55 protein-coding genes, 2 tRNA genes and 1 pseudogene (2 of these 58 only partly in view) are annotated in these 55,208 nt (G+C 59.4%); 41 read left to right on the forward strand and 17 right to left on the reverse strand.

Features of this window, described 5'->3' with window-relative positions; genetic code table 11:
• The 6 genes from hisB to hisE all read left to right on the forward strand — a co-directional run.
• Positions 1–438 carry the 3' portion of an imidazoleglycerol-phosphate dehydratase HisB gene (gene hisB, locus B3H65_RS05140; RefSeq protein ID WP_009141039.1) on the forward strand. 186 nt of this gene lie to the left of the window's left edge, so only the last 438 of its 624 coding nucleotides appear in the window; its start codon lies beyond the left edge, outside the window; the stop codon is at positions 436–438.
• 9 nt (positions 439–447) lie between these two features.
• A complete protein-coding gene (locus B3H65_RS05145) occupies positions 448–1,302 on the forward strand; it encodes an imidazole glycerol phosphate synthase subunit HisH (protein WP_286684398.1) in 855 nt (284 codons plus the stop codon).
• Entirely contained in the window at positions 1,299–2,114 is an 816-nt protein-coding gene (locus B3H65_RS05150; RefSeq protein WP_286684399.1) for a HisA/HisF-related TIM barrel protein, read from the forward strand. Before B3H65_RS05145 ends, B3H65_RS05150 begins: the two co-directional genes overlap by 4 nt.
• Entirely contained in the window at positions 2,108–2,890 is a 783-nt protein-coding gene (hisF, locus tag B3H65_RS05155) for an imidazole glycerol phosphate synthase subunit HisF (protein ID WP_281694704.1), read from the forward strand. Before B3H65_RS05150 ends, hisF begins: the two co-directional genes overlap by 7 nt.
• 124 nt (positions 2,891–3,014) lie before the next feature.
• The gene (gene hisI / locus B3H65_RS05160; RefSeq protein ID WP_286684400.1) at positions 3,015–3,341 is read left to right on the forward strand and encodes a phosphoribosyl-AMP cyclohydrolase; all 327 of its coding nucleotides are present in this window, start codon (positions 3,015–3,017) and stop codon (positions 3,339–3,341) included.
• Positions 3,342–3,392: 51 nt separating this feature from the next.
• Positions 3,393–3,710, forward strand: coding sequence for a phosphoribosyl-ATP diphosphatase (gene hisE, locus B3H65_RS05165; RefSeq protein WP_117679128.1), 318 nt, complete (start codon positions 3,393–3,395; stop codon positions 3,708–3,710).
• A 430-nt stretch (positions 3,711–4,140) separates the two neighbouring features.
• Here the strand turns inward: hisE and B3H65_RS05170 are convergent, their stop codons facing one another.
• Positions 4,141–5,055 carry a LysR family transcriptional regulator gene (locus B3H65_RS05170; protein ID WP_286684401.1) on the reverse strand — a complete coding sequence of 305 codons (915 nt, stop codon included), beginning with the start codon at positions 5,053–5,055 and terminating at the stop codon, positions 4,141–4,143.
• Between the two features lie 217 nt (positions 5,056–5,272).
• On the opposite strand from B3H65_RS05170, the gene B3H65_RS05175 reads away from it, so the two are divergent.
• Positions 5,273–6,715: a pyridoxal phosphate-dependent decarboxylase family protein gene (locus tag B3H65_RS05175; protein ID WP_286684402.1), complete on the forward strand. Its 1,443-nt coding sequence runs from the start codon at positions 5,273–5,275 to the stop codon at positions 6,713–6,715.
• A 48-nt stretch (positions 6,716–6,763) separates the two neighbouring features.
• Here the strand turns inward: B3H65_RS05175 and B3H65_RS05180 are convergent, their stop codons facing one another.
• Positions 6,764–7,726: a PHP domain-containing protein gene (locus tag B3H65_RS05180; RefSeq protein WP_286684403.1), complete on the reverse strand. Its 963-nt coding sequence runs from the start codon at positions 7,724–7,726 to the stop codon at positions 6,764–6,766.
• A 229-nt stretch (positions 7,727–7,955) separates the two neighbouring features.
• Between B3H65_RS05180 and B3H65_RS05185 the strand changes: the two genes are divergently transcribed.
• Entirely contained in the window at positions 7,956–8,315 is a 360-nt protein-coding gene (locus B3H65_RS05185) for an arsenate reductase family protein (RefSeq protein WP_117679132.1), read from the forward strand.
• A gap of 40 nt (positions 8,316–8,355) precedes the next feature.
• Here the strand turns inward: B3H65_RS05185 and B3H65_RS05190 are convergent, their stop codons facing one another.
• From B3H65_RS05190 to larA, 3 genes are all read right to left on the reverse strand, one after another.
• Complete coding sequence (locus tag B3H65_RS05190) at positions 8,356–8,700, reverse strand: nitrous oxide-stimulated promoter family protein (protein WP_009141029.1); 345 nt, start codon at positions 8,698–8,700, stop codon at positions 8,356–8,358.
• 239 nt (positions 8,701–8,939) lie between these two features.
• Entirely contained in the window at positions 8,940–9,671 is a 732-nt protein-coding gene (larD, locus tag B3H65_RS05195) for a D/L-lactic acid transporter LarD (RefSeq protein ID WP_117679134.1), read from the reverse strand.
• A 387-nt stretch (positions 9,672–10,058) separates the two neighbouring features.
• Entirely contained in the window at positions 10,059–11,333 is a 1,275-nt protein-coding gene (larA, locus tag B3H65_RS05200; RefSeq protein ID WP_286684404.1) for a nickel-dependent lactate racemase, read from the reverse strand.
• A 163-nt stretch (positions 11,334–11,496) separates the two neighbouring features.
• On the opposite strand from larA, the gene B3H65_RS05205 reads away from it, so the two are divergent.
• The 8 genes from B3H65_RS05205 to eno all read left to right on the forward strand — a co-directional run bounded on the left by B3H65_RS05205 (position 11,497) and on the right by eno (position 19,058).
• The gene (locus B3H65_RS05205; RefSeq protein ID WP_286684405.1) at positions 11,497–12,165 is read left to right on the forward strand and encodes a Crp/Fnr family transcriptional regulator; all 669 of its coding nucleotides are present in this window, start codon (positions 11,497–11,499) and stop codon (positions 12,163–12,165) included.
• Between the two features lie 169 nt (positions 12,166–12,334).
• A complete protein-coding gene (locus B3H65_RS05210; protein WP_009141025.1) occupies positions 12,335–12,706 on the forward strand; it encodes a hypothetical protein in 372 nt (123 codons plus the stop codon).
• A gap of 114 nt (positions 12,707–12,820) precedes the next feature.
• Complete coding sequence (gene yfcE, locus B3H65_RS05215) at positions 12,821–13,375, forward strand: phosphodiesterase (RefSeq protein WP_286684406.1); 555 nt, start codon at positions 12,821–12,823, stop codon at positions 13,373–13,375.
• Positions 13,376–13,380: 5 nt separating this feature from the next.
• Entirely contained in the window at positions 13,381–14,253 is an 873-nt protein-coding gene (gene mazG / locus B3H65_RS05220) for a nucleoside triphosphate pyrophosphohydrolase (RefSeq protein WP_286684407.1), read from the forward strand.
• A gap of 458 nt (positions 14,254–14,711) precedes the next feature.
• Complete coding sequence (locus B3H65_RS05225) at positions 14,712–15,380, forward strand: Crp/Fnr family transcriptional regulator (RefSeq protein WP_286684408.1); 669 nt, start codon at positions 14,712–14,714, stop codon at positions 15,378–15,380.
• Between the two features lie 12 nt (positions 15,381–15,392).
• Entirely contained in the window at positions 15,393–16,157 is a 765-nt protein-coding gene (larB, locus tag B3H65_RS05230; RefSeq protein ID WP_286684409.1) for a nickel pincer cofactor biosynthesis protein LarB, read from the forward strand.
• Positions 16,158–16,193: 36 nt separating this feature from the next.
• Positions 16,194–17,573 (forward strand): LarC family nickel insertion protein, encoded by a 1,380-nt coding sequence (locus B3H65_RS05235; RefSeq protein ID WP_286684410.1) that lies wholly within the window; start codon positions 16,194–16,196, stop codon positions 17,571–17,573.
• A 195-nt stretch (positions 17,574–17,768) separates the two neighbouring features.
• The gene (gene eno, locus B3H65_RS05240; RefSeq protein WP_286684411.1) at positions 17,769–19,058 is read left to right on the forward strand and encodes a phosphopyruvate hydratase; all 1,290 of its coding nucleotides are present in this window, start codon (positions 17,769–17,771) and stop codon (positions 19,056–19,058) included.
• 113 nt (positions 19,059–19,171) lie between these two features.
• Here the strand turns inward: eno and B3H65_RS05245 are convergent, their stop codons facing one another.
• On the reverse strand, positions 19,172–19,675 hold the full coding sequence (locus tag B3H65_RS05245; RefSeq protein ID WP_286684412.1) for an HsmA family protein: 504 nt from the start codon (positions 19,673–19,675) through the stop codon (positions 19,172–19,174).
• 238 nt (positions 19,676–19,913) lie between these two features.
• Here B3H65_RS05245 and B3H65_RS05250 point away from each other — a divergent pair, with 238 nt between their 5' ends.
• The 8 genes from B3H65_RS05250 to B3H65_RS05285 all read left to right on the forward strand — a co-directional run bounded on the left by B3H65_RS05250 (position 19,914) and on the right by B3H65_RS05285 (position 24,738).
• On the forward strand, positions 19,914–20,495 hold the full coding sequence (locus B3H65_RS05250; protein ID WP_286684413.1) for a TetR/AcrR family transcriptional regulator: 582 nt from the start codon (positions 19,914–19,916) through the stop codon (positions 20,493–20,495).
• Positions 20,496–20,633: 138 nt separating this feature from the next.
• Complete coding sequence (locus B3H65_RS05255; protein ID WP_286684414.1) at positions 20,634–21,872, forward strand: FtsB family cell division protein; 1,239 nt, start codon at positions 20,634–20,636, stop codon at positions 21,870–21,872.
• An 18-nt stretch (positions 21,873–21,890) separates the two neighbouring features.
• Positions 21,891–22,877 (forward strand): hypothetical protein, encoded by a 987-nt coding sequence (locus B3H65_RS05260; RefSeq protein ID WP_286684415.1) that lies wholly within the window; start codon positions 21,891–21,893, stop codon positions 22,875–22,877.
• 35 nt (positions 22,878–22,912) lie between these two features.
• A tRNA-Leu gene (locus B3H65_RS05265) sits at positions 22,913–22,997 on the forward strand.
• A gap of 119 nt (positions 22,998–23,116) precedes the next feature.
• On the forward strand, positions 23,117–23,617 hold the full coding sequence (locus B3H65_RS05270; protein ID WP_286684416.1) for a PTS sugar transporter subunit IIA: 501 nt from the start codon (positions 23,117–23,119) through the stop codon (positions 23,615–23,617).
• Between the two features lie 143 nt (positions 23,618–23,760).
• Complete coding sequence (locus tag B3H65_RS05275; protein WP_009141011.1) at positions 23,761–24,045, forward strand: PTS sugar transporter subunit IIB; 285 nt, start codon at positions 23,761–23,763, stop codon at positions 24,043–24,045.
• A gap of 129 nt (positions 24,046–24,174) precedes the next feature.
• A complete protein-coding gene (locus tag B3H65_RS05280; RefSeq protein WP_286684417.1) occupies positions 24,175–24,540 on the forward strand; it encodes a VOC family protein in 366 nt (121 codons plus the stop codon).
• A 111-nt stretch (positions 24,541–24,651) separates the two neighbouring features.
• Positions 24,652–24,738: transfer RNA gene (locus B3H65_RS05285), tRNA-Leu, on the forward strand.
• A 126-nt stretch (positions 24,739–24,864) separates the two neighbouring features.
• Here the strand turns inward: B3H65_RS05285 and B3H65_RS05290 are convergent.
• Positions 24,865–25,944 carry a hypothetical protein gene (locus B3H65_RS05290; RefSeq protein WP_286684418.1) on the reverse strand — a complete coding sequence of 360 codons (1,080 nt, stop codon included), beginning with the start codon at positions 25,942–25,944 and terminating at the stop codon, positions 24,865–24,867.
• A gap of 247 nt (positions 25,945–26,191) precedes the next feature.
• Here B3H65_RS05290 and glyA point away from each other — a divergent pair, with 247 nt between their 5' ends.
• Complete coding sequence (glyA, locus tag B3H65_RS05295) at positions 26,192–27,442, forward strand: serine hydroxymethyltransferase (protein WP_286684419.1); 1,251 nt, start codon at positions 26,192–26,194, stop codon at positions 27,440–27,442.
• Positions 27,443–27,540: 98 nt separating this feature from the next.
• Positions 27,541–28,332, forward strand: a complete 792-nt coding sequence (gene proC / locus B3H65_RS05300) for a pyrroline-5-carboxylate reductase (protein WP_286684420.1) — start codon at positions 27,541–27,543, stop codon at positions 28,330–28,332.
• A gap of 69 nt (positions 28,333–28,401) precedes the next feature.
• Here proC and B3H65_RS05305 read toward each other — a convergent pair whose 3' ends face one another.
• Positions 28,402–29,127 carry a GntR family transcriptional regulator gene (locus B3H65_RS05305; protein ID WP_286684421.1) on the reverse strand — a complete coding sequence of 242 codons (726 nt, stop codon included), beginning with the start codon at positions 29,125–29,127 and terminating at the stop codon, positions 28,402–28,404.
• A gap of 228 nt (positions 29,128–29,355) precedes the next feature.
• Here B3H65_RS05305 and B3H65_RS05310 point away from each other — a divergent pair, with 228 nt between their 5' ends.
• The 8 genes from B3H65_RS05310 (at position 29,356) to B3H65_RS05345 (ending at position 37,001) form a co-directional block, all read left to right on the forward strand.
• On the forward strand, positions 29,356–30,348 hold the full coding sequence (locus tag B3H65_RS05310) for an SIS domain-containing protein (RefSeq protein WP_286684422.1): 993 nt from the start codon (positions 29,356–29,358) through the stop codon (positions 30,346–30,348).
• A gap of 70 nt (positions 30,349–30,418) precedes the next feature.
• A complete protein-coding gene (locus B3H65_RS05315; RefSeq protein ID WP_286684423.1) occupies positions 30,419–31,477 on the forward strand; it encodes a DMT family transporter in 1,059 nt (352 codons plus the stop codon).
• A gap of 160 nt (positions 31,478–31,637) precedes the next feature.
• Entirely contained in the window at positions 31,638–32,558 is a 921-nt protein-coding gene (locus B3H65_RS05320; RefSeq protein ID WP_286684424.1) for a PTS mannose/fructose/sorbose transporter subunit IIAB, read from the forward strand.
• A 58-nt stretch (positions 32,559–32,616) separates the two neighbouring features.
• Positions 32,617–33,414, forward strand: coding sequence for a PTS mannose/fructose/sorbose/N-acetylgalactosamine transporter subunit IIC (locus tag B3H65_RS05325; protein ID WP_286684425.1), 798 nt, complete (start codon positions 32,617–32,619; stop codon positions 33,412–33,414).
• 13 nt (positions 33,415–33,427) lie between these two features.
• Positions 33,428–34,273 carry a PTS system mannose/fructose/sorbose family transporter subunit IID gene (locus B3H65_RS05330; RefSeq protein ID WP_286684426.1) on the forward strand — a complete coding sequence of 282 codons (846 nt, stop codon included), beginning with the start codon at positions 33,428–33,430 and terminating at the stop codon, positions 34,271–34,273.
• A gap of 127 nt (positions 34,274–34,400) precedes the next feature.
• A complete protein-coding gene (locus B3H65_RS05335; RefSeq protein WP_286684427.1) occupies positions 34,401–35,384 on the forward strand; it encodes an SIS domain-containing protein in 984 nt (327 codons plus the stop codon).
• A gap of 104 nt (positions 35,385–35,488) precedes the next feature.
• Positions 35,489–36,124, forward strand: a complete 636-nt coding sequence (locus B3H65_RS05340; RefSeq protein WP_286684428.1) for an HAD family hydrolase — start codon at positions 35,489–35,491, stop codon at positions 36,122–36,124.
• A 154-nt stretch (positions 36,125–36,278) separates the two neighbouring features.
• On the forward strand, positions 36,279–37,001 hold the full coding sequence (locus B3H65_RS05345; protein ID WP_286684429.1) for a GntR family transcriptional regulator: 723 nt from the start codon (positions 36,279–36,281) through the stop codon (positions 36,999–37,001).
• 123 nt (positions 37,002–37,124) lie between these two features.
• Here the strand turns inward: B3H65_RS05345 and B3H65_RS05350 are convergent, their stop codons facing one another.
• The 5 genes and pseudogenes from B3H65_RS05350 to B3H65_RS05370 all read right to left on the reverse strand — a co-directional run.
• Positions 37,125–38,522, reverse strand: coding sequence for an ATP-binding protein (locus tag B3H65_RS05350; protein ID WP_286684430.1), 1,398 nt, complete (start codon positions 38,520–38,522; stop codon positions 37,125–37,127).
• A gap of 260 nt (positions 38,523–38,782) precedes the next feature.
• A complete protein-coding gene (locus tag B3H65_RS05355) occupies positions 38,783–39,790 on the reverse strand; it encodes a YitT family protein (RefSeq protein ID WP_286684431.1) in 1,008 nt (335 codons plus the stop codon).
• Positions 39,791–40,461: 671 nt separating this feature from the next.
• Positions 40,462–41,166: a GntR family transcriptional regulator gene (locus tag B3H65_RS05360; RefSeq protein ID WP_286684432.1), complete on the reverse strand. Its 705-nt coding sequence runs from the start codon at positions 41,164–41,166 to the stop codon at positions 40,462–40,464.
• 8 nt (positions 41,167–41,174) lie between these two features.
• Positions 41,175–41,714: a GntR family transcriptional regulator gene (locus B3H65_RS05365; RefSeq protein WP_259298214.1), complete on the reverse strand. Its 540-nt coding sequence runs from the start codon at positions 41,712–41,714 to the stop codon at positions 41,175–41,177.
• Between the two features lie 12 nt (positions 41,715–41,726).
• A pseudogene (locus B3H65_RS05370) lies at positions 41,727–41,912 on the reverse strand (GntR family transcriptional regulator); the annotation flags it as partial.
• 200 nt (positions 41,913–42,112) lie between these two features.
• On the opposite strand from B3H65_RS05370, the gene B3H65_RS05375 reads away from it, so the two are divergent.
• The 5 genes from B3H65_RS05375 to B3H65_RS05395 all read left to right on the forward strand — a co-directional run bounded on the left by B3H65_RS05375 (position 42,113) and on the right by B3H65_RS05395 (position 45,740).
• Complete coding sequence (locus B3H65_RS05375) at positions 42,113–43,129, forward strand: SIS domain-containing protein (RefSeq protein ID WP_009141002.1); 1,017 nt, start codon at positions 42,113–42,115, stop codon at positions 43,127–43,129.
• Positions 43,129–43,599 carry a PTS sugar transporter subunit IIB gene (locus B3H65_RS05380; RefSeq protein WP_286684433.1) on the forward strand — a complete coding sequence of 157 codons (471 nt, stop codon included), beginning with the start codon at positions 43,129–43,131 and terminating at the stop codon, positions 43,597–43,599. Before B3H65_RS05375 ends, B3H65_RS05380 begins: the two co-directional genes overlap by 1 nt.
• Before the next feature lie 42 nt (positions 43,600–43,641).
• Positions 43,642–44,391 (forward strand): PTS mannose/fructose/sorbose/N-acetylgalactosamine transporter subunit IIC, encoded by a 750-nt coding sequence (locus tag B3H65_RS05385; RefSeq protein ID WP_220395550.1) that lies wholly within the window; start codon positions 43,642–43,644, stop codon positions 44,389–44,391.
• Entirely contained in the window at positions 44,391–45,227 is an 837-nt protein-coding gene (locus tag B3H65_RS05390; RefSeq protein WP_009140998.1) for a PTS system mannose/fructose/sorbose family transporter subunit IID, read from the forward strand. The genes B3H65_RS05385 and B3H65_RS05390 overlap by 1 nt, the downstream gene beginning before the upstream one ends.
• 336 nt (positions 45,228–45,563) lie before the next feature.
• Entirely contained in the window at positions 45,564–45,740 is a 177-nt protein-coding gene (locus B3H65_RS05395; RefSeq protein ID WP_009140997.1) for a metallophosphoesterase, read from the forward strand.
• Positions 45,741–45,947: 207 nt separating this feature from the next.
• Here B3H65_RS05395 and B3H65_RS05400 read toward each other — a convergent pair whose 3' ends face one another.
• Positions 45,948–47,276, reverse strand: coding sequence for an ATP-binding protein (locus B3H65_RS05400; RefSeq protein ID WP_286684434.1), 1,329 nt, complete (start codon positions 47,274–47,276; stop codon positions 45,948–45,950).
• A gap of 261 nt (positions 47,277–47,537) precedes the next feature.
• Here B3H65_RS05400 and B3H65_RS05405 point away from each other — a divergent pair, with 261 nt between their 5' ends.
• Positions 47,538–49,571 (forward strand): RecQ family ATP-dependent DNA helicase, encoded by a 2,034-nt coding sequence (locus B3H65_RS05405; protein ID WP_286684435.1) that lies wholly within the window; start codon positions 47,538–47,540, stop codon positions 49,569–49,571.
• A gap of 140 nt (positions 49,572–49,711) precedes the next feature.
• On the opposite strand, the gene B3H65_RS05410 is transcribed toward B3H65_RS05405, so the two are convergent.
• Positions 49,712–50,665, reverse strand: coding sequence for a lactate/malate family dehydrogenase (locus tag B3H65_RS05410; protein ID WP_286684436.1), 954 nt, complete (start codon positions 50,663–50,665; stop codon positions 49,712–49,714).
• 242 nt (positions 50,666–50,907) lie between these two features.
• Between B3H65_RS05410 and metA the strand changes: the two genes are divergently transcribed.
• Positions 50,908–51,828: a homoserine O-acetyltransferase MetA gene (gene metA, locus B3H65_RS05415; protein ID WP_286684437.1), complete on the forward strand. Its 921-nt coding sequence runs from the start codon at positions 50,908–50,910 to the stop codon at positions 51,826–51,828.
• Between the two features lie 390 nt (positions 51,829–52,218).
• Here metA and B3H65_RS05420 read toward each other — a convergent pair whose 3' ends face one another.
• Positions 52,219–52,731 (reverse strand): DNA-deoxyinosine glycosylase, encoded by a 513-nt coding sequence (locus B3H65_RS05420; protein WP_286684438.1) that lies wholly within the window; start codon positions 52,729–52,731, stop codon positions 52,219–52,221.
• Positions 52,732–52,740: 9 nt separating this feature from the next.
• Positions 52,741–55,208, reverse strand: the 3' portion of a protein-coding gene (locus tag B3H65_RS05425; protein ID WP_286684439.1) for an insulinase family protein. It continues 580 nt past the right edge of the window; only the last 2,468 of its 3,048 coding nucleotides appear in the window; its start codon lies off the right edge, out of view; the stop codon is at positions 52,741–52,743.

The following is a 55,208-nucleotide window of genomic DNA, read 5'->3' on the forward strand; positions in this document are numbered from 1 at the left end:
GACCTTACCGTCAAGGCAACCGGCGACGTCAAGGTCGACGCGCACCATACCGTGGAAGACACCGGCATTGTGCTGGGACAGGCTTTTGCCCGCGCATTGCAGGACAAAGCGGGCATCACGCGCTTTGCCGACGTGTGCATTCCCATGGACGAGACCTTGGTGCAGGCCGCTGTGGACATTTCTGGCCGCGGCCAGGCATACTGCGATCTGCCCATCCCCACCCAGCGCGTGGGCTCGTTTGACACGGAGCTGGCGGTTGAGTTCTTTTATGCCTTTGCGCGCGACGCCGGCGTGACGCTGCACGTGCGCGAGCTTGCGGGCGAGAACTCCCATCACATTATCGAGGCTGCGTTCAAGGCGGCCGGCCGCGCCATGCGCTTTGCGTGCGAGCTCGACCCGCGCGTGGTGGGCATCCCTTCAACCAAGGGTTCGCTGTAGGAGGTACGCATGGACGCGCCTAGGATTGCGGTGGTCGATTACCACAAGGGAAACCTGTCGAGCGTGGTGCGCGGGCTTGCCCGTGCGGGCGCCGCCGCGTATGCGACGGATAATCCGGATGAGATCCGCTCTGCAGAAGGCCTGGTTTTGCCCGGTGTTGGCTCGTTTTACGATGCGATTGCATATATGAGCGAGTCCGGACAGGATCGCGCGGTGACGGATGCCGTTGCCAACGGCGCGCCCTTTTTGGGCATTTGCCTGGGGCAGCAGCTGTTATTTGAGCGTGGGGACGAGGGCGTTCCCGTGGCGGGCGACAACGAGGTCTCGGACGGCGGCGCCGTTGCCGTGCCATGTTCCGACGACCCAGGCTGGCGCGGCGACGGCTTGGCCCCCGGCACCGTGTTCGAGGCGGCGGGCAGACGCTGGGTGCGCGGCTTGGGTTTAATCGCGGGTTCGTGCACAAGGCTGGACGGTTCGCGCCTCAAGGTGCCTCACGTTGGTTGGGACCAGATTCACCTGGTGGGCGCCGGCGCGTCGGGATCGGCCTGTCCTCTGTTCGACGATGTGGCGGAGGGCGCCAATGTGTACTTTACGCACAGCTACGCGGCGGACCAAGATGCCGATCCCGCTGCGGTCGCCGCCCGCACGCATTACACGCGCAGCTTTGCTAGCGCAATTTGGAAGGGCCGCGTGTTTGGGTGCCAATTCCACCCGGAGAAATCGTCCGCACACGGGCTACAGGTTTTGCGCAACTTCGCAAGCATTGTCGCCGCTGCGCGCGACGGCGATTCTTATATGGTTGCCGGTCGCGTTATGCAGGGGTTCGTAACACGCCAGACGGGCGATGGGGGTGAGGTAGCATGATTGTCTTCCCTGCGATCGATCTTATCGCGGGCCAGGTGGTCCGCCTTGAGCGCGGAGACCGCGCGCACATGAAGGTGTACTCGTCCAATCCAGTCGCGGTGGCCGAGCACTTTAAGGAGCAGGGTGCCGCGTGGCTTCACGTGGTGGATCTTTCTGCCGCATTGGAAGAGGACGAGGAAGCGCGCGAGGCAAATGACCGCGCTATCGAGGCGTTGTGCCATGTGCCCGGCCTCTCGATCGACGTGGGCGGCGGCGTTCGCTCGCTGGCGCGCATCGACCAGCTTGCAGCGTACGGCGCCAAGCGCATCGCTCTGGGCACCGTGCTGGTGCGCGAACCTGGTTTTGCGGAGGTGGCGGCTCGTGGTTTTGGCGAGCTTTTGGTTGCTGACGTTGCGGCGCGTGACGGCCAGGTAAAGGTGAACGGTTGGCGTGAAGGCGTTGGCCGTAGCGCTGAAGACGTGGTGGGCGAGCTGGCGGGCTTGGGCTTTAGGCACCTGGTGTTTACCGATATCGCACGCGACGGCATGCAGACGGGCATCGATGTGGATGTCTATCGCCGTATCGCCGCGTGCGCCGGATTTCCCGTGGTGGCATCCGGTGGCATTTCCACGCTGGACGATATCAGGGCGCTCGCCGCCGCCGGCGACAACGTGGTGGAGGGCTGCATCACCGGGCGCGCCCTGTACGAGGGCAACTTCACGCTGACGGAGGCCCTTGCCGCCGCAGGCGACGCTGCAAGCGCGAGCGCTCCGGCGGCAGCGGCTGGTGACAACGCGGATTCCTCGTCCACGAAAGGCGGGTGCGTATGCTGACCAAGCGCGTGATTCCGTGCCTGGATGTTAAAGACGGGCGCGTGGTAAAGGGCATCAACTTCGTATCGCTGCGCGATGCGGGCGACCCCGTTGAGCTTGCGAGCGCGTATGATCGCGAGGGTGCGGACGAGGTCATCTTTTTGGATATCACCGCGACTAGCGACAACCGCTCGACCACCATCGATATGGCGTCGCGTGCGGCGGGCGAACTCGCCATTCCCTACACGGTGGGCGGCGGTTTTAGGGACCTTGCGGGCATGCGGCGCATGGTGGCTGCCGGCGCGGACAAGGTGTCGCTCAATTCGGCGGCGGTGAAAAATCCCCAGCTCATCACCCAAGGTGCGGCGGCGTTTGGCAGCCAGGCGGTTATCTGCGCCATCGACGCCAAGCGCGTGGGGGAGCCGGGACGTCCCGGGGCCGACAAATGGGAGGTTTACGTAGCGGGCGGTCGTACACCCACGGGGCTCGACGCGGTGGAGTGGGCCTGCGAGGCGGCGCGCCGCGGCGCGGGCGAGATCTTGCTGACCAGCATGGACCGCGACGGTACCAAGGCGGGCTTTGATCTGGCGCTAACCCGCGCGGTTGCGCGCGCCGTGCCCGTTCCCGTGATCGCGTCGGGCGGCGTGGGCGAGCTTGAGCACTTTGCCCAGGGCATTATCGAGGGTGAGGCGGACGCGGTGCTGGCTGCGAGCGTATTTCACTTTGGCACGTTTAGTATTCGCCAGGTCAAGGAGTACATGGCTGCCCAGGGAATCCCCGTTCGGCTGGATTTCTAACGTGCGGGGGCGCTGGTCGTGCGCGGCATGCGTTGGGGCGGTGCGTGATGCCTGCCGTGCGCGCGGTGCTCGCCGGGGCGTGCGGCATTCGGGGGTGCGTATCGCGCGAGAGAAAGGAGACGACATGAAGGTCGAGGATTTGAAGTTTGACGCGCAAGGGCTGATCCCGTGCGTGGTTCAGCAATATGATACGGGCGAGGTTCTTATGGTCGCCTGGATGAATGCTGAATCCGTGGCGCTTACGCTTGAGACCGGGACCACATGGTTTTGGAGCCGCTCTCGCCAAGAGCTGTGGAACAAGGGTGCTACCAGCGGCAACATGCAGCAGCTGCGCGAGCTGTTGGTGGATTGCGACGCCGACACCCTGTTGGCGCGCGTCGACTCGCCTGGTCCTGCGTGCCATACCGGCAACCGCACCTGCTTTTTTAGGGCGTTTGATAACGAGGATTAGCGCGGCGCGATTGCGACGGCGACGCATGGTGATGAAAAGGGAGGAGCCGGCATGGGAGTGCGCACAGCTAACGTACAGGACGGAAACATAGGGCAGACCATGGAGGGCCTGGCCGCGACAATACATGGTCGCCGCGAGGCTTCGCCCGAGGCCAGCTATACCGCCAAGCTGCTGCAGGGCGAGGAGGACAGCCTTCTGAAAAAGGTAATAGAGGAGGCGGGCGAGGTGGTCATGGCCTGCAAGGACAACGACCACGATCACATTCGCTACGAGGCAGGCGACCTGGTTTACCATCTTCTGGTGGTTCTTGAGCGCTACGGCGTTACCATCGACGAGCTGGCGGGAGAGCTGAACGCTCGCATGAAGTAGGGCGACGGCGCCCTGCTGCACCTATTGGGACCGGTAGCGCGTTCCTGTGGAGCGGTGAGCGGGCGAGCGGCGGGCGGGCGAGCGGCGGGCGGCGAGGGCGTTCCCGCGCTGTGTCAAATAACGTGTTAGTGCGGAGGTTTGGTCAAATAGTGCGTTAGTGCGGTCTGGAGAAGGTTCAGCGGGCATTTCTTATGCATCGGGCGTACTCGTCCAAGCCATCTAGCTCGGATGATGCGAACTCCCTATTCATAAGGTGCCCTTGCTATACCTCATCCGTACCGCACTAACGCATTATTTGGTCCGGCGAACACTTGTCCCCTCTGGGTCGCAGCAGGGGGGCTGGGGCGAGCCGACGCCGCCCCGCCCTGCCCCGGCGCGGGGAGATAGCGAGCCCGCTCTCAGGCTTGCGCCCCTCCTCATTCATCTCTACTCACTTCACAAGCGACTCGAGCACTTCGATAAACATCCTCATGTGCGGCGCGATCCACTTGCCCGTATGGTGGATCAGCTGGGTTTCCATCTCCACAGGTGCCAGCTGCGTTGTCACTTCGATCAGGCTTCCCCGTTCCAGTTCGCGCTGGGCGGAAAAGCGGGGTACAAACGTTGCTCCAACGCCGCGTTCGGCCAAGTGAACCAGGGTCTCGGTATTGCCTGCTTCGATTAGCGGATCTATATGCAGATCAAGCTCGCTCAGCGCGCGGTCAAGTTCAAGGCGATAGCTTTCGCCCCGCTCGGTCAAAACAAACGGCAGCTCGCATAAGGAGGCCGCATTCAGGGGCCGACCGGCAGGGGCGCCCTCGTTAACGCTCTCGAGCAGTGCGGGCGACGCTACAAACACCACCTGCTCGCGCCTTAGCGCGCGGGTCACCAGGCCGGATTGGTGCACGTGCCCCTCCATCGTGAGTAACAAGTCGATGGTGTTGTTCCGCAGTCCCTCGATCATGCGGCCGCGCTGCGCCGTGGTCACAATCACCTGGACGCGCGGGCAGGTTGAGTGGAAGTGGACGAGGACTTCTGGAAGAATCGCCGTCGCCACGGACTCCACGCTGCCCAACCGCAGAACGCCCGCGATGTCTTGGGGAGCGGCTTGGGCGGAGGCGACGGAGGCCCTGGCGGCCCGCGCGGCGCCTGCTATTTCGTTAGCGTGAAAAGCAAAGGCTCGGCCCTGCTCGGTGAGTGCGGCGCCTCGCGGCACGCGGTCAAACAGGCGCGCGCCAAGCTCGTGCTCTAACTGTTTGATCTGCACGGTCACGGCGGACTGCGAATATCCCAGTTTCTCGGCAGCTTTGGAGAAGGTGCCTTGCTCAACAATGGCGAGAAAGGTCTCAATTTCACGCAGCTCCATCAATTGCCTCCTCGATTGCGGCTATAGCGGCGCGGGAACGTGCTTGCACGCGGGATTCATTGCTCGAAATAAATAGGCTCTTACCTGTAAGTATAAATAATATTAAACACACAATGAAATAGTTGAATTATACATATGGCAACAGAGCTGCGAACATGTGGCCAGTCACTTCAGTCATCGCGCTTCAAGAGCGTCTTCACAGGGAAGGAAAAATGCCATGTACGCAAAGGGGTCCACGCAAGAAGCCGACGTCGAGCTCGCGGCGGTGCGCTTTGTCTGCGAGCTGTTCTCGCGAAACCGCCATCTTTCCGAAGGGCCAATCGCCGTCGAAGCCGCGCCCGAGCAGCTTCAGGCTATAGCGGACCAGGGCATTCCCGCTCAGGGCCGCCCCTTGGACGAGGTGGTTGCCGAGATGCAGGAGAACATCATCGGCTACGGCTACAACATCGACCACGCTCGCTTCATGGGCTTTGTTCCCGGTCCCGTCAACGCGCTGTCTTGGTTGGGCGACATGATGGCCTCTGGCTATAACCGCCATGCCGGCAGCTTTGCAAACTACCCGGCGGGCTGTGTTGCCGAGCACGAGCTGCTGCGCTGGTTTTGCGACAAGGCTGGATTTCCCCAGACGGCGGGCGGTGTCTTTGTATCCGGCGGTTCCATGGCGAACATGACGGCGCTCATCGCGGCCCGTGACGCAAAGTTGGACGAGGAAGACTGGTGCCGCGGCGTCGCCTACGTTTCAGAGCAAACGCATAGCTCTGTGGCGAAGGGCCTGCATATGGTAGGCGTGGCACCCGGCCGTATTCGCACCATCCCCTGCCATGATGACTTCACCATGGACCTGGACGCCCTAGAGCGGGCGATTTGCGTGGACGAGCAAGCCGGTCTCAAGCCGTTTGTGATCATCGCGACCGCCGGTAGCACCAACACCGGAGCGGTGGGACCGCTGCCCCAAATTGCGGATATCGCCCAGGCACATAACCTGTGGATGCACGTGGACGGCGCCATTGGCGCATCCGTTCTGCTGACGCGCTACCGCGACATGTTGCATGGAATCGAGCGGGCCGATTCTCTTAGCTGGGATGCGCACAAGTGGCTGTTCCAAACGTATTCCTGCGGCATGGTGCTGGTACGCGATGAGCGCACCCTGCTCAACAGCTTTAGCACGCATCCGGAATACCTCAAAGATCTGGAGGAGTCCGCGCAGATCACCAATCCATGGGATATGGGCCCGGAGCTCACGCGCCCCGCGCGTGGTCTCAAGCTGTGGTTCACCCTGCAGGTCATGGGGTCGGACGCGCTGTCCGCCGCCGTTGAACATGGTTTCGATCTTGCTCGCTGGGCGCAGGATGAGCTTGAAAAGAACCCCATGGTGCAGATCGTCTCGCCCGCGCAGATGGCGATGCTCAACTTCCGCTACAGTCCGGAAGGCTTGAGCGAAGAGCAAAAAGACGTGCTCAACGCGCGCGTCTCGCATCGCATCGTAGAGAGCGGCGATGCGGGCGTGTTCACTACCGAGCTCAAGGGGATGAAGGTGCTGCGCATTTGCTGCATCCACCCGGAGACTACCGAGCAGGTTATGCGCGAGACCGTCCAGCGGCTCAACGAGTGCTGCGAGGTGGAGCTGGAAGCCCTGCGTGCCGAGATGGATGCCGAGTAGCGCGTAGGGCGGTCCGCTGGGCATCCAGATGAGTGGTCCTCGAAGCGTTTACTCGTCCAAAGAGAAGGTTTCCCAATCGCCGTCTGCATGGGGCGCATCGAAGGAGCGATAGCCGCATGAGTACGCATATGCCTGCGCATCGCGAATGCCCCAGCAGATGTCGCGGGCGCGGTGCGAGTCCGAGCCAAGCGCGACGGGAACGCCGGCGCGCGCGAAGCGCTCAAGCAGGCTGCGGGTGGGGTAGTAATCGTCCACGGTCTTACGCAATCCGGCGGTCGATACCTCGATGCGCCTGCCTGTGTCGCGCGCGCAGGCGACCATTTGGTCCCACAGCGGGGTGAGGTCGCGAGTGGGGGCGAGGCCCTCGTTGGCAAAGCGCATGGCGAGGTCCGGGTGAGCCATGATGTCAAAGGCGAGGGAGCTCTCGCAAGCGCGGCACCATGCGTCCGCGTAGCGACGCCAAACCTCATCCGCGCCCAGGTTGATCCAAACGTGCAGGTCGCTGCCATCGTCAATCCAGCCGTTGTCAGAGGCGGGCGAATCTGCGCGGGTAACGTTTCTTGACCCGGCCTCGCCGGCGGCAAGGCGAATGTCGCCGGCTTCTCCAATCCAGTGGACGCTGCCCAGGCGCACAACGGCGCCGGCGCTCCAGCGGCCTACGTTTTCCTCGCAGCCGGGATACCAGTCGCATTCAAAACCGTAGACAACCTCAAGGTTGGGGGCGATCCGAGCTGCGAGGCCGCGCGCTGATTCAAAGGCGGCGCGGTGTGCCGGTAGGTCTGCAAGCGTTACTTGGACCTCGCCGGCGGGATCCATGCTGGCGGGCAGGGTGAGGTGGTCGGTGGATACCATGATTCGGCAGCCCGCAGCGGCAGCGGCGCGGATGTTCTCCTCAAACGTGGGCTCGCCGTCAGAGAAGCGCGTGTGGGTGTGGCAGTCGACGATGGGCCGGACGGCTGCCGAGGCGTTTGGGGCGGCGACCGGGGCGATAGGCGAATGTGCTGGCGACATTGCTCCTCCTCTGCGGGGTATGCGTATGGGCAATTGTGGCATGTCTGGCTGGTTTTCGCGCGTGCTCCGCTCTTGCTTGACGCGAATTTAACGCCGCCTTTTTGGATGGATAACGGCAGGGTGACCGCTGGGCACCCCCGGCTTCTCTAAATGGCCGCGAGCCCGTGGCGACCCATGCGTCCGCGTGCTAGAATCGCGGCAATGTAAACGCTACCAACAAGGAGTCGACATGACCGCTCTCTTTATCGAATATCCCAAGTGCACCACGTGCAAGAAAGCTAAGAAATGGTTGGACGAGCATGGGGTTGAGTACATCGATCGCCATATTGTGGAGGATAACCCCACGGCTGAAGAGCTTGCTGCCTGGCAGCAGCGCTCCGGACTGCCGCTCCGTCGCTTCTTCAATACCAGCGGCATGAAGTACCGCGAGCTGGGCATCAAGGCCAAGCTGGATGCGGGCATGTCGGATGAGGAGGCCTTCGCCCTGCTGGCGACCGACGGCATGCTGGTGAAGCGCCCCATCGTGGTTACGGACGGTGCGGTCTTGGTGGGCTTCAAAGAGGCCGCTTGGGAGGAGGCCCTGCTGTAGCATCGGTGGACGGATTTGGCCTCGGCGCCGATAGGGATGGCTATTTGCCCAGCATGTGGCGGATGGCGGCGATGGGGTGATGGTAGAGCATGCGCGGGCCCGCATAGCGCATGACATCGCGAATGCGCTGTTGCATCTGCGGGCTATAGCAATGGTGCTCGCATTTGTTGCAAGACGTTTTTGTCTCCATCTTGCGGCATCGTTGGGTGCGCGCCACCGCAAAGCGATCAAGCTCGGCGCAGTCTGGGCATATGGCGCCGCCGCAGTGGGCGGTCTTGGTGCGGGACGCTGCCGGATGGTGCCCGGCGCAATAGATGGCGACCATCTGCGAGACAACGAGTTTTTCACGCTTGCGCCTTGCTGCGATGCGCGGGGTATCTTCCATGGGGCCTCCAAGCCGATGGCGCTCGGCTTTTCCCAAGCGCCTGAAAAGCGTATAAGTAAGTCTCGGTTTACTATAGCATCGTCCAGAATATTTGCCGTGTCGATTGATTGGCGCCGTGTCGCTTCGCGCATCATCGTGGCGAATACGGGCCCCGCATCAAAAAAGAGCGCCCGCAGCGAATTGGATGTCGCTGCGGGCGCTCTTTGCCTGTACGGTGCCGAATGGTTCTAGAAAGGGCCCTAGAAGGTGACGCCCAGGACCAGCGTGGTGAACAGGGCTGCTGCGATCGCGCCAACAAAGGGGGCGATGCCGGGGACCAGCAGGCCGTACTTCCAGTTGTTGTCGGTCTTGTTGGCAATGGGGAGGATCTGATAGGCGATGCGGGGGCCAAGGTCACGTGCCTGGTTCATGGCAAAGCCGGTGACGCCGCCCAAGCCCATGCCTACCGCCCAGACCAAAAGACCCACGCCAATGCCCAGCATCATGGTGTTTTCGCCCACGTTCGCGGCGATGCAGAGGATGCCGGTGAGGAAGACAAACGTGTCGAATGCCTCGATCGCAAAATTGCGCGGCAGGTTGTATGACTCCGTGGTGGGGTTGGTGGAGAAGATGTTGCGTATGGCTACGGGATCGACCTCAAACTCGGATGCCTTGAAGTCGTCGGCGTAGATGAACCACGCCATGCAGGCGCCGGCGATGCCACCGAGCATCTCGGCGATGACGTAAGGGACCAGACTGCTCCAAGGGACAAGGCCCACAATGCTTTGGCACAGGGCCATAGCCGGGTTCATGCATACGCCTCCAAAGATAAAGAGGCAAACGGAGATGCCAAACGACCAGGTGGTGATGGCAAACATATGACCTGATCCGCGGTATTTGCTGCCTTTGAGGGTTTCGTCGCAATGGACGCCGACGCCAAAGACAATCATCAGGGCGGTTGAGGCGAATTCGGCAAAAAGATGTTCAAACATAAGGATCCTATCTTGATGAAGCGAAAAAGAAGGTGGGATGAAAGCGCACGGGGACAGCTGCATATGACTGCCATCCCCTTTCTGCTTCGCATCCTTTTTAGCCCCCATTTCCCGAGCCCCATTTCCGTGTGGCTGCTCACAGACGTTGCTCGTTGTCTGCTCCCGCGACCGTTTATCCGCGGCTGTTTTCATGAGAACGCCATTTGGACGTTTTTCAGCCTTTCGAAACCGCGCAAAAACGTCCAAAAGGCGTTCTCACCAGTTTTGAACGCGAGGGAAATCGACCACGGCTGCCAGATTGTCACTTGGACGCGACGGCGCACCGTTCGGCTAAGGGAAAGGGTGCTTGCGGGAAGGGGCGCGAGGGGAAGATGGGGCTGCAGCGCGCTAGCGAGTGACGACAACCCCCAGTCCGTCGGGGATGATCGCGAACTTTGCATCCGCTCCCTTGAGGTCTCTGGCGATGGCGATCGCTTCGTTCACGGTGCTGGCGGGGGTCATATGCATGGCGCGGATCATGTCATGGTCGCAAAGGTCGGTGACCAAGATGACGGGATGATGGGCCAGGATGCGGGCGAAGATCTGCGCGGTCCACTGGTCGGCGAGCGTGTCGCTTTTGGCACGGGTGATGCAGGACTTCTCAAACTCCGCGGGGTCATTCTCGGCGATGTTGTGATAAAAGCCCTCGCCACCGTGGCCATCGCTACAGCCGGCGATAGAGATGATGACGCCGCCCTCGTCCAGCGTTGCCTCCGCCGCGGTCATGCCCTTGACAGCCTGGTAGATGTTTTGGTCAAGGGGGTACCCACCGTTGGTGGTGATGGCGACATCGCAGGGTACGGCCTTGACGCCTGCCAGCTCCCTCACAAAGGAGCAGCCTGCCTCGTGCGCGTCGTGGATATCGCCCGCAAACGCTCCAATGACCTCATGGTCGCCGTTGAGCACTACGTTGAGGATGAATCTCAGGCCCGCCATCTCGGCCGCGGCCATCATGTCCTCGTGGACCTGGTTGCCGGCCAAGACGCCGGCGCGGGAGTGGGAATCGTGGATAAACTGACCGTTGTGGTTGTACATGATGGTCTTGTATGAGGCGATGCCGGGGAGTACCGATTTGCGCGAACCGGAGAAGCCGGCGAAGAAGTGCGGCTCGATAAAGCCCTCTGCAAGAAGCAGGTCGGCCTGGGCTGCGATGCGGTTGATGATGCAGGAGCCGCCCGAGGGAAGGGTGCCGATATGGATCATGGCGTCGTCATCGGTGGCGACGTGCATCACAATCTCCTCGTTCGCCACTATCTCCTCGCCGTATTTATCGACTAGCTCTTTGTGGGTGGAAGGGCGATGCATGCCGGTTGCGACCAGGATGCGCACGCGAGCCTGCGGGGCGGCGGCGTGGATGCGGCGCAGCAGAATGGGCATGGTGACCTTTGAGGGGACGGGGCGGGTGTGGTCGGAGCTGATGATCACGATGTCGTGCTTGTTTTGGCAGAGCTCCTCAAGCGTGGGAGACGAATACGGGTTGTCGAGGGCCCGCTCGATAAGCTGCTCCTGGGTGCCCTTGGCCTTGAATTCTCCTTGGTGCCCCTCGAGCACTCCGGCGATGCACTCTTCTGGTAGGCTGATGCGCAGCTTTGTGCGATCGTATGGCACGTCGATGTCAAACATTGCCATCCCTTTCTGTCATATACCTTCGTTGGCGTTGAAGCCGGGGTAACTATGGGGGTTTGGGAAGGCGCGCGTTGTGCCCAATGTAGTTAACAAATGTCAACCCACTGCTTCGCTGGGTGTGTACAGTGTTCGAGTCAAACAGAGCTGAAAGGGGCGGCGCATGGCGGAGGAGTCTAGATATCTCGTTGACTATCTGAGGAAAAAGGGGTTTGCCCAGACGCGTAAGCTAAGGCACGAATATCTCTCCTACTATGGACTCGACCAGGAATATGTCTACGTTTTGGTCTCTGGTGTGGTGAAGACAAGCGTCACGCTAAGAGAGGGAAGCGAATTCAATATCTTCTACATCAAAGGGCCCAGCCCGGTTTCGCTGCTGCGCGATGAGGTGAGCAATCACGCCAAGGCCCCGTTTACCGTGCGGGTGGAATCCGATGAGGCGCTCTACATGAGGATTCCTCGCGTTGCGTTTTGGGATTATGTGAACGAGGATCCCTTGCTGCTGGGTTGCGTGAAGGATTACTACCGGTCGAGCTTGGAAGAGACCCTGTACCGCATGAGGTACCTCACCATGAACGGTAAAGTTGGCGCGGTTGGTGGATTTCTCTACGACCTGAACGAGCGGTTTGGCGACCCGTGCGAGGGTGGAAGCCTGATAACCCTGGACATCACCAACGAGGACATCGCCCAGTTCTGCGGCATCTCGTCTAGAAGTAGCGTCAACCGTATTTTACGGGGGTTCCGCGAAAAGGGGATCATATCTACTCGCGATCGCGGAACCCGCATTGTGGTCCACGATAAAGAGCGGCTTGAGCGCTACGTGATGGGCTAGCGCCCGGGTTGGTAGCGCCGCCGTTCGTCGAGCACGTTGCTGCCGTTGGTCGGTTTGACGCGCGGAGCGCACGCCCAAGCGGGCACTTGCGGGGTGCAAGGGCGTGCGCGGCAGGTACAATACCCTCGTCCAAAAACTACCAACCAACCGTGCGAAAGAGAAGACGCCTATGTCCGCAATGCAAAAGTTGCTCAAGATCACCAGCATCGTCATGCTTGTTTTGGGTGGCCTGTTCATCCCCCTCACCGTGATGAACTTTATCCACGCAGAGACGTTCCCCGGCATCATCATCGCGGTGCTCACCGCCCTGACAGCGCTATTCGATATTCTGCTGGGCTTTTTGGGGTCGACCGCGGCCAACGTGCCCAGCCGCGTGACCGGCCTTTTACCCATCATCGTTATGGCTCTGATCGTTAACGCGGCCTCTGTCCTCTACATCATGCTTATGGAGGGGCTATGGGTGCCCACACTGGTCAACGCGACCGTCAACCTGGTGTATTCCTTTGCGGCGCACCGGGTCAACAAAGAGGCCCTGCGCTAGGGCCTTAAACGTTTGATGGCTGGGTTTTCAAGGCGGGCGGGCATCCAAAGGGGTGCGCGCCCGCTTTTTCGTTTTATCATGCAAAGCAGCGACGTCGATGAGAAAGGAACGGCTATGAAGCTTGTAATAGCCTCTGACCTGCATGGATCTGCATATTGGACCCGCCGTCTTATGGACGCGATCGCGCGCGAGGCGCCTGATCGCGTGGTGTTGCTGGGCGATCTGCTCTACCACGGCCCCCGCAACGACCTGCCGCGCGACTATGCGCCCAAACAGGTGATTCCTTTGTTGAACGACCTGGCGTCAACCGGTTGCCTCACTGCGGTGCGCGGCAACTGCGAGGCAGAGGTGGACCAGATGGTGCTGTCCTTCCCCTGTATGTCAGACTTTTCTCAGCTCATTGATGAGGGCGGTCGCACGCTCTTTCTTACCCACGGCCACGTGTTTGGTGCCGGGATGCACAACAGCGTGGACAACGCGCCGTCTCTGCCCGCGGGTTCCGCGCTGGTGTACGGCCACACGCATATCAAGGTGAATCAGGAAAGCGAGGCGCATCCGGGGCTGTGGCTGTTCAATCCGGGCAGCGTGTCAATTCCCAAGGACGGCACGCACAGCTATGGCATTTATCAGGACGGCGCGTTTGGCCATGTGATTTTGGACGAGGAGTAGGCGCTATGGCGGAGTGGAAGAACACCGGTAGCGGTAGCTTGGCAAGTCTGGTGCGCGATACCTCGACGCTGTCGGATGCGCGCGAAGCGTTTCAGGGCCTGGTTGAGACCATCTGGCGTCTGCGCCAGCCCGACGGGTGCCCATGGGATCGAAAGCAGACGCATGCCAGCATTGCCAAGAACATGATCGAGGAAGCCTACGAAGCGGTCGATTGCATCGAGTCGAACGATGTCGCCCACCTGCGCGAAGAGCTGGGCGATGTTTTGATGCAGGTGGTGCTGCACGCGCAAATCGCGGCGGATGCGGGCGAATTCACCATGGCGGACGTGGCCCGCGATATAGATCAAAAGCTCATTCGCAGGCACCCGCACGTGTTTGGCGACGCCGCGGCCCAAGACGCCGAGGAGGTGCTGGCGATTTGGGACAACGTGAAGCTTGCCGAAAAGGAGGCCAAGGACAAGGAGAGCGTGCAGGCGGGCGAGAGGCCGGAAGGGCTGCTCGATGGCGTCCCCACCTCGCTTCCCGCCCTGATGCAAGCCCAAAAGGTATCGCGCAAGGCCGCTGCCGTGGGGTTTGAATGGGAGACGGTTCAAGACGTGTGGGATAAGGTGGACGAGGAGCGCGAGGAATTCCGGAAGGAGGCCACCGGCACCGCCGAGCGCGAAATGGAGTTTGGCGACGTGCTCTTCGCACTGGTGAACGTAGCGCGCAAAGAGGGGATCGACGCTGAAAGCGCGCTACGCGCGAGCACGGCGAAATTCCGCTCGCGCTGGCAGGCTATGGAAGGTCTCGCCCGCCAGCGCGGGGTTGCGATCGAGGGCTTGTCGACCCAAGAGCTCAACGACCTATGGGACGAGGTCAAGCGTCAGCGCGCCTAGTAGCGAGCGCGAATGGCGGCGGGGTACCAAATGTGGTTGTTGCGTCAGTAATTGCATGAATGTGCATAACATTTTGCGCTAGGGACATAAGAACACTACCGTACATTGCCGTGGCCTTCAGTAAGTATGAAGGGGCTATGAATCCAGAATGCCACCAAGATGCGGGTTTTGGCGGTACGTCGTGCGCTCGGAGCGCGGGATGTACCGCATAGGTTCAGCCTGGCGCACGTGCATGTTGCGACGAGCTAGCAAAACGTCTACCTCGAACATTGCGATTCCCCAATCAACGCTGCTGTTGGCGGCGGGTCTTTTACGCCGTGCTTCGCTACCTGCAACTATGCAGGGGCGAGCGTCCGGTGGAAGTATCGATTGTTGGTACCATTTGTTACTTGGCGTTTTGTTCTGTCACGTAGAGTAGCGAGCCTGTCAGCCAAGCGTGTTAGAAAGGGGTGAGGCGTGTGGAGAAGGTCCACGACTACCTCGTTGAGTACTTGAGGTCGAAGGGATACCCGGAAGTTAAGAAACATCGGCACGAGTACCTTTGCTACTACGGATTCGATCAATCGCACGTCTATGTCCTGATCGAGGGCGTTGTCAAGGCGAGCGTCACCATGCGTGAGGGCACCGAGTTCAACGTGTTCTATATGCAGGGGCCCAGCCCGGTCTCGCTGTTGCGGGACGAGGAAAGCGCCAAGGCAAAGTCTCCGTTCAGCGTACGGGTTGAGTCGGACGAGGCTCTGTTTTACGTGGTGCCTCGGCTGACGCTTTGGAAGTACGTGAACGAGGACCATCGTCTGCTTGATTACGTAAAGGATTACTATCGGAGAAACCTGGAAGACGCGTTTGACCGCACGCGCTTTTTGACCATGAACGGAAAAATAGGCGCGGTGGGGGCCTTGCTGTTCGACTTAAGCGTTAAATACGGCGAGCCGTGCAAGGACGGAACCGTGATCTCGCTGGACGTGACCAACGAGGACATAGCCCAGTTCTGCGGTATCTCGTCCAGAAACAGCGTGAACCGCATATTGCGCGGTCTGCGCGAAAAGGGCGTTATCTCTACAAAGGGCTATGATTCGCATATTGTGGTGCATGATGCAGACTATCTGGAACAGTTTGTAATGGACTAGGGGGAGTGGACGATGGACGCAGCCGATGCAAAACTGCTGGCTGAGCGGGTGGCCGCTGGGGAAGTGTCGCCCGAAGAGCTGGCGCGTGCGCTGCGGGTGCCGCCGGTGACCGACCTTGGCTTTGCCACGGTTGATAACCAGCGCGGCGCCCGTACCGGCACGTCTGAGATCATCTATGGTGCAGGAAAAACAAAAGAGCAGATAGCGGGCATTGTGACGTCAATGCTGGAGGCCTGTCAGCGCCGGGTGCTGGTAACGCGTCTTGACGGCGAGAAGGCTGCCGGCGTGAGCGAGCTGCTTGCCGCCGCCGGCATCGTCATGGAGTACGACCCCGTAGCGCGCTTGGGCATGGTTGGAGATGCCAAGGATCCGGATGGACTGGGGACGGTGCTTGTGATTTGCGCCGGAACCAGCGACTTGCCGGTTGCCGAGGAAGCGGCGCGCACGCTTGAGTATTTGGGCAACCACGTGGACCGCGCCTATGACGTGGGCGTTGCCGGCATTCACCGCCTGCTGGCGTGCGAGAAGCGCATCCGCGACGCGCGCGTTATTGTGGCCGTCGCCGGCATGGAGGGCGCGCTTGCCAGCGTGGTGGCCGGCTTGGCGAGCTGTCCGGTGATCGCGGTTCCCACCAGCGTGGGGTACGGGGCGAGCTTGGGCGGTGTCGCCGCGCTGCTGGCGATGCTCAACAGCTGCGCCAACGGTGTTTCCGTGGTCAATATCGATAACGGTTTTGGCGCCGCGTACCAGGCGTCGCTCATCAATCATATGAAATAGGCGCGGGCCTTCGCGCTGCTGGGGGAGAGGGTTTATATGGGTTCGCTGTACATCGATTGCTCACTGGGCGTGAGCGGGGACATGCTGGTCGCTGCGCTACTGGACGCCGGAGCCGATTCGGCGGCGCTGGACCGCGCGTTGTCGAGTCTTTCCGTTGCGGACGAGTTTGAGATAGCGATATCGACCGTGACCAAGGCGGGCATGCGTGCCTGCGACTTCGACGTGGTGCTGCGCCATGGCCATGAGACCCATGACCATGATATGGCGTATCTGCATGGCCATGGTGAGGACCGGTGCGGCTGCGCGCACGAGCATGCGCACGAGGACGATGGTCATCACTGCTGCGAGCACGCCCATGCGTACGAGCACGCCCATGCGCACGAGCACGCCCACCGCCACGAGCACGCCCACCGCCACGAGCATCATCACGAGCACCGTAACCTGCATGACGTTATGGCGATCATCGACTCCGCGCAGATGACGCAGGGCGCTCGCGCCATCGCCGCGCGCGCGTTCGAGATCCTCGCCCAGGCAGAAGCACAGGCGCACGGGTTGCCGGTGGACCAGGTCCATTTTCACGAGGTTGGCGCGATCGATTCCATCGTCGACATTGTGTCCGCAGCGGTTTTGGCCGATAGCCTTGATCCCGATGCCGTCTACGCCACGCCGCTAGCAGACGGCCATGGCACCATCCGTTGCCAGCATGGCGTCATCCCTGTTCCCGTTCCGGCGGTGGTGAACATCTGCCGCGCCTGCGAGCTGCCCACGTCGCACCTGGATGTTGAGGGTGAGCTGGTAACGCCTACGGGTGCTGCGCTTATCGCCGCGTTGGATGCTCGCCGCGCTCCTGATTTCCCCTATACAATCTTGGCGACGGGTATGGGCGCGGGCAAGAGGGGCTACAGCGTGCCATCGCTGGTACGCGTTCATCGCATCGAGCGGGCGCGGGGGTCTCAGCCCCATGTCGACGGGGTGATCAAGCTGGAATGCGACGTGGATGATCAGTCCGCAGAGGGCATGGCCCATGCGGCGCAGGCGCTTCTTCGCGACGGCGCGCTTGAGGCCCACTGGCTGCCCGTCTTTGGCAAGAAGGGTCGGCCCGCCTACCAGCTGCAGGTTATCGCCGCTCCTCAGGATGCCGAGCGCATGCGCCAGCTAATGTTTTTGGAGACCACCACCATTGGCGTTCGCTGGACGATGATGGACCGCGAGGTCCTTGAGCGCAACGAGCGCGTGGAGCAGACGTCTCTGGGCCCGGTACACGTCAAGACCGTTGTTCTCCCTGGTGGCGAGCGCCGCTCCAAACCCGAATATGAGGATGTAGCCCACATAAGCTCGCGCGAGGGTATCGCGTTTCCAGACGCGCTCGTCCAGATTGCCGCGGAGATACGTGCGGGTAGGAATACCGATCTGTAGGGGCTGCCCCGGCTTTTTTGGTGCGAGCGTCATGCTAAGGCGTTGCAGCATTGTTGAATCTTTTGGTTTCTCAGTTTTCCGTGCATGGTTGGACCACGCTCGGGCATACTAAAGAAGTTATCCAAGGCTAACCTTTTGCCGGGCAAAGGAACCGGCGGGGTCGCTTGCTCTCGTATCCAATGAAAGGGGACGAATATGAGTGAGATTCTCGATGTGTACGGTCGCGAGGTCCTGGACTCGCGCGGCAATCCCACTGTTGAGGTGGAAGTTGTGCTCGATGATGGCTCCTTTGGCCGTGCGATGGTGCCCTCCGGCGCTTCCACCGGTGCTTTCGAGGCCGTTGAGCTGCGCGATGGCGATCGCGATCGCTATCTGGGCAAGGGCGTTTCCAAGGCCGTCGACCATGTGAACAAGGAGTGCGCGGACGCCGTGATCGGTATGGACGCCTTTGATCAGCGTGCGGTCGACGCCGCCCTGATCGCCGCGGACGGCACGCCCAACAAGGCAAACCTGGGCGCAAACGCGATCCTGGGCGTATCGCTCGCTGTCGCCCGCGCGGCGGCGCAGTCTGCCGGCCTTGAGCTGTACAGCTACCTGGGCGGCGTCAACGCCCACCTGCTTCCCACGCCCATGATGAACATCTTGAACGGCGGCGTGCATGCGGACAACAACGTGGACTTCCAGGAGTTCATGATCATGCCGGTGGGCGCCCCCACCTTTACCGAGGGCCTGCGCTGGTGCGCGGAGGTCTACCACACGCTTAAGGGCGTGCTGCACGAGGCGGGCCTTGGCGGCGGCGTGGGCGATGAGGGCGGCTTCGCTCCCAGCCTCAAGACCAATGCCGAGCCCTTTGAGTACATCAACAAGGCGGTCGAGAAGGCCGGCTACACCCCGGGCGTGGACTTTATGTACGCCATGGACCCTGCGTCGACCGAGTTCTATAACGCACAGACCGGTATGTACGAGCTTAAGGGCGAGGGCCGCGAGCTTGCCAGCGCGCAGATGGTCGATTACTGGTGCGAGCTCGTTGAGAAGTACCCCATCATCTCCATCGAGGACGGCATGGCCGAGGAGGATTGGGACGGCTGGGTCGAGCTGACTCGCCGCATCGGAGACAGGGTCCAGCTGGTGGGCGACGACCTGTTTGTCACCAACACTGAGCGCCTGAAGAAGGGCATCGAGCTGGGAGCGGCGAACGCCATCCTGGTCAAGGTAAACCAGATCGGCACGCTGACCGAATCCTTCGAGGCGATCGAGATGGCCAAGGAGGCGGGTTACGCCTGCATCGTCTCCCATCGCTCCGGCGAGACCGAGGATTCCACCATCGCCGATCTGGTGGTTGCGACCAACGCCGGCCAGATCAAGTCCGGCGCTCCTTGCCGCTCCGACCGCATCGCCAAGTACAACCAGCTTATCCGTATCGAGGACGAGCTGTTTGGCAGCGCGCGCTACGCCGGTAGGAACGCGTTTTACAACCTGCGCTAGCGCACACTGCGCGGCCGCGCCCAACGAGGCATTGATGTGAAAAAAAGGACCTGCAGCTGGTTTGGGCTGCAGGTCCTTTTGCTTGGACGCGTGATTGATCGCGCGGGGTTGAACTATGCGCGAGCGACTTTGTTCGCGGGGCGAAGCAGGAAGAAGGAGAGGATGGCGACGATGATGACGCTGAGGACGACGGCGGGGACGGTGGCCATGTGAATCATGGGGATGCCCACGAGCAAACCGATGATATAGGGCACCAGCCAGAGCAGCCATACGATGGTGCTGAAGCGATGAAAGGTCTGCTCCTGCGCAATCGCCTTGTCATCATGACGGCGGCCGCGCACGTAGACCAGGGTTGCCCAACCGGCGTGGAAGAGCATGAGGATGATGGCGAGCAGGCCGGTGATGCCGTGGATGGCGGGCGCGGGCTCGCTTCCCGCGGTGCGTGCCATGATGGTCATTACGGTGGTACCGGTGGTGTCGCAGGCGAGGCCGGCCCAGAACAGGGCGAGATGACGGCCGTTGAGGTGGCCGGCGCGGCGCTCGGCGAAGACGCCGATGGTGTAGAAGACAAGTGCCGCGGTGATGGCGAGGCTGGCGATCATGAGCATGGGTGACATTGCTTAATTCCCTTCCTTAGCAGGTGAATAGGTGGTCGATGTTCGTGGTGAACACTGTTCATCTGAACAAGGTTCATCTTAGGGACGAGAACTGGGTTCTGCAAGGAGAACTTTTATCGTCCAAATTTCCCCCATGAATTCTCCACCTGCTTGTTCACTTGCGTTCCGCTATGATGAACAGAGTTCATTTTGTGTGTTGCCAAGCACGTTTGGCGTTGTTTGGCGGGAGGAGAGCGGCATGGGGAGCAAACCTGCGATTTCTCGCGAAACGATTTTGTCCGTGGCGTACGAGCGCGCGCAGAAGGACGGCATGGCTTCGCTTGGCATTAGGACCATCGCCAACGAGTGCGGCGTTGCCATCGGCACCATCTATAACTACTTTCCGGATAAGGCGTCGTTGGTGACCGAGGTCGTAGCTCGCTTTTGGCGCGCCGCCATCGAGGAGGCGGGCGTGCTTTCAAACGCCGAGGAGTCCTCTGACGGCGCCGAAAAGAGCCTGCTTGCTTACTGCCGCAGGCTGGCCGAGGAGCTAAGCGAGTCCCTGGGGCATTTCCAGGCGAGTTGGCTTCGCGAGATCTCTACGCTTGACGCGCGCTCCTTTGAGCGGAGCCGCGCCGCCGAGGAGGAGTGCTTTAGGGGTATCTGCGCGGGCATCGCGTCGCATATCAAGAGCGATGCCGCGATCACGCCCGCGGCGCGCGAGCGCTTTGATGCGGACCATCTCGCCGAGTTCATCTGGAAGGCGATGTTTGGCTCGATCAAGGCGGGCGATCCCGCGTGCACCACGTTGTTTGGCTTGATGGAGATGGCGCTGTATTAACGTGCTTCGCGCCGTCCAAGACAGCTCGCGCGGCGCGCCGGCGCGGCTCAACGCTAAGCCTGCACAACTGAGCCGCCCGCGCGTGGTATAACTGGAAGGCAAGAAAGCGCAACCGTACCTCAACCAAACAAGGCGCCCATGAACAACACTTCACAGCACAACGGTTTTTCCGTCCATAACGGCACCGCCGGCGAGCCCATGCCGCCGAAGGTCAAGCCCGTCTCGAGCGCGTATTCCGAGGCGGCCGCATCTGCATCTGCAAAGCGCGGGCATCGCCGCAAGGACGGCGAGGCTGAGCAGGGGCAGACGGATGCGAAGCAGACGCCGACGCATCGCCGAGCTCCCAAGGGAACGGCCAGGCCTGTTGCGAACCGCACTGCTGCCGATAGGCCGTCCGTCCGTCGTTCCGGTATCGCGGCGGAGGTCGCGGCGGCGGCACGTTCTGGCGCGACGGGTCATCGCGCTGCGAGGACGACTTCTGTATCCGCCGCAGGCGCCGCATCGTCTCCTTCCGCAGAGCCGACTGCGCGCAGGTCGTCTGGTTTTGCCGGTAAGGTCAAGGATGCCGTCTCCGCAGGCGCCGAGCGCGTGAAAGGCGCTGCTGCGAGCACTTCGGCGGGTGCGGCGCCCGCGCGAAGGTCTGCGCGCGGTGCGAGCGCGGGTGCTCGGGCCGGGGCCTCTGCGGTGGACGAGGAGCGCGCGAGCCGCCGTGCCGCGTACGAGGCGCGCCGGCAGTCGAGCCTGATGAAGTACGCCAACGACAACCGCGTGGTGCGGGCGCTCTACGACTTTACGTCTGGACCGTATCGTGCCGTGTTCTACGTATTGGTGGTTGCCGTGATTGCCCTGGGCGTCTATTTTCCCGTGCGCGACCTCTACATCGCCCATAGGACTAACGGCATTTTGCAAGAGCAGCTGGCCATTAGGGAGAAGTACAACGAGTCGCTGGAAAAAGAAGTGAACAAGTACCTGTCGCAAGAGGGTATTGAGGAGGTGGCCCGTGAGCAGGGCATGGTGATGCCGGGCGAGACCCCCATTACCGTGCAGGGCGCGGATCAGCTGGGCGATAACGGACAGGCGTCCTCCCAGGACGGATCGGCCGACGGCGCGCAATCCGACGATGCTGCAGGTTCTGGCGATGATGCCAGCTCTGGCGACGCTGCGGATTCTGCGAGCGGTGACGCTGCCGATAGCGGGAGCGATGGGGCGAATGCAGACACGGCGGATTCCTCGTCCGGCGAACCGTCCACATCTGCGGAAGTTGAGCGGGCGGAGCGCGAAGTCTACGCAAACTCCCCCTGGTATTACAAGGTGTTGGACTCCCTGTTCTTCTATTCTGGCCCTTCGGACCAGGTTGTGAAGTCAACGGGCGAATAGGGTAGAGAGGAGAGCGCCGTGCAGCGTGGTGATATGGTGCGCGTGGCGTCCATAGATTTGGGAACGGTGTCTTCGCGCCTGCTGCTGGCCGAGGTGAAGGACGGCGTGATCGTTGATTCTTGCAAGAGGACGATCATTACGGATCTGGGCGAGGGCGTCGACGCGACGGGGCGGTTTTTGGATGCCGCCGTGGCACGCGTGCTCAAGGCGTGCTCGTCCTTTGTTGAGGACATCGAGGCGTTTGCCCCGCGAGCGGTGTGCACCACGCTTACAAGTGCGGCGCGAGACGCCTCGAACGGGCAAGACCTGCTGGACGGGCTTGAGCGCCTGGGGCTTGTGCCGGAGGTGATTCCCGGCGAGGTCGAGGCGAAGCTGACGTTTTACGGCGTGGCACATGATTTTCCCGGCGAGCGCATTGTCGTTGCGGACTCGGGCGGCGGGTCGACCGAGGTGGTGGTTGGTCGCTATACGCCCGGCGAGCCGCTTGAGGTGGAGTGCGCCCGCTCGATGGACATTGGATGCCGCCGCGTTACAGAGCGGTTTTTGAGCTGCCAGCCGGCGCGCGCGGAAGATCTTGAAGCGGCACGCGACTTTGCTCGCGAGCAGTTTGAGCCTTACTGGTCCCGGATGGCCCGCCGTCCCGAGCGCCTGGTGGCGGTGGGCGGCACCGTGACCACGCTGGTGGCGATGGATCGCGGCATGCAGGTGTACGATTCCTCGTTGGTCCACCTGCATGATTTGAAACTTTCGCAGGTGGAGGTGGCGCAAAGGCGGCTTTCCACGTTGTCGGTTGAGCAGATCGCGGCGCTTCCGGGTATACAGCCCAAGCGCGCGCCCGTCATTCTTGCCGGCTCGCTGGTTATAGGCGAGCTTATGCGCGCCGGTGGATACGGGTCACTTACGGTGAGCGAGAACAGCCTTATGGCGGGCATGGCGGCGACGCTTTATGAGGCGCTGTGCAAAGAAGTTCCCGCCATAGGGTGGATGCCGCGCGTATCGTGTTAGACTTCTAACGTGCGGGGCGACCCGTAGCGTCATGCGGGGGCGTGGCGGAATTGGCATACGCAGGAGACTTAAAATCTTCGGCCGAAAGGATTGTGGGTTCGAGTCCCACCGCCCCTACCATAGGATATGCAGCAGCCGGGGCGCATGTGCGTTGCCGGCTGCTTTGGTATCGCGGCGCGCGATCTTGCGGGTGCATGAGAGCGCTGGGGTGCCGGCGGCGAGTGGCGGGAGGCCTTACGATGGATGCGACGTTGTTTTGCGAGGCGCTTACGTTTTGCTATTGCGAGCTTGGTGGTAGCGATGACGTGTTCGAGCTGCTCGAGCGCCATCTGCGTGCGGGCGGCTATGTGGCGGATACCTGGTTGGATGCCATACGTGAGCGTGAGCGCGCCTATCCAACCGGCCTTGCGTGCCAAGAGCTCGGCGTGGCGATTCCCCATGCGGACCCGTGCCATATCATCAAACCCTACATTGCGGTTATTCGTCCAAAAACACCTGTTGCGTTTGAGCCCATGGCGGGCATGGGCGATACGGTGGGCGCGCAGCTCATAGTCAACCTGGGCCTTAAGGGCCATACGGAAGCCGGTAAAGAGGACGATGGCGCATGGCAGGTTGAGGCCTTGCAGGCGTTGATGGAGATCTTTATGGACGCGGATAAAGTGGACGAGATTCTTGCGTGCGACGACGCGGCGGCGCTGTGCGCATGCATGGCCCGGTTGTGCGGTGGGTCCCGGGTGTAGTTGCGGGCGCGCCGCCGACGCGGCCTTTGGTATAGCAGAAGATGCGATAAAAGAAGAAAACTTAGGCACCTATGAAGGTGGCCACATGCGGAAAGTGAAGTAAACTAGTACCTGTCTGTAACTTCCGAGAGGAGAGAGTTCTCATGAAGAAGATCGTCCTTGCCTGCGGTTCTGGTGTTGCTACTTCCACCGCCGTGGCAAAGAAGGTTAGCGACCTGCTGAACGCCAACGGCTACGAGGGTCAGTACGAGATTGTCCAGTGCGCCATTTCCGAGGCCGCTGCCAATTGCGAGGGTGCCGACATGCTGGTCGCCACCACCGTCGCCCCCGCCGGCATTACCTGCGCCTATGTGAGCGGCGTTCCCTTCCTGACCGGTATGGGCAAGGCCGACGCCGAGAAGCAGATTCTCGACCTTATGGCCCAGTAGGCCAAAGGGCTGCATTGCTGCGGTTTCCGCAGCGCTCTATGTGCTACGGCGCTCGCTTGCATGGATGCTTGCGGGCGCTTCGTTTTTTCGCATGTGCGCGTGGCGCACGCTGACCGATGGGAGAACGGTATGAGCGAGAACCCTGTAGAGCTGTTTGACATGCATATCGCCCACGTGGGCATCAACGCGGAGAATCCGGAGCAGGCGAAGAGAATCGCCGAGCGCTTCTCTGTGCTGATGGGCCTGCCCGTGAACGAGGTGCCCGTGTCCTTCTTTTCCGACACCCTGGTTGAGACCATGAAACAGAACGGTCGCGGCACTCACGGCCACATTGGCTTTGCCGTGAACGACATTGTCGCCGCAGAGAAGTGGTTTGGCGATCGTGGTTTCGAGATCAACGAGGAGTCGCGCGCCCTGTATGAGGACGGATCCACCAAGCTGGTCTACTTTAAGGAAGAGATTGGCGGGTTCGCCATTCACCTGTGCCGCGAATAGGGGCGTTGCGGTAGATTGACGGAGTTGCGGGCGCGCTTGCGATGCTCGTCCAAAAAAGTTAAAAATACTTCTTGAACCCAAGTCGATTATTGGTTTATTATAAACGAGTGCGCGGGCGTGGCGGAATTGGCAGACGCGTATGGTTCAGGTCCATATGAGCTCCGGCTCGTGAAGGTTCAAGTCCTTTCGCCCGCACCATCTTGAATTGAAAGAGGCTCCAGCAATGGGGCCTATTTTCATATAGAGGTTGCTTGATGAGCCCAACTGGCAAGACGTGTCGGGGCAAGGCGGCGGGGTGTGCCGCGGCACCTTGCCCCCTAAAGGCTACATGCCAAAGATAAACTCAAGCTCAGAGACGTATTCGGTCTCGCTGATGCTCCAGGTGCCGTTGGCGTAGACAAGCTCAAAGCGCACAAAAGGTTGGGCCGTTTCCGTTGAGGAGTCTATGGCGTCTTGTAACATCCCGCCCAGGTGCCGGCGCACCTCATCGCTGGGGCCGGGCTCGTCATCATACCCAAGTAGATCTTGCTCCATAAGGTAGCTGGAAGCGGGAGTGAAAAACGAGTCATACAGGCTCAAAGGGTCCGCGACGGTGGCGTCAAGGTAGGCGGAGCCGTAGGGCGGGGTGTCATTGGGAAACGCGTGGACGCTCGACATTTGGTAATCCAGGCTGCCTATTAGCCAGGTGGCCACGGTCTCGCCGTTAAGACCTAGCTCATCGGCACTGTAATAGAGGTAGTCTTCGCACGCCTGGTTAAAATCGTCCGCAATCAACGTGGTCGCCTGCTGGTATTCGGCTGTGCCAGGGGTGGTGAGCAGCTCCATGCGCGACGTGGTGGCATCCAGGCACGCGTTTTCCGCCTCCGAAAGATCCTCTGCAGAGTAGTTGGGTGCTTCTGGTGCTCCTCCGGGCAGCGCGTCTTCAAGATCGTCTTCAAGCGAGCTGCTGGATGAGCTGAAAAAGGACGAGAAGGTTCCCGCTATGCAGCCGGGGATGCGCGCGACAAATGAAAACCCGCCGCTTAGCAAAAAGAGCACCAAGATGCCTATAAGAACGGGACGCGTGCGGTTGCGCGTGCATACCGGCTGGTCGCTTGAGCTTAGAGCCTTTGCCTTCTCGGTCTTTCTGCTCGACTTCGCAGGCTTGTTAAGGTCAAGCGAGCTCCAAGCGCTGCGCGCTGAAGCTTTTGGGCGTTTGGACGCGGATTGTTTGGACGATGTCCGGGAGCTGCTGCGGCTTGAGGCGGAGCTGGACGAGGAGCTGCCGGGGTATTCGTGCGGGGTGCTCTCGTTCTCGTCCTCAATATCAAGCCCGGAATCATCATAAAAGGAATCGGGATCGCACCACGGCAAAATGGGCTCGCCGGCGTTGAACGGATCGATGTCGGTGTGACGCTTGCTCATGCGTGCCTCCTGTGCGGCCGGCGCGGTTTTGCGCGGGGATGTCGCGGCAGATGCCCACAGTATAGCTGCGGGCTGGCCGTCGTCATGTTAAAAGGCGATGCTTCGGCGAAACGGGCGTGTAAGCGGTGCTCGCGCGGGGTAAGCGTTGATATGTTGCCCGCTTGTGCGGCGCGGCTCTTGCGGCTGCTTTGCCGCGGCAGCCTTATATGCGGGCGAGAAGTACAACATGATTGCGAAGGAGCCAGACATGCTCATGAAATCCCTTGCCGACTCCGACCCCCAAATCGCCGCCGCGATCGACGATGAGCTCGCACGCCAGCGCCAGACCATCGAGCTGATCGCATCGGAGAACTTTACTAGCCCCGCCGTGCTCGAGGCGGTGGGCACGGTGCTTACCAACAAATATGCCGAGGGCTATCCCTCGCGCCGCTACTACGGCGGTTGCGAAAAGGTGGATGTGGTCGAGAACCTGGCCCGCCAGCGCGCCTGCGAGCTGTTCGGCTGCAAGTTCGCCAACGTCCAGCCCCATTGCGGCGCCAACGCCAACCTGGCGGCATACGCCGCGTTGGTGGAGCCGGGCGATACCATCCTGGGTATGAGCCTGGACCAAGGCGGGCATCTTACCCACGGCAGCCCGGTCAACTTTTCCGGCAAGCTATACAACTTCATTCCGTATGGCCTCAACCTTGAGACGGAGACCATCGACTACGACGAGCTGGGGCGCCTGGCCAAAGAGCATCGTCCGCGCCTGATCGTGGGAGGCGCCTCGGCATATCCGCGCACCATCGATTTCGAGCGCATGGCGGCAATCGCGCACGGTGTGGGCGCGCGCCTTATGATCGATATGGCCCATATCGCCGGCTTGGTCGCTACGGGCGCCCATCCGTCGCCCTTCCCTCACGCGGACGTGGTGACCTCTACCAGCCATAAGACCCTTCGCGGTCCGCGCGGCGGGTTTATCCTCACTAATGACGAGGGGCTTGCCCGCGCAATCGACAAGGCGGTGTTCCCCGGCACCCAGGGCGGCCCCCTCATGCACGTGATCGCAGGCAAGGCGGTTGCGTTTGGCGAGGCCTTGCAGCCATCGTTTGCGGAATACATCGACAACGTTGTGGCCAATGCGGCGGCGCTGGGCGAGGGTCTGGTCCAGGGCGGTCTTCGCCTGGTTTCGGGTGGAACGGACAACCATCTGTGCCTGGTCGATCTCACGGCCGCGGACGTCACCGGCAAGGATGCTGAGCGTCTGTTGGATGAGGCGGGTCTTACCGTCAACAAGAACTCTATTCCGGGCGAGCCGCGCTCCCCATTTGTGACCAGCGGCATCCGCGTCGGCTCTGCGGCGGGCACCACGCGCGGCTTCACCGCCGAGGAGTTTCGCGAGATCGGCGGCCTTATCGCCCGCGTGGTATTCAATGCGGACGATGAGGGCGTCGGTACTGCCGTGCGCGCCCGCGTGGACGAGCTGCTTGAGGCCCATCCGCTTTATCCGGGCCTGTAGCCGGTATTCCGATTTGCGGCGTTGCGTCTGCCGCGCCACAATAGTCAACGAGCAAAACAACAGCTAGGCCGCGTGCGCGGTTGCGAAGGAGGGCGTCCATGGTCGACGTGTCAAAGTGCAAGATTGGTTTTATCGGGTTTGGCAATATGGCATCCGCCATGGCGGACGGCTGGATCGCGTCCGGCGCCGTGCCGGCGGGCAATCTCTACGCGTGCGCTGGCCGCTACGAGGCGCTGGTGCCGCGCTGCGAGGCCAGGGGCATGCATGCCCTTGCCGGTGCGGCGGAGGTTGTCGATGCCGTGGACGTGGTGGTCGTCGCCATCAAGCCCTATATGATCGAGTCCGTCCTGCCCCCGCTGGCAGGCGCCCTTGCTTCAAAGGCCATTTTGTCTGTTGCCGCGGGCTGGGGGTGCGAGCGCTATGAGGAGCTGCTTGCGGGCACGCATCACCTCTCGACCGTGCCCAACACCCCCGTTTCCATCAATGAGGGCGTGATCGCGTGCGAGAAAGAGCATACGCTGGACGATGACGAGGCAGAGCTGGTACACGGCTTGCTTGACCTGCTCGGTTCCGTTGTTGAAGTTGAGAGCCGTCTTCTCTCCGTCGCCGGTACCGTGGGCGGCTGCTCGCCCGCATTTATCGCCATGGTGATCGAGGCCCTGGGCGATGCCGCCGTCAAGCACGGCATCCCGCGCGCCACGGCTTACCAGATGGTGAGCCAGATGGTTGCGGGCACCGCCAAGCTGCAGCTTGCCACGGGTGCGCACCCCGGTGCTATGAAGGACGCGGTGTGCTCGCCCGGCGGCACCACCATCCGCGGCGTCGCGGAGCTTGAGGCGGCGGGCATGCGCTCTGCATTTATTCGCGCCATCGATGCTATCGAGGGGTAGCGCCAATCCAGTTGCAGCATGTATGCAGATTTATGCGGCTGCTGACCAGGTAATATGGTTAGCAGCCGTCTACCTCCCTATGGGCTCTATATACTTTGCCCGGTCCGTGCGCTGCACGCGTTTTGATACATGCAGCGGTGCGCCCTCGGTGTCGTAGACGTAGTCGGTAATGAGCATCAACGGTGCGCTGCGGGCGACGTCGAGTAAAAAGGCCTCGTTTTGCGTTGCAAGGCACACTTCAAATTCCTTGTGTCCGTGCCCTGCGCAGCGGCGGTAGCGCGCCTTCAAAAGATCGTAGAGCGACCCATCAAGGTCCGCGTCTATAATTTCGGAGAACTCCTCCGGCAGGTACGTGGTTTCAAGACACAAAGGCTTATCGTCCAAATACCGCACGCGGACCAGCTTTACTACGGGCGTACCCGCGGAAACATCGAAAAACGTTGCAATCGACCCTGCCGCCCGCGCCATGTGCGCGTCGGCGGTTCGCGTTTTCGCGCGAGTCCCTCGCAGCGCCATCATCTTCGTGAAGCTCATAAAAGAGAGGTCGTCGTCCTTGGCGCCAGGGTTGCCCGTAACAAACGCGCCTCTGCCGCGCTCCTTTACCACAAGGCCCTCGTCAACAAGCACGTTGAGCGCATGGCGCACCGTGCTGCGCGAACAGCCGGTGTCCGCCATAAGCTCAGATTCGGATGGAAGCTTGGCTCCCTGGCTATAAGTACCGTTAAGGATCTGGTTGCGGATGGTGCTTGCCAGCTCAAGATAGAGGCTGCTGGTCGATGCGTTGCGTATCTCCATGCAAGTGCTCCTCTCTACTTACATGCAACTTATATCTAGATAGATTATAAGAAGTAACAAGTATGTCCACCTATAAATTGAATAATGGGCCTTAACTATCAAAATAATAGCCGTTCATAGGCAAATAGATACCGTTCACAGCGCAGGATACATCATATACGTCTTATAATGCTTATATCGAACTTGTATCTAATAGAAGTCAAGCAGCTGAGGAAAGGAACGGGCGCTATGACTAAGCAGGATCAGGTGAAGGATATCGTCAGCCAGATTCTTGAGAGCAAGAAGAACGATGGCGGCATCAAGCGCGTTGTCTGGATTGGCGCGGGTGGATCCAACGGCGGCAACTACCCCGCTCAGTATTTCATGGAGCACGAGGCAACGCAGGTAGTCTCATCTAGCTATACCAGTAACGAGTTTGTTCACGCAACGCCTGCGTATGTGAACGAGAATACGCTTGCGGTTGTTGTTTCCATGCGCGGCACCAAGGAAACTATTGTGGCCGCCCAGGTCGCTCGCGATCTTGGCGCCACCACCATTGCGGTGTATGTGGACGAGTCCGGCCTCACCGAGGTGTGCGATTACAAGGTCCAGTACGATAGCCTGGCCGTCGACGAGTCTAACATGGGGCACACCAATTCTGCCGTCGTTACCATGATCGCTATGGAGCTGGTGCAGCAGACTGAAGGCTATGCGGAGTATGAGACCGCTATGGCAGCGTTCGACCTGGTCGATCCCATCTACCGCAAGGCGTTCGATTATTGCCAGCCCCTCGCTGCGACGTGGGCACAGCAGAATGTCGACAAGCCCTGCATCAACGTGATGGCCCAGGGCCCGCTGTTTGGCGCCGCGTACGTTTTCTCCATCTGCAACGTCCAGGAGATGCTGCAGATCGATTCCTGCACCATCAATACGTGCGACTTCTTCCATGGTCCGTTTGAGATTCTTGACAAGCGCACGTCGCTGTTCCAGCTCATCTCCGTTGGCCGTTCCCGCGTTAACGACGAGCGCGGTATTCGCTTTGTCAACCAGTATGGTGGCGAGCGCGTCTACCAGCTGGACGCCAAGGAGATCGGCCTCAACGACATCAAGGACTCGGTGTCCGAGTACTTCAACCACCTTGTCTTCGCGCCGATTCTCAACAACGTGTACATGCGCGCGCTGTCCGCTGCGACTCATAAGGACTATATGACGCGTCGTTACATGTGGAAGCTTGATTATTAAGAAAAACATCTATAACGATTATAACGTCTGTTATAGTGAGGGAAACGAGGTACAGAGAAAGGCGGATTCCATGAAGGCAAACAGGGGATATGCGATGGTGCTGTGCGCGGCTCTTATGTGGGGCAGCATCGGTATCTTTGTGAACGGTCTTTCTGCCATGGGTCTTTCCTCGGTGAGCATCGCCGGACTTCGCCTTTTATCTGGTGCACTCCTGCTCATGCCCGTCCTTATGGTGATGGGCGCGCGCGGAGTGCGGACGCCGGCGGGGGAGAGGCGGTCCGCGTTCTCTTTGTTCAAGGCCACGCCGCGCACGTTGCTCGCGAGCTTTTTGGTTGGCGTGGTTGGCCTTGCGTCGGCCAACCTGTCCTACTACATCTCTATGGGCGAGGTGGGCATGTCCACGGCATCCGTGCTGCTTTACACCTCGCCGGTGTTTGGCGTGATGCTTGGCAAGATTCTGTACAGAGAGCCAATAACGGGCGGCAAGTTGTTTTCTGTGCTTCTCAATATCACCGGATGCGTTCTCGCGGTTACAAACGGAGACCTTACAGAGGTATCGTTTTCCGTTTTGGGCGTTGGGACGGGGATTCTTGCGGGGTTCTTGGGGGCTTTGCTGGCGGTGTTCAGCAAAATCGCGACCGAGCGCATGCATCCCCTTGCGGTCACGTTCTACGGTTTTGTGTTTGGCGGCCTTGTTATGGGCGCCCTCTCGTTTCCCTGGATGGACGTGCGTGCTGCAGCAAGCCCGCAGATGATTGGCTTGCTTTTTGGATTTGGTCTCATACCTACGGCCTTGGCCTATATCTTCTATATGAACGGTTTGTCCATGGGCGTCGAGGCTTCAAAAGTGCCGGTAGTCGCTTCATTTGAAACGGTTGCCACGGTATTGGTTGGCATTTTGCTGTATGCCGAGGATTCTGGTCCAGTAAAGGTACTTGGCATCTGTCTGGTTTTGCTCTCGATCTTTGTTATGAACATAAATCCGGCAAGGCTGCGTCAAAGCGCTTTCGCAGGCCACGTCGCGGAGTCCATGCGTTTCAACGGTCGCGTGTGGCGGCAGGAAAAGATTGCCGGCTACGATGCCCTGGTAAATAGTGGTGACTGGCAAACATGGATCGCGCCACGTTAACAAGGCATGTCAAAGGTATTGCGCTGGTATTAACCGCGCGTGAACGGTAGATTTCCTTCCGCAAGCGGCATTTCAACACCAATTTCAATCGTAAAATAGCCTAAGTGTAGACATAACAAGTAAGACATCTATAATGAACATAACGACCTAAGGAGGAGTGATGAATCAGTTAATTCTGGCATCGCATGGCGGGCTAGCCGAAGGCGCTCGCGACACCCTGGCGATGGTTCTGGGCGATGTTTCGAACGTTCACACGGTAACGCTCGCTCGCGACGATAAAGAGCCCATCTCCAATGAAGTCAAGCGACTCATCGAGTCTTTCGATCAGAATGACGCCGTGTATGTCTGTACCGATATGATGGGCAGCAGCGTTAACAACTCTGTGGTCGAGCTTATGAACAACGGTGCGAAGATCACCGTCATCAGCGGTATGAACATGCCCCTGATCCTCTCTCTTGCTATTGCCCCCGGCCCTCTTTCCGCCAGCGAGCTGCGCGGTATTGTTGGCGAGGCGCGCGCCGGTTTGGCGAACTGCGCCGAACCCGACGAACCCGTTGAGGCGGCACCGGCCAAGAAGCGTCCCGTTGCCGGCAAGGGCGGCAAGGCGAACATCGTCCTCGCCCGTCTTGATTACCGACTGCTCCACGGCCAGGTTGTGTTCTCGTGGATCAACAGCGTCGCCGCCCAGCGCATCATTGTGGTCGATAACGCTGCCGCTAACGATGAGGTCAAGAAGGGCGCTCTCAAGCTTGCAAAGCCCGCGGGCGTGTACCTGAACGTCTTCACGGTTGAGAAGGCCCTCTCCAAGATGGACAAGCTCAATACGCTGGGCGAGAAGGTAATGTTCGTATTTGGCAACGTCCACGAGATGCTCGAGTTCCTCACCGCCTACAAGCTGCCCGAAGTTAACTTTGGAGCCGCGGCGAACCATGACGGCGCCGAGGCGGTCGGCGGTAAGGACAGCTCCGTCTTCCTCGATGCCGCCGAGAAGGCCGATGCTCAGAAGATCATCGATCTGGGAGTCAAAGTTTACGAGCAGCAGACCCCCACGCAGCCCCGCACGGATATCACCTCGTTCTAAGTCTTGTATGTAACCCCGTAAAGGGGAGCGCATATGCATCCACCGAAAGGAGAAAGGTATGGATACGCTCGTTAGCGCGGTCCTCGTTGGCCTGGTCGGCGTCTTCTGCATGCTCGATTCCCGCCTGCTCGGTCGCTTGAATTTTGAGCAACCGCTTATTGGAGCCACGCTTGTTGGCGTGGTGCTAGGCGATGTTCCCACCGGCCTCGCCGTTGGCGCTGCCGTTGAGCTTGTAAGCATGGGCCTGGTTCAGGTTGGCGCAGCCGTTCCGCCTGATATGGTCCTGGGTGGCATCGTTGCCGCTGCCTTCGCGTGCCTCACCGGCGCATCTGCCGAGACTGCAATGACCATCGCGATTCCGGTCGCCGTTCTCGGTCAGCTCCTGGGCATCGTCTTCCGTTCGATTATCGCCGCGCTGACCCACGTCGCCGACGCCGCCATCGACGGGGGCCACTTCAAGAAGGCCTATCGCATGCATATCGTCGCCGGCACCGTTCTGTATTCGCTCATGTACTTCCTGCCCATCTTCGCCGCCGTCTACGTTGGCACGGATGTGGTTCAGGCGGTCGTCAACATGGTTCCCGCTTGGATCACCGATGGCTTGAACGTTGCCTCTAAGATTCTTACCGCCTACGGCTTGGCGCTCCTGCTTTCCATGATGCTCAACAAGGGCATGACGGTCTTCCTCATCCTGGGCTTCATGCTCGCTTCTTACCTGGGGCTCTCCGTTATCGCGGTCTCCATCTTTGGCGTCATCCTCGCTTTGATTCTCATGAGCATGAAGTACGCCAACAACGGCGGGCTTGCCACCGCCGGCGCGGCTGCAGATTACGATCCGCTTGAAGATGACGAGTAAGGAGGAGAACACCATGGCTACCGAAACCGCTACTCTTACCAAAGACGTTTCCCTGAACAAGAAGGTCTGGCAGTTCTTCTGGCGCTCCTGGGCAATTCAGGACTCTTGGAACTACGAGCGCCAGATGAACATGGGCTTCCTGTACGGTATGGTCCCCACCATCGACCGCTGCTATCCCAACGAGGACGATCCCAAGCAGCTTGAGGCCAAAAAAGAGGCCTACCGTCGTCACATGGCGTTCTACAACTGCACCCCGCAGACCAGCGCGTTTGTCTTGGGACTCACCGCCTCCATGGAGGAGCAGTACGCCAAGGATCCCAGCTCTATGAATCCGGATTCCATCAACGCGGTGAAGACTTCCCTCATGGGCCCGCTTTCCGGCATCGGTGACTCTTTCTTCCAAGGCACCATCCGCGTCATCGCTTTCGGCCTCGGCGTGCAACTGGCTCAACAGGGCTCCATCATGGGCCCGGTGCTGGCCATGCTCATCTCCATTGTGCCCTCCGTGCTTATCACGTGGTTCGCTGCCAAGTTTGGCTACCAGGGTGGACATGACTACCTGGGCAAGCTCCAGGGTGGCAACACCATGGAGAAGGTCATGTACGTCTGCGGCATCGTGGGCCTCATGTCCGTGGGCGCTATGATCGCCACCCTTATTGGAGCGACTACGCCTGCAACGTTCTCCGACGGCACCGTCGTTATCCAGGACATCCTTGATTCCATCATGCCCAACATGATTCCTCTTGCGCTCACCGGCGCTATGTACTGGCTCATCAAGAAGGGCGTCAACACCGGTTGGCTGCTCGTGATCGCCATCGTCGGCGGCGTGGCCCTTTCCGCCCTGGGCATCCTGGCGTAGTTGGGAAGCCTCAATCTCCTTTGGGCCGGACGGTCCCTTCTCTACTAACGTCCGGCCCGACTCTTGGTACAAGCGCGTTGGTCATATAGATGCAGCGCGAGGCACATTTATTGAAAGGAAGCATTCAATGTACGAAATCGACCTCAACCTCCCTAAGCAGATTGTTGCCGACGTCCTGTCCAACCATGAGATTCACAGCGTCGCCTTCGTTGGCTGTGGCGCCTCCATGTCCGACCTGTATCCCGCTAAGTACTTCCTGGCCAACAATACGGACAAGCTGAACGTTCAGATCTTCACCGCCAACGAGTTCAACTACGACACCCCCAAGTGGGTTGGCGAGCACACCTTCGTCATCAGCTGCTCCCTGGGTGGCTCTACTCCCGAGACCGTTGAGGCCAACAAGACCGCCAAGAAGCATGGCTGCCCGGTCGTCTCCCTCACCAACAAGGAGGGCTCTGCGCTGACCGTTGACGCCGACCACGTGATCGTCCATGGTTTCCACGCTAACTTTGCTGCTAAGGCCGAGAAGCCCGGCTACGCCATGGCGCTCGCCCTTGAGATCCTTCAGCAGACCGAGGGCTATGAGCACTACGAGGATATGATCTGCGGTCTCACCAACATCTTCGAGCTTTGCGAGAAGTCCGCTCAGCAGGCCGAGAAGGTTGCCGAGCAGTTCGCTCAGGACTTCAAGGACGACGAGATGATCTACTTCATGGCTTCCGGTGCCTCCGAGAAGATGGCCTACTCCCACGCCGCCTTCCTCTTCACCGAGATGCAGTGGATCGACGCCGCCGCCTACAACACCGGCGAGTACTTCCACGGTCCGTTTGAGGTCACCACTCCCGGCAAGCCCTACGTCTTCTTCATGTCCGATGGCGCTACCCGCCCGATGGATGCCCGCGCCCTCACCTTCCTGCAGCGTATGGGCGCCAAGGTCGCCCTTATCGATGCCAAGGATTACGGCCTGGCCGACGCCGTGCCCGCAAGCGTTCTGACCTACTTCAACCCGCTTCTGCACCTCGCTGTCATGCGCGTGTACGGCAACAAGATTGCTGACGCTCGCCAGCACCCGCTGACCATGCGTCGCTACATGTGGAAGCTTTCCTACTAAGATTAAAGCGTTTTCGCGCACGATCTACGTAGCGGGCCTCACGGCAAGTAGCTTAACAGGGCGACTCCGTTTTACGGGGCCGCCCTTTTTCATAGGAGGATGAGATGATTAAAGCGGTGCTGTTCGATATGGATGGCGTGCTGGTAGATACCGAGTGGTTCTACAATCGCCGCCGTTGCGCGTATCTGGAGACCAAAGGCTATACGTTTGATGAGATTCCCGACCTATCGGGAACTAACGACGTATATATCTGGGAATTTTTCGAGCCAAATGATGCGGAGCGTCGCGCGGAGCTTAAGCGCGAGTACTTCGCAACGTATATGAAAGAGCATCCAGTTCCCTATGATGAACTCAAGAACCCCGATGCAAGGCCGGTTATGGAAGAGCTCAGGCGCCGCGGGGTCTTGTGCGCCATCGCGAGCTCAGGTCAGCGAGAGATGATCGAGGAGCTTGTTGGCGCGGCGGATCTGCGCGACGTGCTGGACGCTACGGTGAGCGGGCATGAGGTCTCGGCGTTCAAGCCCGATCCCGCGGTGTATCTGCGGACCATGGAGTTGTTGGGAGTGGAACCCCGGGAGTGCCTTGTTGTCGAGGATTCTCCGCTTGGCATCGAGGCGGGCCTGCGTTCCGGTGCGCGCGTGCTGGCGCTTAAGCCGCGCGAGGGCGTCACGCTCGATCAATCCCAGGCGCATCGCGTAATCGATACCTTGTGGGACGTCATCGAGGAGATTGATTCTTAACGGTGTGGCGGCTGCTCCAGTGCACGGTCGCAGCGGTTGATTTGGATGAGTTCGGCTCCTCCAAATCAAAACGTAATAGATAATGCTCTAAAGTACTGACAAAAAGGGTATACTCTATAACGTTATATACAAGTATCTGACTCAGGTGAGTATTATGGCGAATACTAAAACTGCGCCCCTTTACCAGCAAATCTTTGAAGAAATCAAAAGCGCGATCGAGGCTGGGGAGTACGCCCCTAAAGAGCGCATCCCCTCTGAGCCCGAGCTTGCCGAGAAGTACGGCGTGAGCCGTATCACCGTGCGCCGCGCAGTGGAGGAGCTGTGTGTTGAGGGGTATCTGATAAAGCAGCAGGGCCGCGGCACATTTGTAAGCACGCCGCGCATCAACCGCCGCCTGCTGCAATACGTTGCGGCTCGCAGCTTCACCAACGTGTGCCGCGACAATAACATGACGCCTGGAGCCAAGGTGCTCAACCGCCTCATAGTTCCGGTTCGCTCGGAAGAGGCTAAGTTCTTTGGTTTGGACGAGAACGCGCTGCTTCTTTACGTTCAGCGTATTCGCACCGCTGATGACCTGCCTATTTTTGAGGAGAACATCTTCTTGCCGTATGAGGGCTATCAGGAGCTGCTTACGGCGGATCTTGAGAATGTCTCCATGTTCGACAAGATTACAGAAGTTGGCGGTTCTCGTCCCACGCGCACGCCGCAGCGCACCGTTGAGGCTGTGCGTGCGACACAGGAGCAGGCAGCGAGGCTTGCGATCTCTACGGGCGACCCGCTTCTGTTCCTGAATGCCTGCTTTGCGGACGATGAGGACAAGCCCGTTTGCATTGGACGCCAGTACTACGTTGGCAGCCGCTACCGCTTTGTGTTGTAGGCTGTCTTAGTCGCGCGTGGTCCCGGGTTGACCCTGCGATTCGGTCCATTGTTTCTGAGCGCCGCTATGGTGCGCAGCCTGCATAGCGTCCCTGCCGCTTTTACACAGGCGGCAGGGACGTTTTTATAACAGGGAGTAGAGCTCTTCGCAATCTATAAGATGGATGTTGTCGGCGTCGTGGGCGCGCTCTTTTAACTCGTCCGTAAAACCAGACTTTGAGAAAAGGTAGTATTCGAGCACCGTGGGCTTTATCTGCTCGCCCTTTTCTTCCAGGCTGCGCAGCACGCTGGATCCCACCGCGCTGTTTTTGAATTTGCATTCTGCTATAACGGCGTGCTTTCTTCCCGCATCGCATGCCATGATGTCGATTTCGCACCCGTTCCACCAGCGTCCGATTTCTGTGGCGTAGAAGGGGATGGCGCCTGCGGCATTCTTTTGCTGCAGCCATGCTTGGCACATGCCTTCAAAAGGAGCGGAGGCAAAGTTATTGAAGACGGGCGAGACCGCATTGCTCCAAACGCCTTGGACATCGTGAGCGTCAAGGGCGGATGAATAGGAGAAGACAAACGCATACCAAAACCGGAAGAAGTTGTCTTTAATGCGGTAGAGTCCGCGCCGGCCTTTGGTTCGCTCCTGGGCGCCGATCCCAACGGGAAATTCTCGTTCAAGAATTCCAACCTCTATAAGGTTTTTGATGTAAGGGCTCAGCTTTCCCGCTTCTAGCATGGTCTTTTGCGAAATCTCATTGAGCTGCGTTGCGCCCAGGGCAACCGCTTGGACAATGCTGTTGTACACGGCGGTCTCTCGAAACTCTTGGCGCATAAGGAATTCCGGCTCGCTATAGAGTGCGCAACCCGAACGAAGGATGTGGGCCTTTATGTTCTCTTCTAGCGTTTTATCTGGGTCAAACTGGAGGAGGTAATGGGGGATTCCTCCAAGCACCGCGAACGTTTCCGCTTGTTGTTGGGGCGAATAGGCGGGGTAAAACCGTGCTACCTTCCAATAGGGGAGCGGCTGCAGCTTTAACAGGCCGGCTACCCTTCCGTAAAGCGGGTTTTTCTCGTTCAAGATCTCCTTCTCTATAAAGCTCATGGAGGAGCCGCAGAGGATGATCATGACGTTTTGCTGGCTAAGCAGGTGATCCCATACATGTTGAAGGGTGGAGGGAAGGGATGCATCGCTTCGCACCAGGTAGGGGAACTCATCGATGATGACAAGCTTTCTTGTTGAGCCCGGCAGACTCGCGATGTCTTCGAGCGCGTCCTCCCACGTTCGATAGGAGTTGAGGTATCTCCCCGCGGGCGCGCCGGCGGCAAACATCTGCTGAGAGAAGTCTGCGAGTTGCGTCGTTGCGGGGGCTTCTTTTGCAGCAACGAAGACGCAGGGTTTGTCTTTGCGGAACTCATTAAGAAGCTCGGTTTTTCCTACGCGGCGGCGCCCGTAGACAAAAACAAGCTGTGCGCGAGTGCTGGCATAGGCGTCTTCAAGAAATGAAAGCTCTTCTTCTCGTCCAACAAACATTCTTACCCCCAATCTGATGAAATACAATTTATAGAATTTAGATTATATAATGCCGATTACTGTTGGTAGTAAATCAATATGTATATCTAACTGCCAAAACTATCTCAAATATAAAGATTTATAAATGAAGCTATCTAAATAATCTAGATTATTATAATCACGATTATATAGATAACGCGTAAGGGCGCCGGCGTATAAAGAATCCGCCCGATTCCCTATGTTGTGTGGGATACCGGGCGGATTGCGTGGATGAGGATGGTTTAGCGGCCGTCGTCCTGTTGCAGGCGCGACTGCTCGTTGCGACGAGCCTGTTTGGAGAGCAGACGGGCGGGCTTATCGGGATCGGGAACCGCCGTGGGCAGGGGCTCGTCCACGTGGCCTCCCCACCAGCCGCCCACAAAGTTGAGCGTGTGGAATACGTTGATGACGGCGCCCGGGTCGATATCCTGTACCAGCTTGATGATGTCCTGGCTTTCATATGTGGAGACCACGGTGTGCAGCAGGTACATCTTTTCGCGACTGTAGCCGCCGATGACCTCCGCGCAGCTGATGCCGTGCTGGAAATGGTTGACGTAAGCGGTCATGACCTCGTCCGCCAGACGCGTGGTGATCTGCAGCGTAACGCGGTCATAGCGATGGTAGAAGCTGTCGATGGTCTTGGTGGAGATGAACTGGAACACAATGGAATACGCTGCGTTGTCCCAGCCGAACATCCAGCCAAAGATGACCAGGATGAAGCAGTTGAAAGCGAAGATGACGCCCCAGATGGTCTTGCCGGTATGGTTGGAAACCCACAGGGCGATAAAGTCGGTGCCGCCGGTGGATGCGCCCGCCTTGAGCGCGATGGCGATGGAGAGGCCGGAGACCACGCCGCCAAAGATGATGAGCATGATCTTATCGCCCAAAAACGGAGCGAAATGGAAGATGTTGAGGAAGAGCGAGGACAGGGCGACCTGCGCCATGGAGAAGATGACGAAGCGCTTGCTGATGCCGCTCCAGCACATGAGGGCGACGGGAATGTTGAGCGCGAGCATGCCGAGCGAGGTGTCGATGTGAACGCCGCCTAGCGAGGTGATGCGGTCGACAAGGACCGCCACGCCGGTAAAGCCGCTGGGCAGCAGATCTGCGGGTTGGACGAATGCTTGGATGAGGAAGGTCTGGATAAAAGCGGAGATGATGACGGCGACTGCGGTGATGATGCGGCGGACTACGGTTAGGCGCGCAAGCTCCAGCGCGCGGTCGGTGAGGTTGTCGACGACGTTCGCCACGTGGTCTCCTTTGCGGTGATGGGAGTGATGGTTGGAGTGTGTCGAGCGATTGTATCATGCGCTTGCTTCACATATCGCCGTTCCTGTCAGGCGGTGCGGCGCGGGCACCTTTCGACTCTGGCTCTCTCAGCTTCACCGAGGTCTGGGAGGTGCGGTTAATGGGGGGGGCGGTATTCCCGAGGCGGGCGCCGCGATCGCGGGCATCATGACGAAGAAGTTATCGCGCTTCGCGCTGCAAAACGCCTGCGCGGAGGTGAAGTCGCGAGTCGTCGCGCGCCTGAAAGCGTTTTACGAGCGATTTAGAAACCTGGGAGCGGACTGATAAGCGGTAGGCGCCACAAGAAAGCCATCCCTCAGGTCGGTCCCGGCGCTCGTACAAAGAACGATGACCGTGCCTCGCTACTTCATGACGGGCGACCGATTCTGCGGCGTAGGGAATTTCCTCGCATGTTGCTCGTATCGGTCGAGGGCGGCGAGTCGAACGGCACCATATTTCGAATCGTTTGCCGGAGCCATTGCCCATATCTCGTGTTGGTCGACGTGACTACTTGGACTGCCGCTCATGAAGGCGCTAGCGTGGCATCTCCCAGACGCCCCGCCCTTACGGAAGACTCAAGTTGCAGCGGTTGCAAAGAATCGGCTCATGGTCGTGCAGCAGTTTTACCGGAGGTTTAATTGGGCCTGCGGGGTAAACCAGTTCTCGATATGAGATCGACGCGTGTGCCGACGCAAATGGAGTAGGAGAGGGCTATCTGACGATCGCCAAGGAGCAACCTGTTTTGGAGTAGGAGCAGCGTCTCTGGTTCGCGCGTACGGAGGAGCTTTGAAACCGAGCCGCTCGGTTTGTCGAAGACCCTAACCTCCTGAGTCTGGACGATGCCAGCGGGTACGTTGTTCAGTTTGAACAAGTTTGGGAACAAGGCGCATGATTGTGCCGATTGGGCGTTAGCTGTGAGCGCAACGAGGCAGTTATCAATTGATTCGAGAAACAGGTCAAGCTGGGCGACGTCCCCATCGTTGCTTGTCATGAGATAGTCTTCGAGCCAGTCAAGGTCGGAGGGTAAGGATCCGACCGGCATCGCTTCGTAACGCTTGTCCGCAAGGTTCTCGTCGGCAAAGGGAAAGCAATACTTTGCAAGGGAGCGAACGGCTTTTGGGTGGCAGAGGTATGAGCCGCTTCCCTGCTTGCTATATATGACTCCTTGGTCGATGAGCGCCTGCAGTCCGCTTCTTAATGACGAGCGGGTGATGCCGAGCTCCTCCGCAAGGGATCGTTCAGTTGGAAGTCGGTCTCCTGCTTTGAGGCCGTGCGTTTCAATAAATTGAAGTACGTATTCTTCAACGTCGCTTGAGAGAAGATTGAAAAGCTTCGGCATGAGGATCCCTAGATGCCCTGGTAGTTGATCGAGTAGACGCCGTCTGAGATGATGGCATCAGTATAGTAGCTGCAGAATGCAGGTAGAACGGCGACGTCGGTGAACTCAACGACGTTGTTCCCTCCGTCGAGCGCGGTGATTTGGATGCGCATGACGGGGGTGCCCTCCGCCGTGCCAAGCGCTCGGGCGTTGCTTTGTCGGGCGCGGGTGCTCGACAGTTTCTGGTTGATGTGCTGGATCTCGACGTGGTTCATCCGGAAGGTGTCGTAAAGGGAGTAGACCTTAAAATCTATCGATTCGATACCCTTTATGAGCGACGGGATCGTGAACGTGTTTTCGACGGAGATTGGGACTCCGTTGCCGGAGCGCAAGCGGACAATCTGGAATAGCTCAGAGCTTTCGGGGACATCGAAGATACGGGAGAGGCAGAATCCTGCCGAGCGGAGCTGGGTCCTCAATATGCTCGAGGACGGTTCGTAGCCGGCGCGACTAAGGAGCTCGTTCATACCCTTGAAGTGTATGGCGGCATCGTCGATATCGGTTTGCATGACAAACGTTCCTTTGCCATGGACCCGCTTGAGTCGGCCCGTATCGACAAGGATATCGATTGCCGACCTGATCGTTGCGCGGCTCACTTCAAATGTTTCGGCGAGTGTCCTCTCGGAAGGGATACGCGTTCCGCAGGGATATGTGCCCGAGGCTATTCCGTCTTGCAGCGCTTTAGCAATATCGTCGATCGAATTCATCAGTGATAACTCTTCTCTAACCACATGGTCAGATAAATATACCAAATAACGGTGGAAAACTACCGTTCATGGCAAAAATGGTAGATTGAAAAGTCATAGTGGTTGTCATTTTTGATTAATAGGTATATCTATAATAACAAGTGGTTGCAACGCTTAGTAATTAGATCACCGCATCTTGGTATGACGAGGAAGGAATTGACATGGTTGGATATGACGAAGCGATCTATCGCGAGGTACTTGAGAAGGCAATTGATAACATCGATGAAATCAACGCGGCGGTTGATGGGATCTGCGAGAAGGGCTACAAGAACCTCTACCTGGTTGGATCTGGTGGTACTTATTCCATGGCAAGTCCTGTTACCTACCTTCTCAAGACGCATTCTTCTATCCCCTGGTACTGGGAGATCGCCGCGGAGCTCGTGAAAGCAAAGCCGGTGTCGCTCGGCAAGGATTCTGTCGTAATCACGGCATCTCTTTCGGGAACCACTGTCGAGACAATCGAGGCAGCGAAGTACGCCCAGTCCCTCGGTGCTAAGGTCATTTCTTTGGTTGGAGAGGATGGCTGCCCACTGTCCGAATGCTCGGATTACGTTTTCGAGAACAAGAAGGCATCGAACGACAACCTCGTCGAGGAGATCTATATCCAGTACTTTGCCATCGCCGCCCGCTTCATGAAGAATAACGGGGAGTTCCCCGAGTACGACAGCTTCATGGGCGCCCTCAAGAAGATGCCCGATGTTCTCCAGGGCGTGAGGGAGCAGCAGGACGCCGCGGCGCTCGAGTTCGCAACGAGGCACAAGGATACTCCGTTCCACATGTGCGTTGGCTCCGGCAACGTTTGGGGCGAGACCTACTGCTTCGCGATGTGCGTGCTCGAGGAGATGCAGTGGATCGCGACCAAGTCCATCCATGCTGCGGAATTCTTCCACGGCACCATTGAGATGACCGATCCCGAAATGAGCTTCATGCTCTTTAAGAGCGAGGACGAGACCCGTCCCCTGGTTGACCGAGTCGAGCGGTTCGTGCGCCAGCATACCGACAAAGTTCAGGTATGGGACACTAGGGACTTCAAACTTGAGGGAGTCGAAGAGAGCGTCCGCCCGCTCGTCTCCCCTCTGGTCATGTCCGCGATGCTGGAGCGCGTGAGCACTCATCTCTCGATCCTCCGCGATCACGATCTTGATATACGCCGCTACTATCGGGTGGTTGAGTACTAATGATTAAGCTATTGCGCGTCGACGAGCGCCTCGTTCACGGCCAGGTGGCGCTTGCGTGGACCAACTCCCTCAATGCCGATTGCATCTTCGTGGTTAACGATGACGTTAGAAAAGACAAGCTCCGCCTGACGACGCTTAAGATGGCGGTGCCCGCCGGCGTCAAATTCGTCTCCAAAAGCGTTGATGATGCTGTCGAGGTTCTTAACTCCGGTAAGACGGATAAATACAAGATGCTTGTCGTCGTCGACAGCGTGGCGGATGCTCTCAAGCTTGCGAAGGGCACCGAACTCGTCACCAGCGTGAACCTTGGCAACATGAAGCGTCTTGAAGGCCGCCGGCAGCTTACGTCTTCGGTATTCGCTACGGACGAGGAAATCGGGGCGATTCGAGAGCTCCTCTCCATGGGAGTCTCGGTAGGGTGCCAGCCGGTCCCAACGGAGGCGAGCGTTCCCGTCGAAACACTTATCTAGGTGGGGAACTAATTTACGAGATAGAGTTTGAGAGGTGGGATAATGATTATTCAAGCAGCCCTAGTCGCCGTTGTTGCGTTCCTCGCTTCGGTCGATGAACAACTATTTGGTGCAAGCATGATGGCACGTCCCCTATTCACCGGTATGCTGGTCGGTGCGATTATGGGCGATATCCAGACGGGTGTAACCGTCGGAGCGGCTCTTGAAGCAATGTTTATGGGCTCCATCATGGTTGGCAGCGCCGTTCCCCCCGAGGTGTACGCTTCGAGCACGTTGAGCATCGCCGTGGCGATAAATGCCGGTACTGGCGCTGGTTCTGCCGTCGCGCTGGCTCTGCCCCTTTCTGTCTTCTTGCAGATGTGGAGAAATTTCTGCTATGCCGTCCCGGGGAGCTGGGCTGGAACGAAGATCCAGGAGGCGCTGGACGCACGCGATCTTAAAAGGGCAAATATTCTGCATCTTACGGTCGTGCCTCTGTCTCTTGGCATTCCCTCGGCGCTGCTGGTGTTCATTTCCTTGTATTTTGGCGCGGACGGAATCAATGCGGCGCTGAACGCGATTCCGCAGGTTGTACTCGACGGATTCAACGTTGCGGCTGGCGTTTTGTCTTGTGTCGGCTTGGCCATGCTTATCAAGATCATGTCGAACAACAAGATTCTTCCTTACCTGTTCCTGGGATTCATTGCGGTCGTTTACCTGGGCATGGATGTTATCGGCGTCGCGGTTGCGGGTCTTTGCGTTGCCCTCATTGCAGTATTCAACATGAAGTTTGATGAAGAGGAGGACTTCTAATGAGCGAGCAGGCTTTTCAGGTAAATAAGCAGGGCGTCGGGACGATGACCCCCGCGGAGCAGCGCAGTATATTCTGGCGTTCGTTTACCATTCAGGGTTCTTGGTCGTTCGACAAGATGATGGCGTACGGATGCATGTACGCCCTCGAGAAGCCCCTTCGTAGAATCTATTCGAGCGATGATGACTTCTACGCTGCCCTCGAAAGGCATACCGAGACCTTCAATATCACGCCCCATGTCTCTCCGTTCGTCCTAAGCCTGGCCGTCGCCATGGAGGAGGAGGCGGCAAAGAATCCGGATTTTGATGTGAAGGCAATCAATAACCTCAAGGTTGGCCTGATGGGTCCCCTTTCAGGAATCGGTGACTCATTCTTCTGGGGAACGTTTCGAGTAATCTGCGCCGGAATCGGAATCGGCCTCGCCTCGACCGGCAACATGATGGGCAGCATCCTCTATTTTCTTTTGTACACCGCGATTCATTTTGCAACCAAAATTCTTGCGGGAAAACTCGGTTATCAGCTGGGAACCCAGTTTTTGGAGAAGTCGGAAGAGGCGCATCTTATGGAACGCCTTTCTTACGGCGCATCGATCCTCGGTATGACCGTTATCGGCGCGATGATCGCGACCATGGTCTCGCTTTCCACCAGCTTAACGTTTACGCTTGGCGGTACGGAAACCGCGCTGCAGTCTATCTTCGATCAGATCTTCCCGAATTTGCTGCCCCTTGCCGCGACTTTCATTTGCGTCTGGCTGCTTAATAAAAACGTTAAGACCATTTACATCATCCTTGGAATCTTCGTACTCAGCGTTTTGGGATGCATGCTTGGCATCTTTTGATTTGAGGAATGAAGCCCCTTCGCGGATCGCGAGCTGAGAGGCTAAACGAAAATACATACAGCTTCAAGATGCGGTTGGAAGCGCTCGATTCGGTCATTTGCCGGATTGAGCGCTTCTACTTAATCCATGGCATATTTCAGGCTCTTCGTGGATTCGTATGGGTATACGCTTCGGAAAAAGCGAGTCCGATACGAATGGCGGTCTACACAATCGATGGGCGCTTGCAGTCGCCTGATAGATTTGCATAGATGGCGATATACGGCCGGCCTTCAAGCGGTCTACGCATTTCTGGGTATGAGCCCCATATGCGAGTGGGCAACAAGGCGGAGGCCTCCCATGATCTACGCTATTTCTGATATCCACGGCTGCCTGGACGAGTTCGAGGAGGCGCTCGCCGGCGTCGACCTCTCCGAAGTGGGGTCGCGCCTGGTGCTGCTCGGCGAGTACTGTGACAGGGGGCAAGGGCTCCTACGACATCTTCCCTTCAGCCTCTTGTTGAGGAACCCAAGATGAATACCGAGAACGTCGGTGGTTTGAGCTTGAAGTCGGGTTTTTGGGAGATTCGTCCAGCGTTTAAGGACGACCCCCATGATCCGCGCGGACTGCATCTATCTCGAAGCGGGGTGGGCCTTGCATGCGATTCGCAAGGCAGGATTTATGACCGCGTTCGTATCATCTTCGCCTCGCGCCTTGTGTGGGGCGCGATGTTTCTGGACTTGTTTACAAGAAGCGCGCCATATATGTTGGCATGCAGGTGACGTCACCGTCTTGTCGAAGGTCTTTTGTATACGCCAGGAAGCGTCGCCCAATCCTGGATGCATATTTCTCGCCAAACGCATCAAGTGAGGCATGGGTTTTGTATCCCGAGGACTTGACCTCAACGGGAGAAATCTTTTTACCGTCGCTTACAACAAAGTCAATCTTGTAGTTGCGGTTTGCGCCCTTTTTTGGCCAGGTGTGATAAAACAGCTTGTGTCCTTGTGCGACAAGTTCCTGCGCAACGACGTTTTCGTAAACCGAGCCGAGATTTGCCGGCAGCTTGTCAGAAAGCAATGCTTGGTACACGGTGTTATCGGTAAAATCCCTGTCTTTGAACATAAGGGTTACAAACAGTCCCGTATCAGCAAGGTATAGTTTAAATTTCTCGAGATCTATGCTTGAAGACATTCCCACATTGGGATCGTTTGCGTGATAGGCAACAAGCGTTGTCTTAGACTCCTTTAGTTCTGATATCTCCTCAAGTACGTCGGATGCCTGGCGATTGGCCAGCACTGCTGAAACCTGGTATCGAGATGCCTTTTTGGAGAGTTGCGCTGGAATGGCGTCAAAGAGAAGGGATAGCGCTCCGGACGGGCTGATCTTATGAAAGTCGTCTTCGTAAAGCGAGATGATGCCGCGTTTAACGGTATCGACTGCCTGGAGGTTGTTGGTTTCTATATATGAGCTGACGGCTTGAGGCATGCCACCAACTAGCATGTAAAGACGGAAGTCCCTCATGAGCTTGCGATTGAGCTGGTCGCCAAGCGGACGCCTCTCTTCAAAAGTTTTCTTCAGTAGAGGGATTGTGCCCATATCGCCAAGTGCCCATTTGAACTCTTCAAAATCCATGGGCCGCATCTGAAGCTTATATTCTTCGCTGGGAATAACAATTCCTTGGACGTTCCTTCTAATCGATATGAGCGAGCCGGTCTCTATATAGTCATAGCGACCGTCTGCGACTAGATGTTTGATTGCTTGCCGCGCCTTTGGGCAGAGCTGCACCTCGTCAAAGATAATTGCCGATTCTCGCTTATGGAGCTGAACTCCGTAATGCAGCTGCAATTGTAAAAAAAGATAGTCCAAATCCGAGACATCCTCGAACAGCTCTCCAACAGATTGGGGTGCGGCTGAGAAATCTACAAGGATGTGGGTGCGATACTCGTTTTGTGCGAACGCTTTGGCAACAGTGGACTTGCCAACGCGCCGGGGCCCTTCGATAAGGGCTGCCGTTCTGCCGCTATCCCTGCGCTTCCATTCCAGCAGGTATTCATATATCTTTCGCGTGAACATAGCCCTCCAACCCGATTTCCGCACTTTTTATTTTAGCGATTTACCCGACTTCCGCACTTTTTATTTGGGCGATTTACCCGATTTCCGCACTTTTTGAGTCTTGAGCCAAGGCTCGCGGCAGGCGTTGCCATGGCGCACAAGCGTGCGGAACAAGCCTAAGGAAAACCCGGTCTGGAGGTCGATGGCGTCCTCTGCTAGCGTGGTGAGGGTACAAGGCTATGACCTACAAGGTGTGACCATGCGAGATACGAGGGCGGCCGTATGAATAACCAGGCGTTGGACACGCTTAAAACCTACTTTGGCTATGGATCTTTCCGTCCCGGGCAGGACCGCATGGTGCAGGCCATCCTGTCTGGCCGCGATGCCTTGGGAGTCATGCCCACCGGTGCCGGCAAGTCCATCTGCTACCAGGTGCCCGCGCTCATGCTGAAGGGACTCACGCTGGTGGTGAGCCCGCTGGTGTCGCTCATGGGCGATCAGGTGCGTTCGCTGCTGGCGGCGGGCGCGCATCCTTCATACCTCAACTCGTCCCTTACCGTGCCGCAGCAGAACACGGTACTGCGCCGCGCGGAAGACGGATGGTACCAGATCATGTACGTAGCGCCCGAGCGCTTGGCAGATCCGCGCTTTATGGAGTTCGCGCAACGTCTGGCGTCCCCCGGCGGTTACGGCATTCCGCTGGTGGCGGTGGACGAGGCCCACTGCGTCTCCCAATGGGGCCAGGATTTTCGCCCATCCTATCTGCAGATCTCCGCATTCATAGAGGCCCTGCCGCAGCGTCCGGTGGTAGCGGCCTTCACGGCTACCGCTACCGAGCGCGTGCGGGAGGACATTGTCCATATGCTCGATTTGCGCTCGCCGCAGACCGTGGTGACCGGCTTCGACCGACCCAATCTGTTCTTTGGAGTGGAAGAGCTGGGCGATAAGGCGAAGGCCGCCTGGATACGCTCCTATGTCGCGCAGCATAGCCAGGAGAGCGGCATCATCTATTGCTCGACTCGCAAGGCGGTGGACGAGCTTTCCGCGGAGCTGTCGCTGGCGTTGATGCCCCAAGGTATCCGGGTGGGGCGCTACCACGCGGGCTTGGGTAACGATGAGCGAACGCAAAACCAGGCGGACTTTATCGACGACCGCGTGCCGGTGATGGTGGCCACCAATGCGTTTGGCATGGGTATCGACAAGCCCAACGTGCGATACGTGATTCACAACAACGTGCCGGAAAGCATCGAGGCGTATTACCAAGAGGCGGGCCGCGCCGGCCGCGACGGCGATCCCGCCAGCTGCTATCTGCTGTGGAACGGCAACGATTTCAGACTGCGCCGGTTCTTGATAGAGAAGAGCCGTGATGCGGCGGGGTTGGACGAGGACGGCTTGCCGCGTCCCGACCTTGACCAGGAGCAGCTTGAGCGCGCCTGCCAGAACCGTTACCGTCTTCTGCGCCAGATGGAGGGCTACTGCCAGACTACCGGGTGCTTGCGCGAGTACATGCTCCGCTATTTTGGGGACGAGGGCGCATTGCCGGATGCGCGGACGGGCGCGCAGCTGGGCGCCAGCCAGCCCTTGTCCGCAAAGAGCGATGGTTGCGGCGCATGCTCCAACTGCCTTACCGAGTTTGAGGTGGAGGACGTGACGCAGGTTGCCCGCGCGATCGTGGAGTTTGTGGCGCCGCGGGCGGGCCGGTTTGGCAAGACGCTTATAGCCGATGCCCTGCACGGCGCCAACAACGAGCGGGTGCGCAACTGCCATCTCGATGAGGCGGCGGGATACGGCGGGCTGGCTGATTGCTCCCTGGCGCGTATCAAGGATGTGGTGGACCAGCTCGCGGGCCGCGGATACCTTTCCGTATCGCAGGGGCAGTATCCCGTCATCGCGCTGGGGCCGTGTGCGGTCGAGGTGCTGGGAGAGAGCTCTGGCGACGGGGCTTCGTCTGCGACGCCGTTTGAATTCACTATCAAGCGCAGGTCCAGCAAGCGCTCCGGATCTGTCCGCGCCCGCCGTGCGGTCGATTTGCTGCGCGAGGAAGCCGCCCTGGATGCTCGGCCTCGCGTGGGCGATGACGCCGAGCTGTTCGAGAGCCTGCGCGAGCTGCGTACGGATTTTGCGCGCGAGCGGGGTTGGGCGCCCTATATGGTGTGCAGCGACGCGGCTCTTCGCGGCGTGTGCCGTCGGCGCCCCCATAGCCTTGAGGAGCTTTTGGATGTTCCGGGCATCGGCGAGAAGAAGGCAGCGGACTTTGGTCGCGCGTTTTTGGAGCGCATCGAGGAGTTTGAGAACCAGCATTTGGGTGAGGTTTAGCCGCTGTTGCAAAAGTCCAGCTAAGCGCGGTGCTCCCACATTTTTCCTTGGAACTTTGTGCGAGACTCCCACATTTTGCTTGGGAAGTTGTTATTGGGCTCGTTTGAGAGCACGGGTGAGAGCGCGGGAGAGGGTGAGCTCTACCACCAGGTGAGGCGGTTGATGTTGTCGCGGATGTGCTGGCAGCTGGCGTGGAACGCCTCGAGCTCAGCCTGGGAGAGGTCCAGCTCCATCACGCGCTCGACGCCGTTGCGACCGATGATGCAGGGCAGCGAGGTGAAGATGCCCTCCTCGCCGTACTGGCCGGTCATAAGGGTGGAGGCGCCCATCACGGCATGCTCGTCATGCAGTACGGCGGCGACCACGCGAACGGCAGCGTTTGCCACGGCGTACTCGGTGCACTGCTTGCCGGCAAAGGTGACGTAGCCGCCTTGGCGCGCCTTGTCCTCCATCTCGGCCAGGTCAAAGGCGAAGCGCTCGGGCTCCTCGTCCGCCAACTGCGCCAAGGGCTTGCCAGAGATGGAGGCGGACTTCCAGGCCGCCAGCATGGACGCTCCGTGCTCGCCAATCATATAGGCGTTGATGGACTTGGGGTCCAAGTTGCAAGCGAGCGAGATCTGGGAGCGCAGGCGCGCGGAGTCCAAACCGGTGCCCGATCCGATGATGCGCGAGGGGTCGTAGCCGGTGAGATGCCAAAACTCCGTGCAGACCACGTCGCAGGGGTTGGAGATAGAGACCCAGATGCCGTCGAAGCCCGCATCGACAATGCGGTTGTCAAAGGTACGGCAGGCATCCGTGGTAAAGAAGAGCTCGCCGTCGCGGTTGCCTGCGGCCAGCGAGACCTTGCCGGCGGCGTTAACGATGACGTCGCAGCCCGCAAGCTCCTCATAGCGGTCCTGGCAGTCGACAATCTTGGTGTTGTACGGGCAGAATTGCAGCGAGTCGCGCAGGTCCTGCGTCTCGGACGCGGATTTGACGGAGTCGATGTCGCACAGGTAGAGCTCGTCCGCCAAGCCCTGCAGCAGCAGGCTGTTCGCCACATGGGCGCCCACGTGGCCCATTCCCACAATGCCAACGGTTCGCGGCTTGATCATGATGCATCCCTTCTGGTTGGGGAGCGTCGCGGGCTTTCGCGGCGCGCCGGCGTTTTGTTGCCGTGCATAGTAGCGCTGCAATGTGTCGGCTCTGTTGCAGAACGGGGCGCGGGGCTTGCCGCGTGCATCATTTCGCCGCTTGCAGCTTTTGCGCGATACAAGCGGGCCGCAAGCGGGTATCGTATGCTTTACGCGTAAAAGCGAGAGCCTAGCAATAGAGCCTAGTAACCTCGAGGTGGACCATGCCCATTCGCATACCAGACGCCCTGCCGGCAACCGAGACGCTGGAGAGCGAGAATATCTTTGTCATGACGGAGTTCCGCGCGCTACATCAGGACATTCGTCCCCTGCGCGTGCTGATCTTGAACCTCATGCCCACCAAGATCGCGACTGAGACGCAGATCATGCGCAAGCTCTCCAATACGCCTCTGCAGTGCGAGGTGGAGTTGCTGCGCACCAGCAGCCACGAGGCTAAAAACGTGTCTGCCCAGCATCTGGATACCTTCTACCGCACGTTCGACGAGGTCCGCGATTCCAACTTCGACGGCCTTATCATCACCGGCGCTCCCGTTGAGCAGCTGGATTTTGCGGACGTCGACTATTGGGATGAGCTGGTCGAGATCATGGATTGGTCCACCACCAACGTGCATTCCACCTTCCATATCTGCTGGGGCGCGCAGGCTGGCCTGTACCATCACTACGGTATCGACAAGCACGAGCTGCCGGCCAAGCTCTCCGGCGTGTACGAGCACCGCGTGATCAAGCCCTCCTCGCCTTTGGTGCGCGGTTTCGACGACCGCTTTTACGCCGTTCATTCCCGCTATACGGGCGTGGACGAGGACGCCGTTGCGGCGAATCCTGACCTGGAGATCATCGCGACCTCCGACGTTGCCGGACTCTACATTGTAAAGTCCGTCGATAGCAGGCGGTTCTTTGTCTTTGGCCATCCGGAGTACGACAGCGACACGCTGCGCCTTGAGTACGAGCGCGACGTCAAGCGCGGCATCGACCCCGACGTGCCGGTGAACTATTTCCCCAACGACGACCCTTCGCGCGAGCCGCTTAACACTTGGAACAGTCAGGCGCAGCTGCTCTACACCAACTGGCTCAACTATTACGTGTATCAGACCACGCCCTACGACATCGAGCGCGTGGGCGAGTAGGGGGACTCGTCTTTGCAGCGCGTCTCTCGCTGCGGCTCTTTTCGAGGGGAAAGCGCTTAGGTGCGATTGTTTTTAGGCAAAATCGTTCTTTGATGGCGGGTAATCCAGGTACCGCCGCTTGCCAAAATCGGCCTCCGTTGGCATTGAAAAGCCAAAATCGGCCTTCAGTGGCATGTTTTACGGCAATACCGAAAAAGCGCGAGGCTCTTACCTGCGGTTTACCAAAAACGACCTTCAGTGGCAGCGGGAAAACTGCCATCGGAGGTCGTTTTTGGCTTTTCGGCGCCATCGGAGGTCGATTTTGCCTAGTGCTAACAAGTCATATTTGAACTATCAAGCTGTTAAACAGAGCGTCCCGTCTGGGTTCATTGCTCGTTTTGCGCCTGAGGTCTAGGAAGTAATCCTTCGGATGGGGCTGTATGCCTCAATCAGCTGCGGCAGGCGCATGCGGGCATTGGCGGCGCTGGTAGAGGGCAGGGCGGTTAGCGGAATGCCGCGCTCGCGCAGCAGCGAGCCGTCAAAGCGCTTGGCGAGCGCCGCCGCCTTGCCGCCGGTGCAAAAGACGTGCTGGATGAGGGTGGCGTCCAGAATGCGGGTGAGGTCGTTGGGCTCCGGCTCCGCGATGCTGGCGTCGCTGGCGCCCGCGATGGTGCAGGAGTGCAGAACGTCCCACAGCGCGATGTGGCGCTGCAGCAAGAAGGCGCGCCGCGGCCCGTTCTTGTCCAGCGCATGGTCTGCTAAGCCGTAAAGGCTCTCCATTACGCGCCAAAAGCGGTTTTGGGGGTGGCCATAGTAAAAGCCCACCTCGCGGGATGCGGGCGAGGGCATGGTGCCCAGCACCAGCACCCGCGAGGACTCGTCGAAAACGGGCTCTATGGTATGGATGGCGCGCCTGGCCTCCATGTGCAGCGGCTAAGCGAGCAGGTCCACGGGCACCAGGTCCGCGTGCGATGCTTCGATGATGTCGCGCCCGCCAAAGACGCATGCCGGAGCGGCCTCCGCTACACGCGTGACGGTTTTGCCAAGCTGGCGCAGATCCTCGGGCGTTGCCTTGAGCAGCTGCTCGCGCAGTTCAAGGCGCCAGTTGGCGGGCCGCTTGGCAAAGTACTCGTTGTCCTGGCGTTTGGTGAGCGCGTAGGGCTTGATGGGCGCGTCAAAGCCGGAAGCGCAGCTGACCACCATACCCTCGAAGGCATCCCGCGTGGGCTCGAAGGTGCTGAGCCACTCGCCGGCGCGCGCGATGCGCTCCAGAGAGGGGTCGATCGCCGGGTCGCGGTAGGTGTAGAAGGCCAGCTGACGGTCCATCATGGTGCGGAAGCCGCAGCCGTAGGCGCCGCCCTTGACGCGGATCTCGTTCCACAGGTACTCGTACGTGACCGCCTGCGCGGCAACGGCCCAGGTACCGTCCATCTGGATGTCGAGTACGCGGGGGTCGGTGCTGCGGGCAACGTAGCACACGTCCGAGGGGATGATGAAGGCCTCGCGACGCGGCTCCGGCATGGGGACGTAGAGCTCCTTGGCAGGGGCGGTGCGGGGCGTAAGGCCCAGGTTGCCGGCGACCTCCCAGTAGCGCTGGTAGTCCTCGTCCGAACCGGTGAAGCTGGTCACGGTGTTGGTGGAGGTGAAGATGCGCGTCTGGAGCTCCTGCAGTTTGGCAACAAGATCTTCCTTGCGCTCATCGAAGTTGTCGAGCAGGTCGCGCAAGAAGCGGTAGAAGTCTACGCCGGAAAGCTGCTGGGCGACTACGGCGGCGGGCGACACGTAGCTCATGGCGCGTGCCAGCGCGGCGGCGTGGCCGGCGTTGAGGAAGCTCTGCTCTGCGCCGATGCGCATCTGGACCAGTACATCGTGGATGCGGTCGATATCCTCGAAGAGCGTCTCGCTCCAGACCTCGGCGGGGATCTGCGCCAGGGCATCGATTTTCTCGGAGAGGGCGCCGGCGGCGACGGTGAGCTTGGGTGCGGCGAGCTTCCAGTTGGGCTGGCTGATGACCTCTGCGCGGAATGAGAGGAAGCCAAGGTTGGAATCGATATAGCTATCCAGTTCCGCGGCGCTGCGGCGCTTGGTTGCCAGCTGCTGCATCAGGCGGGAGAGGATGGTGACGTAGGGCAGCTCGGCGTAGCTCAGGTGCGAGATATCGAAGTAGGTGAGCGCGTAGGCCAAACGATGCGTGGGGATGTTGTGCTTGAGGCAGGGCAGCGGCGCGTTGGCGTCCAGCACGGGCTTGGGCTCCGAGCGGGCCGGGCCGATGTCCGACACGTGCAGGCGCGGCAGCGTTGCCTTGGCCTCGGGCGAGTCCTCCGCCTCTTGCTGGGCGCGCAGGCGCTCGACATCGTCCACGATCTGCTGCAGCTGCTCATGGGTAAGGGATGCCTTGATGGCTGCGAGCTCTGCTGCCTCGCCGGCGTCGGCTGAGGGGGCGCCGGTTTCGAGGTCGGCGTTCTCTAGCTCGTCCTCATCCGCGGCATCTGCGGCGTCAACGTCGAGCGCGGCGGATGCGGCGCCCGTGGGGATGAGCTCTACCAGCGCGTTGTGGTCGCTCTCGAGCACCAGGTCGCGCAGCAGGTCCTCAAAGTAGGTGCCGTCAAGCTCGCGGCGCAGCTCTGCATAGATGGGGGTGTAGCTAAGGGCCAGGGTGGCGGCGTCATCGTCGTAGAGCCAGGTGCTCAGGACGTCGCAGGAGATGGCGACGCCGTCGGCGATGCCGTAGTCGCGTTGGCGCAGGTCGTACTCGTCGTTGGAGATGGCCGCCTCCAGGCGGTCGCGCGGCACGCCTTGTTCTACCAGGCGGCGGCACTCGTCCTGGATGATCTGACGAAGCTGGCGCGCCACCTGCGGCTTAGCGTTTTGCAACATGATGAGGCCGTAGGGCTGCAGCATGTCGCCGGCGGTGTAGTAGGTGACGTTGCCGCCCAAGCCGGCCGCCATGATGGCCTTCTTGACGGGGGCCTCGTTGGAGCCCATGAGGGAGTCCATCAACAGGTCTGCGGCGACGATGCGCTTGCGATCCAGGGCGTCGCCCAGCACGTAGGCCATGCCTACCAGGGCGTTCTCCGGCGTGGTGTCCATCTGGATGGAAGCATAGTCGCAGACCACGGGCTCCTGGCGCTCGAGCGGGTTGGGGTCGCCGGCGCACGCGCGCGAGGCGGCGTTGTCGCACGACAAGAACTCATCGTCCAAAAACGCGAGCATGCGATCGGCATCGAGGTCGCCATAGAGGGTGATGTAGCTGTTGGCAAGGTTGTAGTGGCGCGCGTGGTTATCCAGGAAGTCCTGGTAGGTTAGCTGCGGGATGGCGCGCGGGTTGCCGCCGGACTCGTGCGCGTAGGCGGTGTTGGGGAACAGCGCCGCGGTGACGGCGTTGTCCAGCACGTCCATGG

Origin of the sequence: Collinsella sp. UBA1693 (assembly GCF_002320115.1) — a bacterium.
GTDB lineage: Bacteria > Actinomycetota > Coriobacteriia > Coriobacteriales > Coriobacteriaceae > Collinsella > Collinsella tanakaei.

Excerpts from the sequence above, each read along its gene's own strand:
- B3H65_RS05150 (WP_286684399.1), top strand. The coding sequence starts at position 1,299 with ATGATTGTCTTCCCTGCGATCGATCTTATCGCGGGCCAGGTGGTCCGC.
- B3H65_RS05210 (WP_009141025.1), top strand. The coding sequence starts at position 12,335 with ATGTCCGCAATGCAAAAGTTGCTCAAGATCACCAGCATCGTCATGCTT.
- glyA (WP_286684419.1), top strand. The coding sequence starts at position 26,192 with ATGCTCATGAAATCCCTTGCCGACTCCGACCCCCAAATCGCCGCCGCG.
- B3H65_RS05250 (WP_286684413.1), top strand. The coding sequence starts at position 19,914 with ATGGGGAGCAAACCTGCGATTTCTCGCGAAACGATTTTGTCCGTGGCG.
- hisF (WP_281694704.1), top strand. The coding sequence starts at position 2,108 with ATGCTGACCAAGCGCGTGATTCCGTGCCTGGATGTTAAAGACGGGCGC.
- B3H65_RS05400 (WP_286684434.1), bottom strand. The coding sequence starts at position 47,276 with ATGTTCACGCGAAAGATATATGAATACCTGCTGGAATGGAAGCGCAGG.
- B3H65_RS05175 (WP_286684402.1), top strand. The coding sequence starts at position 5,273 with ATGTACGCAAAGGGGTCCACGCAAGAAGCCGACGTCGAGCTCGCGGCG.
- B3H65_RS05310 (WP_286684422.1), top strand. The coding sequence starts at position 29,356 with ATGACTAAGCAGGATCAGGTGAAGGATATCGTCAGCCAGATTCTTGAG.
- B3H65_RS05170 (WP_286684401.1), bottom strand. The coding sequence starts at position 5,055 with ATGGAGCTGCGTGAAATTGAGACCTTTCTCGCCATTGTTGAGCAAGGC.
- B3H65_RS05190 (WP_009141029.1), bottom strand. The coding sequence starts at position 8,700 with ATGGAAGATACCCCGCGCATCGCAGCAAGGCGCAAGCGTGAAAAACTC.
- B3H65_RS05405 (WP_286684435.1), top strand. The coding sequence starts at position 47,538 with ATGAATAACCAGGCGTTGGACACGCTTAAAACCTACTTTGGCTATGGA.
- proC (WP_286684420.1), top strand. The coding sequence starts at position 27,541 with ATGGTCGACGTGTCAAAGTGCAAGATTGGTTTTATCGGGTTTGGCAAT.
- B3H65_RS05275 (WP_009141011.1), top strand. The coding sequence starts at position 23,761 with ATGAAGAAGATCGTCCTTGCCTGCGGTTCTGGTGTTGCTACTTCCACC.
- B3H65_RS05360 (WP_286684432.1), bottom strand. The coding sequence starts at position 41,166 with ATGCCGAAGCTTTTCAATCTTCTCTCAAGCGACGTTGAAGAATACGTA.
- B3H65_RS05180 (WP_286684403.1), bottom strand. The coding sequence starts at position 7,726 with ATGTCGCCAGCACATTCGCCTATCGCCCCGGTCGCCGCCCCAAACGCC.
- hisI (WP_286684400.1), top strand. The coding sequence starts at position 3,015 with ATGAAGGTCGAGGATTTGAAGTTTGACGCGCAAGGGCTGATCCCGTGC.
- B3H65_RS05305 (WP_286684421.1), bottom strand. The coding sequence starts at position 29,127 with ATGGAGATACGCAACGCATCGACCAGCAGCCTCTATCTTGAGCTGGCA.
- B3H65_RS05335 (WP_286684427.1), top strand. The coding sequence starts at position 34,401 with ATGTACGAAATCGACCTCAACCTCCCTAAGCAGATTGTTGCCGACGTC.
- B3H65_RS05375 (WP_009141002.1), top strand. The coding sequence starts at position 42,113 with ATGGTTGGATATGACGAAGCGATCTATCGCGAGGTACTTGAGAAGGCA.
- eno (WP_286684411.1), top strand. The coding sequence starts at position 17,769 with ATGAGTGAGATTCTCGATGTGTACGGTCGCGAGGTCCTGGACTCGCGC.
- B3H65_RS05410 (WP_286684436.1), bottom strand. The coding sequence starts at position 50,665 with ATGATCAAGCCGCGAACCGTTGGCATTGTGGGAATGGGCCACGTGGGC.
- B3H65_RS05145 (WP_286684398.1), top strand. The coding sequence starts at position 448 with ATGGACGCGCCTAGGATTGCGGTGGTCGATTACCACAAGGGAAACCTG.
- B3H65_RS05350 (WP_286684430.1), bottom strand. The coding sequence starts at position 38,522 with ATGTTTGTTGGACGAGAAGAAGAGCTTTCATTTCTTGAAGACGCCTAT.
- B3H65_RS05330 (WP_286684426.1), top strand. The coding sequence starts at position 33,428 with ATGGCTACCGAAACCGCTACTCTTACCAAAGACGTTTCCCTGAACAAG.
- larA (WP_286684404.1), bottom strand. The coding sequence starts at position 11,333 with ATGTTTGACATCGACGTGCCATACGATCGCACAAAGCTGCGCATCAGC.
- B3H65_RS05235 (WP_286684410.1), top strand. The coding sequence starts at position 16,194 with ATGGGTTCGCTGTACATCGATTGCTCACTGGGCGTGAGCGGGGACATG.
- B3H65_RS05340 (WP_286684428.1), top strand. The coding sequence starts at position 35,489 with ATGATTAAAGCGGTGCTGTTCGATATGGATGGCGTGCTGGTAGATACC.
- B3H65_RS05345 (WP_286684429.1), top strand. The coding sequence starts at position 36,279 with ATGGCGAATACTAAAACTGCGCCCCTTTACCAGCAAATCTTTGAAGAA.
- yfcE (WP_286684406.1), top strand. The coding sequence starts at position 12,821 with ATGAAGCTTGTAATAGCCTCTGACCTGCATGGATCTGCATATTGGACC.
- B3H65_RS05385 (WP_220395550.1), top strand. The coding sequence starts at position 43,642 with ATGATTATTCAAGCAGCCCTAGTCGCCGTTGTTGCGTTCCTCGCTTCG.
- B3H65_RS05365 (WP_259298214.1), bottom strand. The coding sequence starts at position 41,714 with ATGCAAACCGATATCGACGATGCCGCCATACACTTCAAGGGTATGAAC.
- metA (WP_286684437.1), top strand. The coding sequence starts at position 50,908 with ATGCCCATTCGCATACCAGACGCCCTGCCGGCAACCGAGACGCTGGAG.
- larD (WP_117679134.1), bottom strand. The coding sequence starts at position 9,671 with ATGTTTGAACATCTTTTTGCCGAATTCGCCTCAACCGCCCTGATGATT.
- B3H65_RS05290 (WP_286684418.1), bottom strand. The coding sequence starts at position 25,944 with ATGAGCAAGCGTCACACCGACATCGATCCGTTCAACGCCGGCGAGCCC.
- B3H65_RS05420 (WP_286684438.1), bottom strand. The coding sequence starts at position 52,731 with ATGGAGGCCAGGCGCGCCATCCATACCATAGAGCCCGTTTTCGACGAG.
- B3H65_RS05395 (WP_009140997.1), top strand. The coding sequence starts at position 45,564 with ATGATCTACGCTATTTCTGATATCCACGGCTGCCTGGACGAGTTCGAG.
- larB (WP_286684409.1), top strand. The coding sequence starts at position 15,393 with ATGGACGCAGCCGATGCAAAACTGCTGGCTGAGCGGGTGGCCGCTGGG.
- B3H65_RS05280 (WP_286684417.1), top strand. The coding sequence starts at position 24,175 with ATGAGCGAGAACCCTGTAGAGCTGTTTGACATGCATATCGCCCACGTG.
- B3H65_RS05320 (WP_286684424.1), top strand. The coding sequence starts at position 31,638 with ATGAATCAGTTAATTCTGGCATCGCATGGCGGGCTAGCCGAAGGCGCT.
- B3H65_RS05270 (WP_286684416.1), top strand. The coding sequence starts at position 23,117 with ATGGATGCGACGTTGTTTTGCGAGGCGCTTACGTTTTGCTATTGCGAG.
- B3H65_RS05380 (WP_286684433.1), top strand. The coding sequence starts at position 43,129 with ATGATTAAGCTATTGCGCGTCGACGAGCGCCTCGTTCACGGCCAGGTG.
- B3H65_RS05315 (WP_286684423.1), top strand. The coding sequence starts at position 30,419 with ATGAAGGCAAACAGGGGATATGCGATGGTGCTGTGCGCGGCTCTTATG.
- B3H65_RS05245 (WP_286684412.1), bottom strand. The coding sequence starts at position 19,675 with ATGTCACCCATGCTCATGATCGCCAGCCTCGCCATCACCGCGGCACTT.
- B3H65_RS05255 (WP_286684414.1), top strand. The coding sequence starts at position 20,634 with ATGAACAACACTTCACAGCACAACGGTTTTTCCGTCCATAACGGCACC.
- mazG (WP_286684407.1), top strand. The coding sequence starts at position 13,381 with ATGGCGGAGTGGAAGAACACCGGTAGCGGTAGCTTGGCAAGTCTGGTG.
- B3H65_RS05185 (WP_117679132.1), top strand. The coding sequence starts at position 7,956 with ATGACCGCTCTCTTTATCGAATATCCCAAGTGCACCACGTGCAAGAAA.
- B3H65_RS05390 (WP_009140998.1), top strand. The coding sequence starts at position 44,391 with ATGAGCGAGCAGGCTTTTCAGGTAAATAAGCAGGGCGTCGGGACGATG.
- hisE (WP_117679128.1), top strand. The coding sequence starts at position 3,393 with ATGGGAGTGCGCACAGCTAACGTACAGGACGGAAACATAGGGCAGACC.
- B3H65_RS05205 (WP_286684405.1), top strand. The coding sequence starts at position 11,497 with ATGGCGGAGGAGTCTAGATATCTCGTTGACTATCTGAGGAAAAAGGGG.
- B3H65_RS05325 (WP_286684425.1), top strand. The coding sequence starts at position 32,617 with ATGGATACGCTCGTTAGCGCGGTCCTCGTTGGCCTGGTCGGCGTCTTC.